Below are 57671 nucleotides of genomic sequence, written 5' to 3'. Positions count from 1 at the left end.
CTTAACCAATTGGCGCCTGCAACATTATCAACGGTGTACTGGGTTTGCACGCCAGCGCTGCTATGGCTGTTTTCTTCAAGTGCTTGCCATGGCAAAAAGTGCTGTAAAAACGTCATGTCATTCCAACGCATGAACGGCCTAATGCTCAGTTGACCGTCGGCAAGGTCGCGGGTGAACTCGCTGTAAGCTCGTAATGACTTAGCATCTCGAAACGCTTCGGGATTAGGGTTAATCCGTCTGAAGCCTTCATCTTCGTAGCTTTTAAAACCACGAATGAAACCGGCGGTTTCTTGATTCAAATTAGCAATATCAATAAGGGTTTTATTGTCCCATGTGAGCCCTTGGCGCTGATAAATCATGGTGACTTTTTGTTGGTCATAGCCGCTATCGGTTTGATAGCCGTTTTCTTGTGTCACGTTACTTAACACGCTAAAGGCTTGATTGTCTTGTTGCCAAGAATACTCTGCAGACAGTCGCGCAAAATCGTAGGCACCAAGTTGTAAGCTTACATTGTTTTGTGGTTTAGCGAAGGCGTCAGGGCTAATGATGTTAATCGCGCCATGCAGCGCATTTGTGCCATATAACGTACTTGCAGGACCCTTTAACACTTCTATTCTTTGGGCTTGCTCACTATTGGCATCAAACAGTTGATTAGCATTACAAAACCCCGGAGCACGCAGACTCAAGCCATCGACGGCCATGAAAAAAGCACCGCAACTGCCGGCGCCGGTTAATACTTCTGAGCGAATGGCGGTTAAATGCTCTTGGCCATTGCCGCGGCTTATCCAAGTGCCAGCTACCCGAGACAGGACTTGATTAATGTGTTGCGCTTCAATCAAGGCTAGTGTTTCAGAGTCGATTAGAGATAGGCTTGCCGGCACATCTTCAATGGCGCTTGCTTGTTTTGTCGCAGTGACACTCACCACTTCAATCTCGTCATTTGCGCCAACGTATGCGTTAAAAGTAAACAGTGAACAGCAAAGGGCACTGGTTAGAGCCACTTTCTTCGGTTTAACAAAAATCATTACTTTAAGTGTCTCCCACCGTTAAGGTGCAGGGTTTGTCCGGTGATATAGTCGCTGTCTAATAGAAAATTGACCGCTTTGACCGCTTCTTGGGCCCCCGGGCAATTTTCTAATAATGACTTTTTCAGGGCTTTTTGTTTGTATTGTTCAGAGTCGTGTTCATTAAACATCACCAAGGCAGGTGCAATACTATTGACCTTTACATGGGGAGCTAAAAGACTGCTAAACGAAAGGGTCAGATTGTGCAGTGCCGCTTTGCTTGCGGCATAGGCGATATGTTTTTTGCTGCCTTTTTCTTGCACGTAGTCTGTCATGTGAATGATATCGGTGAAGCCGTCATCGCTGATGAGCAATTCTTTAAGCGCCAAATTGATGCGATAGGGCGCGTTTGCATGTACCTGCATCATTTTTTGGAAGAGTTCGTGGCTATTGGTATTGTCAGATTCTTGGTCCCAGTCAGATGCATTGTGCACTATGGCGCGTAACTGCTTTGTATGACTAAAGACCTTCTCAATGCAGTCATCGACACCTTGTGCGCTTGCAAAGTCTGCCTGTAAAGCAATTGCTCCACGCTGCATTAATTCTCCCACTGATGGCTTTTCTGAGCGGTATGTTATAATTACGGGCATGTTTTGGTCTAACAGACTGTGTGCAATGGCAAGGCCCAAACGTTGTGCGCCACCAGTAATGAGTATAGGTGCTGTCATAGGGGGAGTCTTTATCCTAGATTCTAAACAAGGTTCAAATAAACAAAGTAGTGTGGGTACGCAATCTGACGGGTCTGAGATCGCGCAAATTTAATTAGTCTGACTAAATTGTAAACCATCTTTGCATGAATATGCGTATACCAGTTTACTAAGACAACAAATGGACAACTTATGTTAGCAAAAGAAGCTATTGTAATGCATGAAGCCACAGAGTCGTTATTATCACCACAAGCAATTATTGTGCGTGATGCGTTGGTCGCTCATGGTTTAGAAACGCCGATGGTTAAAAATAAGCTTTCTAACGAAGAAAAACGCGTTCGTATTCAAGCTGCCATGCAAGAAGTCATGGAAACATTGGGCTTAGATTTGGCCGATGATAGCTTACAAGACACGCCTAGACGTATTGCTAAAATGTATGTGAATGAGATTTTCTCAGGCCTTGATTATCGCAACTTCCCTAAAATCACCCAAATAGAAAATAAAATGTCGATAGATGAACCAGTGCAAATCACCGACATTAGCCTAACAAGCACCTGTGAACACCACTTTGTGACCATCGACGGTACGGCATCTGTTGCGTATATCCCTAACAAAACCGTTATTGGATTATCAAAAATCAATCGGTTAGTTGGCTTTTTTGCACAGCGTCCACAAGTGCAAGAGCGTTTGACGCAGCAAGTGATGGTGGCACTACAAGCGCTGACTGGCACTAAAGACGTGGCGGTTAGCATCAATGCGACTCACTATTGTGTAAAGTCTCGCGGTATTCGCGATACAAGCTCCTACACACGCACGTCATCATTAGGCGGGGCTTTTAAGAGCGATAATGACCTGAAACGCGAGTTTTTCAGAGCATAAACGTATTGTGTAGAAGACTATAAAGGTTGCGCTTTGACGCAGCCTTTTTTATGGCACTTCCTGCCCTCTTCGGGTTTGTAAAATCTCATACCATTGTTGATTGCTCAAGTTAACATACATCGCTTGCGACGCCTGCGTAATTCTCTCGCACTGCGTGGTGCCTATGAGAGGCGCAATACCTGCCGGGTGCTTCATCAGCCAAGCCAATACAATCGCATTTGCATGGCAGTCTAACTCTTCAGCTATCGTATTGATAAGCGCAGCGGTTGCACGAATATTTGGGTCACGCGCCTCTAAATCACAAAACTGGCCTTGCGCCATCGCTCCCCATGCTTGCAACTGAATATCTTGTTGCATGCAATATTCTAGGGTGCCACGAGGAAAGCCATGTTGGCTGTTCGCGGGCATATTTGTGGTGATCGCATCTTCAATAAAACCGTGGTGGGCTAGACTCATCTGCAGCTGATTAGCAATGACAGGGATATCCGTATTGCTTTGAATCAGTGCCATTTGCCCAGCATGCATGTTAGATACGGCTAAAAAGTCAAAGGTATCCTGTTGGTGTAGGTTGTGTAGGGCCTCACAAAGCGGCTTGACCTCCATGAGTGGGTCGGGACGGTGTAAAAATAAAATATCTAAGTAGTCTATATTTAGCCTTTCAAGGCTCGCATAAAGGGAGCGAGTTACGTAGCCTGGCGATAAATCATAATGCTTAATATCAACGCTTGGTGTGAGTCGGATCCCAACTTTTGATTGCACAACAAAGCGCTCGCGAAGCTTGGGGTTTTGCTTAAACACCTTACCGATCAATGCTTCGGCTTTACCGAGCCCATAAATATCGGCTAAATCAATGACGTTAATGCCAACCGATAGACAATGCTCTAACAGCATGTGGGTGCGTTTTACATCGGCTTTCTCAATGCCTTGAGCATCGCTGGCAGAAGCGATTTGCATAGCACCAAAAATCATGCGACTGGCGTGCTTAAAGTGATTTTGTATGGGGATTGTCGACATCGTGTATTCCAAAAAAAGTTGCGTGCTATAATAGCGCGAGTCTAACAAATATTGCCGTTTTGTAACATTGCACTAAACGGCAAAAAAATGTGAGTGATGCATGTTTAAGCGAATATCAATTTTAGTGTTTGTGATGTTACTTGGCGCCTGTACAGGGATACCAGAAGGTGTGCAGCCCATAAAAGGTTTTGAAAAAGAAAAATACTTGGGTACTTGGTATGAAATAGCACGCTTAGATCACTCGTTTGAAAGGGGCCTAAACCAAGTTACCGCCACCTATACTTTGCGCGAAGATGGTGGCATTGATGTTTTAAACAAGGGTTTTAATACTCAAGCTCAAGAGTGGGAATACGCGGAGGGAAAGGCGTATTTTGTGGGTGATGAGTCGGTAGGGCACTTGAAAGTTTCATTTTTTGGCCCGTTTTACGCAAGCTATGTTATCGCTGATTTAGATAAAGACAATTACCAATATGCCCTCGTGACCGGACCTGATACAGGCTTTTTATGGATATTGGCGAGAACGCCGCAATTAGACGCAAAAATTGTCGACCGTTTAGTTCAACAAGCGAATGAATTAGGCTTTGATACCGAGCAACTAATATACGTGAAGCATGGTTTTTGAATAAAAGCTGTCATAAAAATGAAATGAAAATGGACAAAACTAGGTCTACACTAATACCATCGGTGTTGGATTCGCGTTCAATGCACAGGAAACTAGGGCTCAAACATAGAACATGAGCCCACTTTAAGGAAGCTTAATGTCAAATAGTTACAATGCAGTTATCGAGCAAGCTATCGAGTTGCTGCAAGGAATATCGCCCACCGAATACCAGAAAATATTAAAACCACATTTTTCAGGCAGTGTTGGAGCACATATTCGTCATGTGCTGGACCATTTTTTAGCGTTGAAAAATGGCGTTGAAAAGGGTCATGTAGACTATAACATCCGTCATCGGCATAACAAGGTTGAGCAGTTTCCCCAGTCGGCAATAGATGCCTTGTCTGAGATCCAATCATGGATCTTAGGTTTAGCGCCCAAGGACTGTGAGCAATCATTACTCGTCACCACTGAAATTGATATTAACCACACCAAATCTGCCACGTGCACATCGACCCTTGAACGAGAACTCGTATTTGCTAGCAGTCACGCTATTCACCACTACGCTTTGATTCGTATTATATGTGGTATGCAGAACAAAAAAATCCCTGAACTTTTTGGTTACGCCCCAGCGACTATCACTCACATGCAGCAAACTAACGCCAGTTAGTGCGTGCAAATAAAGTAAACGTATAGCCTAATTGGTTATTGTCTGGATTTGAACGAGTAACGATATTGTTACTCGTGGTGTGACAAATACGCTTCGTGTTGCTCGCCCAAATATAATTTAAGCAACTTTGTAGGTGCTTTGACTAAATCGACGCTTAGCAACAGCCCCGGTGTATGGTTAAAGCTTGTGTCTATGCCAAGCGCGTGAAATTGAGCGCCCATTTTCTCATATTGTTTTGCAAGTATTGGGATGTCTTTTCCATCCGCTTCAATGCTCTTTAGCCAGCTTGATAAGTGCGCACGACTATCATATTGCTGACAAAACTCTTCAATTTCTTGGTGGGGGGGGAAATCAAATGGGTGGCGAGCTTGTACATGCTGCCTTTGGTTTTGTTGTATCAATACTCGTTTAATTAAGCTCACACTTCTAGGATCGTAAAGCTTACTAATGGAAACAGTGCCGTATAAGTATCGATATTGAGGGAACTTGCAGGCAAGTGCACCAATGCCTCGCCACAACAGTAGCAAACCTTGATAGGAACCTTGATATTCGGGGATTAAAAATGACCTGCCTAGTTCAAGGCTCGGGCCTTTCCTATTTATAAATTCAGGGTGGAAGTTAAACATTTTATTGAGGTATAGCCCATCGAGACCATCACGCTCAATTAATTGGTCGGTGCGTCCAATGCGATATGCGCCAATGATGGATGCATCCTCGTCACGAACTATAAATAGCTGTGTGTAGGTTGCGTCAAAATGATCGGTATCAATGCTTTCACCGCTCCCTTCGTTGTGTTCACGAAATACCAGCTCACGTAGTCTTGCGATTTCAGTGACAATATTGGGCGCTTGATGCTGATACGCAAAATAGACGGTGAAACCTTTAAACGTTGAAAGTGTTTGCTCGCCAGGAAGCGCGTTAATTTCTTCGCGAATTAAAGCGCTTGGTACAGGAGCGTGAAGCGGCTTATATTCGGTTACGGTATCTGCAGGCCATTGATATCGCCATTTTCCATCTTGGGCGTAGCTTAAGCTTCTGGCAAAAGCAGCCTTCTCTTCAAAGCTTTCACCTTTGAGCTGTTTTTCTAAAATAGGGTGGCCGGTGTGAATGTCTATATGAGCGCCGGTTTTATTCAGTAACTCTCGACCAAGAAAAAGCATCCGCAAACGAAAATACACTTTTTCGATGCGATAAAACATGCTCGAATTTTCTCCGCTGACAAACACCGGAACATATTGAGCATCATTAATGCTGATAAGCCGGCCGACAATTTTATTCCACGTGTGCTCAGAAATTGCATTTTTCTGTGCTTGATAATAAGAAACTTTGCCAGCAGGAAACAAAAGCAATGCCTTGCCGTTTTTTACATGCGAAATACATTGGCGAAGGCTCGGACCATTGCGAGGGTCTTTTTGCGAAAGTGGATTAGTAAAAATAAAGTAGTCTTTTAATTCACGGAAAATACCTAAACCTTTATTCGCGAGTACTTTTAGATCCGGACGCACTTCGCCAATTGCGCGGGCTAAGATAACCCCTTCAATCCCGCCAAAAGGATGGTTGCTGGCTATCACCACCGGACCGGACGTAGGAATTTGTTGCTTCAGCGCATCAAGTCCGGTTATGTTGAGCTTTAATAAGGCAATGAGCTTATCAGCAAACGCTTCTTTACTTAGTCCCTGCATTTGATGAAGTTGATACAACTCATTCATCTTTGCAATTCCGAGCAAGCGGTCGAGTACCCAAGCAAGCGCTTGTGTCTTCAAGGAAGATTTATCAATAAGATTGTTAATGCTAATGACTTGAGACATGTATTTTATGGCTTCCTAGGGTAATCTCTTATAGTAGAACATGATCATCGTCAGTTTATTTCATATCCCCTCTAAGTCAATTGAGATTGACGGTATTTGCAGGCGTTACACCCAAGATCACAGTTATTCGCTTTCTATTATTGAATAATAGTTGCGCAAATCCTCGCTAAAGCATGCGGTTTCGGTGATTCTAGTGCATAATTAGGGCATTAGTTTTACAAAGCATATAGCAAACGTACCTACCATGACCGAACAAATCACGATTCAAACGCCTGACGATTGGCATCTTCATTTTCGCGATGGAGAAATGCTCCACGAAACCGTACCTGCGACGGCTCGCTGTTTTCGCCGCGCCATTGCGATGCCAAATTTGGTGCCGCCGGTAACCACAACTGAAATGGCGCTTGCATATAAGCAGCGTATTCATGATGCGACCCCTAAGGGCAGTTTGTTTGAGCCATTGGTGACTTTGTATTTAACTAACGGCACAACAAGTGAAGAAATCAGAAAAGCCAAGCAAAATGGTATTGTTGCCAGTAAGCTATATCCTGCAGGGGCGACGACCAACTCAGACGCGGCTGTAAAAGGGATTAAAGCACTGTATCCTGTGTTTGAAACCATGCAAGAAGTAGGCATGTTACTGCTTATTCACGGTGAGGTAACAGAAGGTGAGATTGACATCTTCGACCGTGAGAAAGCGTTTATTGACCGCTACCTTACTGACATCGTTAATCATTTCCCAGACTTGAAAGTGGTGTTTGAACATATCACTACCAAAGACGCCGTGGATTTTGTACTTGCCGCATCAGACAACGTGGCAGCAACCATCACACCCCAACACTTGTTGTTAAACCGCAACGACCTTTTGGCCGGGGGGATTAGGCCTCATAATTATTGTTTGCCAGTGTTAAAGCGCAATACCCATCAGCAAGCGCTTAGAGAAGCGGTAAAAAGTGGGTCGAAAAAGTTTTTCTTAGGCACTGATTCAGCCCCTCATGAAAAGCATAATAAAGAGTCGGCGTGTGGATGCGCCGGTTGCTACAGTGCCTGGAGCGCTATTGAACTTTATGCAAAAGTGTTTGAAGACCTAGATGCCATAGACAAGCTAGAAGGGTTCGCCAGTCATTATGGTCCTGATTTTTATGGGCTTGAGCGCAACAGCGGTACCATTACCTTAAGCAAAGAACCATGGTCTGTGCCAAGCATAGTCAAACTATCAACAGGTGATGATATTGTGCCGTTTTTTGCGGGAGAATCGCTAGCATGGAAATTGACTCAGGTGAATGTAAACTAAATGTCAGACTTTGCCCAATATGGTCTATGTGATGAGCTAAATGTGTCTCTATCGGACTTAAAATATACTGAACCTACGGCAACTCAACAAGCTTGTTTACCTTCGCTTTTGAGCGGTAAAGACATTGCGGTAGAAGCCAAAACTGGCAGTGGAAAAACCTTGGCATTCGCGTTAACCGCCTTAAACAAATTTGTTACACAACCTAATATTGAGCAACACCCTCATGCTTTGGTGCTTTGCCCTACCAGAGAGCTTGCTGAACAGGTAACCTATCAGTTTCAGCTATTGGCCAAGCGTATTGCTAACACCAAAATTCTAGCGCTGTACGGTGGCGTAGCCATAGCCCCGCAACTTAATTCTTTAAGGCACGCTCCGGCGGTGGTGGTTGGCACTCCTGGGCGCATCATGGACATTATTGGGCAGTCTAAACTCGACCTAAGTGGCGTGAAGACGCTTATTTTAGATGAAGCAGACCGCATGCTCGATATGGGTTTTTCTGATCAAATGGACTGGATATTATCCGCGTTAAATCGCCAAGCGAGCGATGTCCAAACCTTATTATTTTCAGCCACTTTTGGTGGTAATATCAAAAAGCTTAACGAGCAATATCAGCGAAACGCCGAAGTCATTGTGCTTGATGATGCACATAGCCGAGCTAACATTGAGCAAATTGCTTATAAAGTGCTACCTGATAAACGAGAATATACAGTTGCTGCATTGCTAAGCGAATATCAGCCAGACTCTGCGATTGTATTCTGCCAGACTCGTGTTGAAGTGATGAATTTAGCCAGTCAGCTTGCCGATGATGGGTTTTCAGTCGTTCAGTTGCAAGGCGAAATGGAGCAGTTTGAACGAAGCAATGCCATAACGCTATTTAAAGGCGATTGCGTAAACGTCATGATTGCTACCGATGTTGCGGCTAGAGGTTTAGACATTGCTAGTGTTGGCTTGGTGATTAATTATCGTATTAGCGATGATTTAGATATTCATACCCACAGAATTGGCCGCACTGGAAGAGCCGGTGAAAAGGGCGTAGCGGTAACGTTAATCGACGATTTAGACGAAACTAAATTGATTGGGTTTAACGCCCAGTTGCCTGAGGATATTCCCATCAAGTCGGCGCAAGCGCTTCGATTCCATGCAAATCGCATAAAAGAGCCATTGTATACCGGGATACAGATTGATGCGGGTAAAAAGCAAAAGCTTAGTAAAGGAGATATTTTAGGCGCCATTACCAAGCAAGCTAAGATACCCGCAAAAGACATCGGGATTATACAGGTAGGCACTCATAAATCATTTGCAGCAGTCAAACTGAGAAGTTTAAAGCGCACGCTCGCGATGTTTAGAGAAGAACGGGTGAAAGGTAAGCGCATTCGTGCGCGTAAGTTGTAAGCGCAGGATTATGTTTGGTTCCAGGGAAGCAAGGCAAAAAACCTAGCAAGACCGAAAAATCGCGTTGTGCTCTCAATCACCAGTAACAAGCCTGTTAGCCAAGACGCCCACCAAAAAAGAGGCGTTGCTACAATGCTAAGCGCAATAAAAATTAAGGTGGCAATACCAAGCGTAAGCGTTACCTGAGCCGCTAGTGACACGCCACTGCTTTGGCTTTGTTGTGTTTGATACCCTGCTTTTTGCCAAGCCTCTATTCCCCCTGCAATATTGTAAATCTGTAGGGTGGGATTTTCGCTCAGTAGCTTTTTGCCTGCGGTTTGACCGCGAATGCCGCGCTGACAATAGATGACCAGCGGATGCTCGCAATCACCGATGTCTTTTGCGCGAATGCTGTTAACCGGATGCAACGCCGAAGAAGGAATATGAGAATTTTCATGCTCAGCAGGCTCTCTTACGTCTATGAGAACCCCGCCTTGCTTATCGATTATCGCTTTCGCTTCTTGCGCAGATATGTCGATGACGCCCATTTGTCTTCCTTACCGCCATGCTATCCGACGAAAAAACGCTTAGGCACGGCTCGAGAACTTACCATCGAGAGTATTTACTTTGACCTTTTCGCCAGTGGATATGTATTCTGGCACTTGAATGACCAAGCCTGTAGAGAGCGTTGCTGGCTTAGTTCGCGCACTTGCCGAAGCTCCTTTAATGGAGGGATCGGTTTCAGTAATCACTAAATCAACAGATGCAGGCAGCTCAATACCCACTGGTCTATCTTCAACAATTAACACCTGCAATCCGGTGGTCTCTTCGGTGATGTATAATAATTCTTCGGCAATCGTTTCTTTGTCGAGTGAATAGGGCGTGTAATCTTCGTTATCCATGAACACATACTCGTTGCCATCAACATATGAAAACGTGGCTTTTTTCTTGCTAAAGTCCACTAGATTGATCATTTCATCGGCTTTAAAGCTCTCATCTGCTTTTGCGCCGGTTGCTACCTCGTAGAGTCTCATCCTATAAAGACTGGCGCCTGCGCGACCACTCGGGGTGAGCTTTGCAATATCTTTTACAAAATAGACTTTCGCATTGTGTTCTATTACGGCGTTCTTTTTCACTTCACTGGCTTTTGGCATGAGCGTCTTATTTATTTGTAGGTAACAAGGGATGCAAGAATAAACGACATATTCAAGCGTGGCAACTTGAGGTGAAAATTATAAGCATAAGCTCTGAGCGAGAGTTGCTGACGTCTGTTTGTTCGCCAAAAAAGCACGCTTAGTTTCTTTAGCTATTTGCATTTTGAGGTTGGAAGTAACGATTTAAATGGAAAGGGACTTACGTCCGTTTTGTGCAAAAGTTGGTAGCTTGACCCATGCTTTGTAGTTTTTTCTAATTAAATGACTGACAAAATGCATCCAAAAGCCGCCGTTGGCGATTAAAGTGATTTAAATATCGATGCTCTCTGATATCTCTAGTGCGTCATCAACTTCGATACCCAGATATCGAACTGTACTCTCTAATTTGGAATGACCAAGGAGCAACTGACAAGCCCTAATGTTTTTTGTCTTTTTGTAGATCAAAGAGGGTTTGGTTCGCCGCATCGTATGAGTGCCATAGTGCGTCCCTTCTAATCCGATTGAGTTTATCCACCCATCGACAATACGGCTATATTGCCTCGTAGAAAGATGCGGTGAATCCTTGATACGAGATTTAAAAAGATAGTCGGAATTATCAAGAGCATCTTTTCTAATCAATGCTTTTATGGCCACTCGTGTTTGTTCTGTGATTTCAAATTGAACAGGTCTCCCTGTTTTCTGCTGAATTATTTTAGCTCTCGATTGAATATTCATTCCAAGCGCTATATCTCTGACTCGCAGGGTTACCAAATCGCAACCTCGAAGCTTGCTATCTAGACCAAGACTAAATAATGCTAGGTCTCTTACATTTCCTGAAATTTCTAACCTGATTCGAATTGCCCATATTTGTTTTTGTTTCAAAGCTAATTTTTGGCCAACTAGTTTTCCCTTATTCCAAGGCTCTTTTTTCTTATAAACGGCAAGTGGGTACATAACTATTCTCCAGAATTAAGTCTAACCGTAGACGTTGAGAATCTTATTGCAATACAAATGCCACTTATAATACTATTAAATACTACCAATGAAGCTATTAGGTGAATTATGAGGATGATTAAGAAGAGCATCACTGTTACTGATACACAAAATGAGTGGATGCAAAGTCAGTTAAAAAGCGGCGAATACGCTAGCGACAGCGAATTACTAAGAGACTTAATACGCAAAGAGCAACGTCGAAACGAAGACATTAATGTCATCAGAGAGGCGCTGATTATGGGTGAGCAAAGTGGCTATTCCACCAAATCCGCTGAACAAATTTTGCAGGAGTTCAAAGAAAAGCGCCACAGAAATGTCTAACTATAGGCTAACTCTTGCCGCAGAAATGGACCTCGCTGACATTTTAGAATACGGCGAAGCACATTTTGGGACTAGTGTGGCACTTGAGTTTTATGAAGGTTTGCTCAGTGTATTCCCTAAAATCATTAATAACCCTGCTCAATTTTCCCGAATTGATGAAGTGCGCAAAGGATATCGCAGAGCAATCTATCAAACGTATTCCATCTATTTCATCGAGCGCGAAAACTTCATAGAGATAACGCGTGTTATACGCAAATATCCGGTAAAACTATAACTAGACTGGTATAAAATGACAGACAGAGCACATCCAAATATTGTCATTCAACCTTAAATATTCATCAATTATGATGATTAAGTTTATGTGCTTGTTGCATACGAATAACCATCCAAGATCATTCGATGATCCCCGGTTTTCTTTCGATGCATCAAGTGCCTTTACTTACAACGAACACCCAGGGCGTGCTTTTAACAAATAGCTGTCAATATTCATTTCGAAGAGTAAAGGGTACATAGCAAATTTCACTATTAGGAGATTTGTCATGAATGGCATGAAGGCAAAGTTTGCTGCCTATATAGGGTTAGATTGGGCAGATAAAAAACACGATTTATGTGTGCAAGTAGGCGATGTTGACGCGCGTAATTACTACGTGATTGAGCATACGCCAGAAGCAATTGAGCAGTATTTACTTAATTTGCATAAGCGAGTAAAAGGCAATATCGCTGTTGTGCCCTAGTTGTGGTGCCAGAAGAATGGCAGAAAGTGCAGCGCTTCTTGTAGATGATGTATTACTTGGTTATCCAATTCGCCAGTGGGTCTTAAGCTTACCCATTCCTCTTCGGCTGTTGCTAGCAAGAAACCCAAGTGAATTGAGCAATACCCAGAGAGCGGGCACGTGAGTGATGCAAATCATTCATCGCGCCATTTCCACGCACATTGTGAACAAAGCAGGCTTTACCAACAAACAAGCGAAAACTGGGGCAGTTACCCTTATTCAGCGAGCACGTGCCCGCTCTTTGGGTATTGGTAGCGCCCTCAATCTAAATATCCATTTCCACATGTTGTTCTTAGAAGGCGCGATTAGCGAAAATCCATGGGGTGGCACGACATTTACTCGCATCAAAGCGCTGTCCCATAGCGACATGGTCGAACTAGTTCACACCATCAGTCATCGCATCGCTCGATATCTTGAGAAAGTAGGTTTGGTTGAGCGTGAAAAAAAAAGTTTTCTCAACTTGCCTGTTGATGAGGAAGATCGCCTCCTCCAATTGCAAGGAGCCTCCGTCAGCTATCGCATAGCGATGGGCCCTCAACAAGGCCAAAAGGTGTTTACACTACAGACACTCCCTGTAAGTAATGGCGGCGAATATGGTCAGTTGGCTAACACCTCAGGTTTTTCGTTACACGGAAAAATTAGAAAGACTGTGCCGCTACATTAGCCGCCCAGCGATTAGTGAGCAACGTTTAAGCATGACTGACCATGGAAAAGTGCGCTATGAATTGAAAACCCCTTATCGTGACGGCACTACACACGTGTTCTTTGACCCTATCGACTTTATTGGCAAACTAGCCGCTCTCATTCCACCACCTAGACTCAACCTTACGCGTTTTTACGGCGTATTCGCGCCTAACAGTAACCTTCGAGCACAGATCACCGCATCACAACGCGGTAAGAACAGCCCTAGACTCGTCAATATAGAGGACGGACATTCGGATAAACCTTACCATGCGCGAGGAATGACGTGGGTCCAGCGCTTAAGGCGAGTATTTAATATTGACATCACTGAATGCGAAAAATGTGAAAATCACAGTGTAAGCATCATCGCTTGCATAATAGATATCCACATTATTCAAAAAATACTGAAGCATTTAGATAAAAAGTACCCAAGGTCTGCGCAAACAACATTGTTGCCCCCTTTGCGTGCACCACCTGCAGAACTATACGCAAACGATTTTACTATTCAACGTGACTTCAACTTTGGGGCATAGATTACCTTTACTGCAAGAGTGAAAGAAACACACTATTACATGGTGGGAACATTCGCGCTCTAACTTCCCAATTCCTTTACCAATAGCTTATCTTCGCAAGACATTGCAAACTAACACGTTATACAAAACTTACACAATTCGACATTTCAACAAACCGATCAAATCAAAAGGCCAGCTGCCACAGAGGGTAGTAAACAGCGTTAATTCCCCTTATACCCAAAGCTAATTTGGCCACAAGCTTAATTAATAATTTTTGCATCCAAAACCTGTCAGTTACTGCTATTTGTCATAGCAAAGACTGTCTGCCAGCGACAATAACCAAGCTTAAATTAGATTCATTAACACAGTCCATCGCCCTTTCAGTAAATCGTAACGCTTTAATTTACAAAATCAGCCTTACTCAATAGTGTGATACCCTCTAACATTGATGATATCTCAGGTGTTAATTTACCCGCCTCTACTGCCGCGTCACGACTTTTATAAAACATCTCTGTATAGCGCTCTATGCGGCTGCCGAGCACGCGCCAGCCTTCAGCTTTTGCATTTGAAGGCCATGCCTCTAGTTCAATCGAGGCGCTTTCGATTTGATTACTGAAAATATTAACAGCGCTCCGCATAGCCGTTTTATAATCCATACCGCCTGGGCCAGTGGCGTCCATGCTACCTATCTCGGCAAAGCCAGAGAGTGTTTCAGCAGCACTTTTTAAATGGTCATAGTATTTTTGCATAGCGCGTTCGTCATAGGCGTTAATTCGCCCTTTAAAATCGCTGTTTGTGGTAATGCTGCTAGTATTTCTGGTTTCGACAACCACCGTCGGTCTATTTTGCGGGGCAGCAACAATGCTTGCACCCTCGGTGGCTTGTCGCTGACCATCCACGGTAAGTTGACCGCCCATGCCGAGGCCACCTTGCACTTGTTGTGGTTTATAGTTGCGAAGCGCCATCACCATTTGGTTGTAAGAATCCGCAAATGCTGCTGTTATAATTTTACCTTCGGGGGAGTTCGAAAACCCTTTTGCGCCGCCAGCGATGCCGGCAAAGAATCCACCAAATATATCAAAGTCGTAATTGCCGGCGCTACCTACGGCACTAGACACCTGAACACCAGAGCGGTTGTCAACTAAGAGTAAGGTGGTCGCGGCCTCGTTTTTACTTAAGCCGCCGCCAATAACTGAGCCGATGCTTCCAAATAAACCTCCTGCAACACCTTTTAAACCGCCGGTTCCCTTCGCTGAAAACTGTATGGAAGGACTTACGGTGTAATCTGCGGTGACCATTTGGCCGCCGCCAATATTACTGCCGGAGCGCAACTGCCCTGACTGCATAAGTTCGCGCTCTCTGTTCATAGCATTCATCGCGGCACCGCGCTCGACCACCACAAAACAATTGGATTGTTGAATCATTGTGCGAATAACCGGCTCGGTGCTGCCTAAATTTGGGTAGCGATTACGGTAGTCGCCCCACCATGGTAAAGACCGGTCTTCAAACAGCGCTAAGGTGCCTAAAGGAGCATCGCATTGCTCTAAAGAATTATTTGCGTTTTCGGTATTGGCGCCAGCAGCCCCGCCTGTAACGGTATTGCCACTGCTACCGCCTAGTGACGGGGTGGTCGACATACAGCCTGTTATCAATAAAGATGTCGCCAATGCTATCCCGAGCATCGTTTGTTTAGACTGCAGTTTCATCAATGAGTGTTTAATTTGCATGCGTTCATCCCTCAATGTGGTAAATCAGTGTGGTAAGTAAACGTGGAGCGATACATTTAACTTAGGAATCTTAGATATACTTCGCTTCGGTAACCGACACAAACCATTATTCGCTCTTGGTCTGTCACTTAGCCCTTAAGTGTCGTTATATGGCGTTAAGTATCTATTCGTATTTGTTTTTTAGAAAAGTAAAATCTAACAAAGTCGTGCATTAACTCATTGGTTTGTATAGTATAAAAAGCACGCATTATTTGCCGCCAAAGTTAATATGGATGCTAGAAAGCGAAAAAGAGGGATAAGGGCGTCTAGAGAAAAGCTAGAGGCCGCAATGCTAAACGCCGGTTTTGACACTCAAACCGATTTAGCAAAATACATCGCTATAAATGAAGGTATCGACAAACCCCCTAAAGACCTCGTCAATAAAGTATTCAGAGAGCAAGCAGTATCGACCCATAACCTCGCCCGGATTGCTAATGCCTTAGGAATATCTGCACATACTATTTATCTCGCTAGAGATGACAAAGAGTTTGAGGCAGTGGTAGAGGTCCAGCAATCTCAATCGGCTGATGAAAACACGCAACATAATGTGGCTGAATCTAGGACTATCGAGCACGAGTCAGAGATTCAAACCGATAATCATAAGGCCTCAGAATGCCAAGAAACCGAGCCTACGCAGGCCAGTTTCAAACCCAAAGGGCTGATGCATAAATATCTTCATAAGAAGAGTTTCATTTATTTCGCTTTTGTATCGCTATTTGTATTTGCCGCTTATGGATTGTTGAGTTATCAATCGAGCACGTTCGAGAATACCTTGACTAAAATTGAATCGCCCTTAGGTGTGGTCAGACTTATTGTTCAGGCACCTAACAGTATGAAAGTAGCGGCAGATCAACTGATACAACTACTTAACACCCACGAAAGTATTACTGCTGTGCTTGCCAGTTCACCAAACAGCTACGACCTAGATGCTCAGGAAGCGCTTTTGAAGTGGCAAGCGCATGCAGTGTTAAAACTTGCACAAACGGATTATGAAAATTACACACGCATTGAGGCAATGATTAACACCAGTCAAGATCACGCAGTTCTGCATCAATCTACTTTACATCAATCGGAAGTTGCTTTAGGAGCAAGGCCTGCGAATGTTAAAATTGTGCAGCAAGTACTGAAGTTTATTAATGGACAAGCGACCGACACCATCGACTCTGTGTCGGCAGCGTCTCATACCTATTTTGCAAAGGGAAAAAACGCTCTATTTTTAAGTCACTCTGCAGATGCTTATCAAAATGCCATTACACTGTTTGAGCGTGCCATTCTTGTAGATGAGAACGATGCATTGGCGTATGCAGAATTATGTAGGGCCTTTGCAAGATATAGCTGGATACAGAATGAAAGTGAATCACTTGAAAAGGCGGCTGTGTATTGTAATAAGGCAGAGCAACTCTCGCCAGATGTGCCTTCGGTGGCGACTGCAAGAGCCGAATTGCTGATTCATACTGGCGAAGCTCTTAAAGCGGTAAACGCGATCGAAGCTGTAATAATGCCAGACCTAGAAGACGCGGATTCATTATCGACTTGGGCTGGAGCATATTTAGCCTTGTACAATCAATCGTCAAACAGTGAAGATGCAGACAGAGCTGAGGAGCTTGCTTTAAAGGCTTTGCGTTTAGCTCCTCGACATTGGCATGCTATTAACACCTTAGGAAATTTATATTTTGCAAGAGGGGAAACCGGCAAAGCCAAAGAGCAGTTTGCGGCTGCCTCTAAAGTGGTTAAGCACGAAATTATTTTGGCAAACCTTGGCACTTTACAGATGTGTTTTGGTGAATTAGAAAATGCAGTACGGACATATCAAGACGTCATTGATAATTTTCAAAATAACTACATCGGCTATGAGAATTTAGGTTCAGTTTATTTTTATCAAAATCGTTACAAGCAAGCTGCCGAGCAAAAGTTATTAGCTATTCAAAAACAACCAGAAATTGCTATTCATCAAGTATGGGCTAGCTTGGGCGAGGTATACTTGCGGATGGGTTCCGCAGACGAGGCTTTACACTATTATACAGAAGCCCTTGTAGTAACTGAGCGAGACCAACTTATTCAAAATGCGAATGTCAGCATCGATTTCCATAAGTTCTATTACCAAACTAAGATAAAGCAAATCAAACATAACTTTACGATCACCCATGATTTTGTGGACAAAGTAAACGGCTTTTTCAATCAAAAAAATCAGCTAGGCTTAAAAGAGAGAAGCCACCTAGCATGGTTAGCTTATAAAGCCGGCGAAGGTGAAAAAGGGCAAATCCTATGGCAGGAAATATCGCAGGTTTGTTCGATTTATAAGCGGTCGCCAGAGTTACTCGCACAAATTGCCTCGCCAATATAGGCCCCTTTGCTCTCTCAATTTTAAGATGTTCTTAAATTAGCGCCTTTTTTTACCAAGTCACACTGTGTCCATATGAGAGAAGAACTAATATCATTGCCTAGACTACTTTAGAACCATAAGTAAGTCTCTGGTCTACACAATATCGCTATTGTGTATTCGTTAAGTCTTCTGCCAGCATCATTGCAGAAGCTTGTTGAATAACGCTTTCTAACTGCTGTTGACTCATGTTTTCCTCTAATATTGCGGTAACGTAATATGAAGTTGCGCTATTGCCTGACGAGAAACGGTATCTTTATTTGCTTATTACCGTTTATTTTCTTGCGTCAACCAAGCCGAGTTGTATGCTACCATATGTGTCGTTTTTAAAAATAGGCGATGTGTTAAATATTAACTGTCCCTGACAACTAGCGTTTAATTGGACGCGGTAAAGACAGCAACGAGATTATCGACGCTCGTATGCGCCAGGCCGTGTCTGAAATGTCTCATTATCGTGAGTTTGATTATGTGATTGTGAATGACGACTTTCACCTAGCCCTTCGTGATCTCATCAGTATTGTGAACAGCCAGACGCTCACGCTAGGAAATCAAAGTGCGCGACACAGTGAGTTACTCAAACAGTTACTCGCGCCATAAATGACCGACTAGATGCACAAAAAAGGGAATTCGATATGAAAGTGTTAACCAGGTCTCAGCACGGCATGATAACCGGCACTCTTAGAGGGTTTGCCGATTATTACGATATAGAATTGAACCGTTTACAGCTTCTTTTTATTGGCTATTTGCATTCTGAGGTTGGAATTGCCAACTGAGGAGTGAATGAATATACATCCGTTTTGTGCAAAAGATGGTGGATAAGTGCGTTATCTATGGAAAGGTACTGTACCGGTCAGATGGCAGCAGCGTCCAAGATTAACGACATTACTTATGAGCACAATATTCTGAACAAAACGTCATCCTAAACCAGTTTTCAGATTGTCAACTCACATCCAAAAGCAGACATAGCACTTTAATTTCGCAATTCCTCTACTAATAGCCTACCTTCGCATGACATTTTGAATTAACACGTCATACAAAACTTACACAACTCAATATTTAAACAATCTGAGCTAGCCTAAAAGACAACTGTAACCAAGGAGTGGTAAAGATATTTTATTTTTCTTTTACTCCGGTTGGTAACACAGATAATGTTCAAGTATGAATAATGAAAACACCAAATTTCTAGAAACCATGCTATATGTTTAACTAATTTACCAATAGGATAGAAATACAGGCTAAAAGGGGAAGGAGTAACCATATGTTTTCATTTATGCGCAGTTATATGCTGTATGTGTTTTATTGGATATGTATCAAAGAAGCGGAAAGAGAGAACCGAAAACCTTCATCTGCTTCTGGATTCGGAGCTGTCGTTGTCGTTTTTAGTTATATTCCTTTTGGCATTTATGTATTTCTCCTAAACTTATTTCCAGAAAAAACATCTTATGTCTACGGTTATTTAAGGAATCTATTTGGTATATTTTCGAGCCATAAAGGTGAGGTCAGTGTAGGTATGCTTCTGGCCATATTACCTATCTCAATCGCTCTTTGCTACATTGTCTGCTGTTATCGAATCTCTTTCGAGGATATCCCTAAGAGACTAGAAAGGTATCAAGTGCTTAGCGAGTTTAGTTGGTTCAAGGTTCTAATTCCATATTTCATACCAGGAGTGTTTTTTTTGATATATTTGTTGTTTACATGAAGATGGCGTAGACGTTTAGAAAAAAACTGAGCGCAGTTACCTTCAGATATGGATATAACTAAGGCGGCTAGGGTGAGTGGCGACAATTCGGCGGCCGAATTAAGCCTTTAGAAGCCGCTTGTTTTGAATTCCTAATTACGTTGAAACATTTGATTAATAGACGAAAAATAGCCGACTTTCACTCCCATAAGAATACAAATTAGATGTCAATATGGGAAATACGAGGCATCTTGTATTTTAATTTTAGGAAAAATGACGTTTTATTTTATCTATACTCTGAAGCCTAGGCGTTGCCACATTGCACTAAACATGTTGTCGACTTGAGTCTCTAATACAAATCCATTTGATACCCATATAGAAATCTAACGTACCATATCATCACGTTAATAAACTCATCAATTCCATGATGAAAACGATAATGATAAAGAAGATGATGATAAAGGCAATGATAGCACAACGTCACGTCGCTCGGCTGTGCTTCTCGAAAGGCCCCGTGGCAGCGGCTTATGAACTCAAGGTGGACGCGGGAGAGGCGCGACGAGATGAAGCGCAAGTCGCTCTGGCGGCAAAATTCGATGCCCTGCACGAGTCTCTTGCATCGCTCCCACCAGTGCCCGTGCGTACGTACAATCCGACAAAGAGAAGCTGTATAAGCAGCAGTTCACTATTACTTTTGCTGGCGCGCTCCCTAGCATCCGCCCAGTCCTTTCTTCGAAAGAAGTTCCATTTTTGGCTTTTTGGTCCACCACCGCGAGGCATGTACATTCATGGACCGGTAGGGGTAGGAAAAAGCTTTCTAATGGATCTATTTTACGCGTCGGTTGCTGTTCCTGATGATGATTCTTGCTGTAATAATGACAACCACAAACACGCAAAAATTACCAAACGCCGTGTCCACTTTCATGAATTCATGCTAGACGTCCATCATCGAATCTTTGTCTACAAACAGAAGCACCCACGAGGTGATGCGATTCCCGTCGTTGCGCAACAATTGGCACAAGAGGCCCAACTCCTCTGTTTCGATGAATTTCAAGTGACAGAAATCGCCGATGCCATGATTTTGAAACGATTGTTTTCACTATTAATATCGGATTGGAATGTCGTGATGGTGGCCACCTCGAATCGAGCACCCGATACCTTGTATGAGAGAGGCATTAACCGATCCCTCTTTTTGCCATTCATCGACCTATTGAGACAGACGTCCGACATTATTTCCATGGAGGATTCCCAAAACGATTATCGGCTCGAAAATCGAGCAGATGGCCAATCCTATTTTTGGTCAAAAAAAGGAGTTCAAGGCGATAATAAAATTAATCACAACTTCCAGGCTAAGTTGGAAAAAATATTTGGTGGCGCTGTATCTGGCATTGCATCCGGAACTGAGGGCGAGAGCATTCCTGTCCTCTTTGGTCGCACCGTCCAGGTCGCCCGATTGAATGACCGATGCGCCTGGTTTGACTTTTCCGATTTGTGCTACCAACCGCTCGGGGCAGCCGATTATATTTCCCTCTGCCGCCGATTTCCGGTCATCATCATGGAATGCGTTCCTCAACTGGACGCCAATCACCTCAACGAAGCGCGACGCTTCGTTACCCTCATTGACGCATGTTATGAATCTCGCACCCGCTTGGTACTCACGGCACAAGTCCCGCTCGACGAATTGTTTGTCGATTTTGAAGCGCAAGTCGAAAGCAGTGACGGAGATGAAGAATTGATTGTCAATGATAAGGGGGGAAACTCGAGTTCCTTTGCGACGACCATGATTCGCACCAAAGAGGGAAAATATTATGAGTGGTCGGCGACGGGTCTAATTGGCGTGTCACTGGCACAATTATCGGCCGCAAATGACCTCGCCTTTTCCTTTCGGCGAGCCGCGTCCCGGTTGGTAGAAATGGGTGGAAAGGAATGGGGGCGGCAATGACGAGAGATATATACCGTACTTTCTAATTTGGAATGACCGAGGAACAACTGACAAGCCCTAATGTTTTTAGTCTATCTGTAGATCAAAGAAGGTTTGGTTCGACCCTTCTAATCCGATTGAATTTATCCACCCATCGACAATAGGGCTATATTGCCTCTCGAGTCTGCTCAGTAATTTCAAACTGAACAGGCCTACCAATTTTTGTTGAATCCGCTTTTAGAATAGAGAGCGGCTCGCGACGAATAGTCATTCCTAGCGCAATATCTCTCACACGCAAGGTCTGATGTTAAAATTGAAAGTTAGCACGACTACCGCAATCACATTGTTGATGCACTTAAGTAATGGCATAACGGCTCATAAACATTTGTAGCGTTTGCTCTTTGGCATGTTGGCGAACTTGATATGATGGTGCATCATCATTGCACAGCACGGTTGGCCAAAAAAGTGTCCCCTTTAGCAAACTGCCAATTTGCTCTGCGGCATAATCAACGTCGTCAATAGCGAACTTACCATCAGCTATGGCGGCCTTTAGCCAACGATGCAGAGTGGTTTCCTGCGCTCTCATGCGATCCATCTGATCTTTCATCTTGGCAGGAGAATAAAAGAAATGCCCCATTGCTAAGCGTGCGAGTGTAACAAAATCATGGTCGCACATCATGTTTGTCTCGGCTTCAATTAGCAAAGCCAACTGGCTTTCAATCGATTGATTTGGCGTATATTCGACCGATGCTCGCAACATGAACTGCTCCCACATTTCATGCAACAAACTTAATACTAGCGTTTCTTTGCTATCAAAATGGTTATACACCGTTCGCTTTGACACATTTGCTGTTTCAGCTAATTGGTCCATGCTAGTTGCCTGAACGCCTTGTTCTTTAAAGGTCTTCAGTGCTGCATTGAGTATGTCTTCGCGCTTCTGCTGGCTACGCGACTTCTTTACTTCGCTCATGTACTTCCTCCGATTACGTTTAATTTTACACTGCTCAGTTTACTTTACAATTTTTTTGATTATACTACACCGTATAGTTTACATTTTGGTGTTCCGTAAATTTGACACTGAATATCATTGTTATTAAAAAAGCTACTTTAAAAGAGATATCAACGTGCACAAAAACGTCTTCATTCGCACCAGTCTGCTGCTAGCAACCGCACTTTTCATTTCTGCCTGCAGCGACAGTAATTCCGAATCCACTAATGATGAAATCACGCCTGTATTGGTAAAAATGACGCCAGTACAAGCATTGAAAAATGAGCAACATTTTGAGTTTCCTGCAGAAGTTTCTGCGGTAAAAACCGTCGACATGCGTTTTGAGGTATCAGGAAGATTAATTGAAGAAAACCTTCGAGCTGGGAACGAAGTAAATAAAGGTGATGTGCTTGCTAAACTCGATCCAGAACCATTTCAACGGAGAGTGAAGGAGCAGGAGACAAGGTTTACTCAAGCCGATCGAGAATTAAAGAGAGTTCGCCAGTTAATAGAGAAGCAACTTGTTCCCCAATCTGCTTTAGACGATGCGCAAACCGCGTTTGAACTTGCTGAGATTGCGGTCAATAACGCCAAGCAAGATCTTGCCTATACTCAAATTTCAGCGCCATTTAAAGGGCAAATTGCACAACGTATCGTAGACAACAATAGTTACGTACAAGCGGGTGAAGTGATTGCGAGCATACAAGACCGCTCACAGGTGTACTTTAATATTCACGTTCCCGAGCGTTTATTCACGTTGTATGCGAGCCGTGACGGAGCAAAAGTGGAAGGCTCGATTTTAGCCCGACCAACTGACTGGGTAGATCTTTCCTATGTTGAGCATAGTGCTCAGCCAGATCCAGTGACTCAAACTTATAAAGTGGTCTTTAGCAAGTCAGCCGACCCTAGCAACCTAATCACGCCAGGTGCGCGAGCAAAAGTAAAAGTCCACTTAGATCAAGAAGGCAGCACTGATCAACTTATCATTCCCTACACTGCCTTACTGGCTGAACAAGATGACTTCTTTGTGTGGCGCTACAATCAAGAAACAAAGCAAGTCAACAAAGTAGCGGTTTCTGTTGTGAGTGTGCGCGGTGACTATGCCGGAATTGAAGGTGAACTATCTGAGGGAAACAAGGTTGTGTCTGCCGGTGTCAGTAAAATGCGTGAAGGCTTGCGCGTCTCAGAATACGTGGCGGAGTAAGCTTCATGGATATCGCAAAGTACGCTTTACGCTTCCCTGTTAATATCTGGCTGATTGTCGTTATTTGCTTGCTCGGTGGGCTTATTGCACTGAGCAATATTGGGCGACTAGAAGACCCCAGTTTCACTATCAAGCAAGTAAAAGTGATTACCTCTTTTCCAGGTGCAAGCGCAAAACAAGTCGAAGATGAAGTTACCGAATTACTCGAAACGACTATCCAACAAATGCCGCAACTATATCGCTTGAGTTCAGTATCCAGTCCGGGTACCTCAGATATCACAGTAGAGGTGCAGCCAAACTTTGATGGTGGTGAACTGCCACAAATATGGGATGAATTGCGCAAACGCCTGCGAGACGTTCAGAGCCAATTGCCACCAGGAGCACAAGACCCGGTTGTTTTTGATGACTTTGGTGAGGTGTTTGGACTTTATTACGCATTGACTGCCCCTGACTTTAGCGCCACTGAATTGCGGCACTTTGCTAAACAAATTCGCCGCGAGCTGTTGATGATTGACGGTGTTGCAAAAGTGCAAGTGAGTGGTGTGCGAGAAGAGCAAATTACCGTTTATATCGATACAAACCGCTTAGCGAGCTTGGGCTTGAGCTTTCCACAAATATCTCAATTGTTAACGGAAAACATCCGACCATTTAACGGCGGTAGAGTACAATTAAATGGCAAAAAATTACGAGTGCTTGTGGATCAACCCTCCAGCCAGATCGAGGCTATTGAAAACCTGAGTCTTGTATTGGCAGGGACATCGCAGTCAATCAAGGTAAAAGATATCGCGACCTTAGCAGTTGAGCCAGCCGATATTCAAACAAACTATCTGCGTCACCAAGGTAATGAGGCAATCACCTTGGCTGTCTCTGCGCAAGACGGCGTTAATATCGTTGATGTCGGCCAACGAGTCAGACAGAAAATTGAGCTTATCCTCAGTAAGTTGCCGACAGGTATCGAGCTAGATGCGATTTATGATCAAGCAAAAATTGTTGATGAGTCGGTCGATGGATTCATTTTAAACTTAGTCATGTCAGTGGTTGTTGTGGTCCTAACTCTCTGGCTATTTATGGGTTGGCGTTCAGCACTCGTCGTAGGCACTACGCTAGTGGTCACGGTAATGGGAACCGTACTGATCATGTGGCTAATGGATTTAAGATTGCAGCGTATATCACTAGGCGCAATGGTCATTGCAATGGGTATGTTAGTTGACAATGCGATAGTGGTAGCCGAAGGCATGATGATGCAAATGAAGCAAGGCGCAAAACCACAACCTGCAGCAAGCTTTATTGTTAAAAGAACACAATGGCCTTTGCTTGGTGCAACCGTCATTGGCATAGCGGCATTTTCAGGTATTGGATTGTCGGATGACGCCACCGGCGAATTCTTATATTCACTTTTCGCCGTAGTGTTGATATCACTTATGCTCAGTTGGGTAATGGCAATTACCTTGGTACCGACGCTTGGCAAATTGGTTTTCAAAACAACACCTACGTCAGATCAGAACCAAAATGGCTCTCGTTTTCAAGACGGTTTCATATCAATTTTAAGAGGCTTCTTGCGTCATCGATGGCTAACGCTTTTTGGATTGTTATGCATCACTCTCGTTGCATTTATGAGTTTTGGCTTTGTGAAACAAGGCTTTTTTCCGCCATCCAATGCACCTTTGTTTTATATCCACTATTGGGGACAACAAAACGAAGATATTCGCAGCACTGAAAGCATCATGAAAAAAGTGGAACAGGAAGTGCTTTCTGAGCAAGGAGTGAAATCAATCACTAGTTTTATTGGCCGTGGTGCAGATAGATTTACCCTCACCTATGCGCCAGAGCCTGCCAATGAGAGCTACGCCATGATGCTGGTTCGGGCCAACGATAAAGATGAGATTGATACTATCATTGCTGATATGAAAGCTGCCCTTCCACAAGTGAGTCCTGACGCCAGTTTTTATTTTCAGCGCGTACAATTTGGCCCGGGCAGTGGCGCAAAAATCGGCATACGTTTCTCAGGCAATAACGGAGATGTACTCCGAGAACTCGCCAACAATGCAGTTGAAATCCTAGAAGCTGATGGTCAAATTCAAGAGGTTCGTCATAACTGGCGTGAGTTGGGTTTGAGTTTGAATACCCAATTTGATGACATTAACGCAGGTATTGCGGGCGTGAGTCGCGCTGATTTTCGTGACACCATCGAATACGCAACCACAGGTTTACAGCTTGGTAAGCTATACGATGAAGATTACGCTTACCCTATTCGTGCTAAAATGGCGAATGCTCAGCAGGACCCATTAGATGCGATTCGTAACAGCCAAGTTTGGAGCTCTCAACAAAGCCGATATGTCCCATTTCGACAAGTATCTAAAGGCATTGAGTTAGAATCCGAAGAAGTACAAATCCATCGTCGCGACCGTGTCCCAACCATCACTATTTGGGCTGAGCCAGGCAGTGATGAGACCGCTGCAGACGCCTTAGCAAGAATATGGCAGCCCATTCAAGACATGCAATTACCCGATGGTTATAAGCTAGAGTGGGGCGGCGAGTATGAAAGTTCGGCAGACGCCCAGCAAGCGCTAGGTAAAGGCTTACCGGCAGGATTTTTAGTCATGTTCATCATATCGGTACTGCTATTTGGCAGAGCCAGACAGCCCCTCATTATCTGGGCCATTGTACCTATGGCAACTGTCGGTGTTGTTTCAGGTTTATTGTTAACTGACATGCCATTTGGCTTTATGTCGCTGCTCGGCTTTTTAAGTTTATTTGGCATGTTAATCAAGAATGCCATCGTTTTACTGGAAGAAATTGACTTACAAATCGAAGAAGATAAGCCCATTAAAGATGCCATTCTTGAGGCCTCAGCAAGTCGATTGCGACCTGTTACCTTGGCGGCCATTACGACCATATTAGGCATGGCTCCTCTGTTGTCTGATGCATTTTTCGCAGACATGTCTGTGACTATCATGGGTGGTTTGGCTTTTGCTACAGTATTAACGCTCATTGCTGTTCCTGTGATGTATAGTTTGCTGTATCGAGTGTCATTCAGAAAATAGCTCCGATGTTACGATCTTATTTCGACTTCAAAAAATAGTATTTGGGAGTGAATATTTAGGTTAGGAGCGCTACTGAATCGCGACGTGAGCATATCGACCGACCGCTTTCTGCCTCGAAGGAGCCGTTTGCCAACCAGTGCTGGGTTCATCGATAAAAGTAAGAAAATGCAATTTCCAACCTCACAATGTAAAAAGCCATTTCTTTCCGATTAAGACAATGTGGTAGCAATCGATACGAAAGGACTTCATACTGACAAACAAACGCACAGGAGGGGCAAAAGCATTGCGCAAATTACTCATTTTTGGAAATTCTGGTTGCGGAAAGTCAACAATGGCCAAGCACCTTGCCCAAAAGCATCAGCTTACCCATTTTGATCTCGATACCATTGCATGGCTTCCCACTGAACCACCCTCGCGCGCGCCTCTAGACTCATGCCGGCAACAACTAGAGGCTTTTACGCATGCCAATAAAGATTGGGTGATTGAAGGGTGCTATGCCGACTTACTCGCACTGTTGGCGGGTCACGCCAACGAGATGGTTTTTTTAAATATACCCGTTCAACAATGCGTCGATAACGCTAAGGCAAGACCATGGGAGCCACATAAATATCCGTCGAAGGCTGCGCAAGATGAGAATTTAGAGATGCTAATTTCTTGGATAAGCGAATATCCTCATCGAGATGATGAGTTATCATTCGCCGCTCACCAAAAGCTGTTTGATATGTTTGATGGTCATAAGCACATGCTCACCGAAAATCAGCCCTTTGAATAAACTTAAAAGTAAGCAGTCTTTGTGTAGCAAAATTTCGTACACAAAGACATCAATGTTAAACTCGAAAATAAAAATAAGAGGATGTAAAAGATGAGCGCAACGATATTAGGTTTAGCTGGCTATATTGCTTGGTTAATGGTTTTGTTACTTTCCTTGGCCTTATATAGAGGTGTGTTCAATCAATCGCAAAAGCGCACGTCTTTGGTTTTTAAAGCCGATGGAAGTGACGTAGATGAGTTGGGACAACGCTTAACTCGCGCCCACTTAAATACGGTAGAAAGCTTTCCATTTGTTTGCGGTGTGCTGTTACTCGCATTGGCCACGGATTCTACCGCTATTACAAACGGACTGGTTTATATAGTATTAGGTGCACGGATTATTCAATCTCTTATTCACATTGCTTCAATTAGTAACGCGGCTATTTATGCCCGTTTTGTATTTTTCTTAATACAGTTTGGTATCAGCGCCTACTGGCTGTTTATGATTGTTACGAAATTCATCTAGGGAGCAGATTGATATGCCGATGTATGCCGATGTTTCGCCATGCGACTACGCAGATGCAGTTGGAAGAGAAAGTTTTGTTGATTATGTAATCAAACCGCTTTATCCAAATATAAAACGTATCGCTGGACCTGCATTCACGGTTTACTGTCCGCCTGGTGACCATTTGATGCTACATGCTGCAATTTATCGTGCAAACCCAGGGGATATCATAGTTGCCCAAGCCGACGATAGTTATGCACTAGCCGGCGGTAATGTATGCGCTATTGCGCAAAAGCGCGGTATAGCGGGTTTTGTCATCGATGGCACTATCAGAGACCTAGCCGAAGTACGAGAGATGCAGTTCCCTGTATTTGCCCGTGGCGTGATCCCAAAGCCAGGCAAAAAGGCCCATGTTACTGAGCTAGGTCAGAGTATATTGTGCGGCGGGGCAACCGTAAATCAAGGTGACATTGTTGTGGCGGATGAGGAGGGAATAGTCATCCTGGGCAAAGATAAAGCCCAAGCGTGCTTTGAGATTGCAAAGGCCAGAGCACAAAAAGATGCTGCAATGAGCATTGAACAATGGCAGGAGCAGCATCGTAAAACCGTTGAGAGTAAATTAGCCGCGCTTGGTTTTATCGATAAATAGGTGCTCAAGGCACTGAAGCTAAGGGTATGGCCCCAACACATTTTCTTTTTATTTCATACTGAGTATACATGTTTTCATTTTTTGAAAAGTTAACGCAACCGTTTCCGTTAGAAGCACCAAAACAACCGCCAAAAACGCTATTTGCATTTTGTCGCTACTTCTCCAAAGGCATGTGGCCGGTGCTGATTATGGCATCGATTTTAAGCGCCTTAGTGGCGATTTTAGAAGTCTCTCTATTTGGCTTTATGGGGCAACTGGTTGACTGGTTTGCAACACGCGACCCAGCAACATTTATTCAGGAAGAAAAGTGGAGCTTAATTGGTATGAGCGCGCTGGTGCTGCTGATACTTCCTGCATTTGTCATCCTTGAATCTTTATTGACCCACCAGTCGGTCTTGGGTAATTACCCTATGCGCATCAGATGGATGGCGCATCGTTACTTGCTGGGGCAAAGTCTTTCTTTTTATCAGGATGAATTTGCCGGTCGTGTCGCCACTAAAGTAATGCAAACTGCGCTGTCGGTGCGTGAAACGGTGACAAAGATTCTTAATCTGTTTGTATATGTCAGCGTTTATTTCATTTCGGTTGTTGTGCTGGTGTTCACCACCGACTGGCGCTTAGCCATGCCGCTTATTGTATGGCTGGCGGCGTACGTGATTATTCTTCGGGTGTTCTTACCGCGTTTGAAGCGTGTTTCGCAAAAGCAAGCCGACGCGCGCTCAGTGATGACCGGGCGTATTGTCGATAGCTATACCAACATTATGACCGTTAAGCTGTTTAGCCATCACAAGCGTGAAGAGCATTATGCAAAAGAGGGGATGGATGGTTTCTTGCAAACCGTGTACCCACAAATGCGTTTAGTCACGTTATTGCAAGCCTGTGTATGGAGCATTAATTCATTATTGGTATTTAGTATCGCAGGGCTTTCAGTATTGTTATGGACCGATGGCGCCGTCACTGGCGGCGCTATTGCCATTGCAGTGAGTTTAAGTTTGCGTTTAAACGGCATGTCGCAATGGATCATGTGGGAAGTGTCCTCGCTTTTTGAAAATATAGGAACGGTTCAAGATGGCATGGATACTCTCGCGATCCCCGCCGAGATAAAAGATAAAGACAATGCTAATGACCTTGTTATTGATGGTGGACGCATCGATTTTGAAGGGGTTAATTTTGCTTATGCAGGAAAGAGTGAGAACACCATTGAAGTGTTCAAGGATTTGTCTATTGCCGTCAAGCCCGGCGAAAAGGTAGGGTTGGTCGGGCGTTCTGGCGCAGGCAAATCTACGCTCGTTAATCTGCTGCTTAGATTTTACGATATTCAAAGTGGACGCATCAGCATAGACAATCAGGGGATTGATGAAATATCTCAAGAAAGCCTGCGCGCACAAATTAGCATGGTCACTCAAGATACCTCTTTAATGCATCGCTCGGTGCGTGACAATATTTTATATGGCCGCATGGATGCCACCGAAGAGCAGATGATTACCGCTGCAAAACAGGCTGAGGCCCATGACTTCATACTTTCATTAAGCGATGCAAAAGGGCGAACGGGCTACGATGCGCATGTTGGCGAGCGCGGCGTCAAACTATCCGGCGGTCAGCGTCAGCGTATCGCGATAGCCAGGGTTATGTTGAAAGATGCGCCCATTTTAATCTTGGATGAAGCAACATCAGCGCTCGACTCTGAGGTAGAAGCCGCCATTCAGGAATGCTTGATTAAGATCATGCAGGAAAAAACCGTTGTCGCAATTGCTCATCGCTTATCGACCATCGCGCAAATGGACCGACTGTTAGTGCTCGATAATGGCAAGGTCGTAGAATCCGGTTCCCATGCAGAATTGCTAGAACTAGGCGGGATATATGCCAAATTGTGGGCGCATCAAACAGGTGGTTTCATTGGTGTTGAATAACGGTTTAATAGCATCGGCTCAGACTTGAGCTTAAGTCTTTGATTGAAGGGCACAACCACTGCGTATAGTTGACAAAGTGCTATACTTTATTGTGTGATGTTACATTTTTATTCATTGATAACATGAGTTAAAGATTTAATCGTTATGCACATTTTAGTCAGACGAGAGTAAAACCAAGTAAATGGTATGTTGCTGCTTAATCTGTTTAAGCCGCGTCATTTGCATCTCCTATTTAATTGCATGAGCAATAAATTTTTGAATACTGTCAGTGACTTGTGGCAATGCAAACGCCGGTGTAATAAATTTTGGCGGAACTAAGTAGCCCTTGTTGACCAAATTATTTATAACGGGCAAATATTCAGAGGCGGTCTTGCCGCACAATAAATTATGGAAGCAATCGCTGGTTTCATAGGCGTTGAGCATGTCATGAAAGCCTCGTAAATACACATAGTCTTTGGTAAAACCGCCCCCGCGATACACGCGAGCGGTGATTGAAAAGGCTTGTTCATCGCTGGCGGAAAACTCCTCTTTCAGATACAAGAAACTTGCGCGAAAGTTCTTTTCTTTAATCATTGAGTTAACCGCCATCACTCTTAGCGCTAAGTTTCGTAAGCGCCCCACAGTTAAACATCCGGCCATGTATTCACTGAGTATGGCTAAGCCTTCTTGAGTCTTGGTGTTGGCCGGGCATCCTAATGACAGAATGCGCAATGGCTGATTGCGTCCGTTGAGCGTTGTCGCTAAGTGCACGCCAAGTTCATGATGGGCGAGGGCGGTCATGTCTATTTTGTTGACCTTAGCTTGGGCGTTGATTTTAATAGTAGTGCCAGACGCTAGGGCGTTGGCAATCATGTTTTCATCGAGTCTGATGTTGTGCTCGTAGCCTTGCGCGATGGCAAATTCTTTTAAGTAGGTTTCAATTGCACTGGCGTTGTAGAAGGTTTCGTCAGGCTGTTTTTCAGTAGGCAGATGCAGCACAAAAGCTGCGTTTCTTAGGTCTTTTTCAGAGGGTTCGCCATAGTAGCGAAATGAATCATATAAAAAGTCGTTTGAGCCAATGGACACCACTTGGTCTACTTTATCAATGTAGGAATTTATGACGCCGGTATAGAGGGTGATGAGGTCGTCGTCTTGCAGCGATTCTATCGGTAAACTAAACAGTCGTCGCTTTAAAGCAAATGCATCTAAGGTGTTTTGCTTGTATACAAATCTTGGCGAGTGAGAGTACTTGCTCTCAAAAAATACGGCTTTTTGCTCTTTATAATTGAGCGGCGATATTGCATCGAGTATTTCTATGCCGCTCACAAGCCCATGCAATGCATTGTCTAAGGATAAAATATCTTTGTTTATTTCCACAAGGCGTTAATCGGTGTTGAATGTAAAGCACGTTGATAACATGGAATAAGCGGCCTCACAAGTGAAATGGTCAGCAGAAGTGAAAGCATGATGTCATCAGTTAAGAATCACCATACATGGACAAAGCTAAAAGCCTAGAAGTCTCTCAGGTCCTCAATATAAAGGGAGCGACTTCAATATAGTTAATCCAGCTTAGCTTTCATTTTATCAAACACGGTTTTCATGTTGCTGTCGTTTTTGTCTAGCACCACTTGTTGAAACATCTTATTGGCCGCATCTGCTTGGCTGTTTGCTAGTAATAAACCACTTAGTCGGAGTTTTGCCCATTGGATGGATGGTAAGCCGCTAGTATCTAGCGCTCCCACAACTTCGGTATTTTGAATCGTTTCCATATATTGGCGCATATGCGTCACCCCTTCATCAAGCATAACGTTTCCGACCAAGGCTGAGCGCCCTATTTGATAGTGTGCATTTAGTTGGCGATACAAGGCTTCATCAAAGCGCTGCATAACGCTTTGCTCATCATTGATGGGGCGCACAAGTTGTATATCGGTGACTTGTTTGTAAAATTCGATAGCTTCTATGTAGTTTTCACTGTGAACCGCGTTTGTCGCTAGGGCATTTAAAATATTAATGTTTTTAGGGAAGTCTTGATTTGCTGCTAACAAGACTTCTTTGGCGAGCCCAGGGTTGTCAAAGCTGCGATGATACCAAGCAAGGTTAATTACTCCTTCAATTGGGTCCAGTGCTTGAATCATTTGCACCTGCTTGAGGGCTTCGTCTCGGTCACCACCAGCAATGCTAGGGGCATTAATATGAAAACTTAATAATGCTATGCGATATTCAGTCTTATTGGGCGCTAGACTGACGGCTTTGTTTAGGCTCGCAAGCGCCTGTTTTGCATAGCCAAAGGCGCTGAAGATGGAATCACTCGCCTGTTGCCCCATGATGCTAGCATGAACAAGATACACATCGGGATCGTTCGGGAAACGCGCAATAGCTCGCTGCGCCGCTTCTTCGGCCTCGTCTAAGTCATCAGTGGAAAGGCTATACGTTAAAAAGCGATAGTGCTCTTGAGTTCGCTGAGACTCAGGAATGCTTTCAATGGCTTTAATTACATCTGAAAATTGTTGCTGTTGGAATAAACCTTCAATCGCTTTCAGGCTTAACGTTGCGGATAAAGGCTGCCCCTGCTGCGCCAAGGTATTGAAAGGCAGATACAAAACTACCATCAAAAAGGTGACCGAGATAATACTGCGCATGGTGCTTTCAAAAAGTGTCATAGAGCGTTGCTTGTATGTTTCTAATGGACATCAGTATGCCATGATGATTAGCAATTAATATAGGCCAGAAGTCATATACTCGTATTGGCGTTAATTACTTTTTGCCGTAAGCCCCCCAAACTTTATTTATCATTACGTAAAAATCTTGCTGAGTAAACCGGTATGCTTTTTCAGTATCTACCCGGTGCACAATTACTACATTTGAATGCGGATAAACACCAAGAAAATGAACGCCGTTGCCGGTGTGATAAAACGCCCGATGCTCTCTTGTTTCGGTTTCCATCAAAACAAACCACATCATCCCATAAGCAATCCCATATTTAGGGTTAAACACTGAATAAGGCTGCGTACTTTGCTCAATCCACTGTGATGGTATGATCTGCTCTTGTGCCCATTTGCCTTTGTTTAGATACAGCTGTCCAAACTTGGCTAAATCAAGAGCAGACATTCGAAAGTGATAAGCAGGAAACTGTGATTTGCTGGTCTCATATTGGTAAAAACCATCGGTAGTAGGGATTTTTGCATTATCGTCCTCACCATCAATTCTTGTGTATTGACCTTGGTATTGAGCCATGCCAAGCGGGAGCGCGATATCTTCTAAAAACAAGGTGAAGACCGATTTCCCCGTTTTTTGCTCTAACAAGGCGCCAAGCACATTGAAATCCCAGTTGTTATAAAAATAATGTTTACCAGGTAGGTGCGTTTCTCGAACCGGACGATTTTGAATCATACCAAGGGAATTTGCAGCGGCGTTATGATATACCCCAGAACGAGATTTTAATAAATCGGAGACGCTCGCTGAGAGCTCTTGTTCCGAAAGCGCAGGTGCAATATCGTTGATATTATTTTGTGCCAAGGTGCTGTCCACATCAATTACGCCAGCGGCAATGTATTTACCGTAAAGTGCGCTGATAAGAGGCTTGCGCATAGAGTGAATGACGTGTCTTTTTTCTACGCTACCCCATCGGAACACTTCTTCGCCATCTTTTAATATGAGCATAGACGATGAGCCAGCGTCAGCTAAAAAGGCTTCGAGTGCTACTAACCCACTGTCTGAAAACCCTTCTTTGGATGGAGACTCTTGCTCTTGAGCGGGTGTCGGAGGCTGAGTGCTTTGGACACTTGCTGTGAAAATCAAAATCATCATCAGCCACGCACTAAAAACAAGGAATATAGGTTTCAATTAACCTCCAATTAAGGTTTGTACAATCTGCTTTTGCATCAATTCTGTTGAAAATACTAGGTGATTTATAAGCTTATTCCGACAAGTACTTTGTTAACAGATGTGTATTCACCTTTGTGTGAGAAAGAAATCAGTGCCTAAGCCCTTTTGTAGCGTTCCTCTAGCGCTTGGTATAAAGAGTTTGCGTAGTCTTGATTGCTACTATCGAGCGTTTGCATAATATCAACAAGGTGCTCGTTATCTTCTCGCCCGCCCCACATTTTTATGTATGTCCCTTCCTTGTAGCCATGGTCTTGGCGGAAGAAATTCAGCACGTTTTTACCCACATATTGTTCAAAAAGCGATGTGGAGGTCATATGCGCTTGTTCAACAATGGTAGTGAAAAGCTTTACGTCAAAACGCTTCACTACGCAAAGCCCTGCCATCAACTCTAGGTTTTCAACGAGAGTTTGCGTCGTTAAGTCGAAAGATTGACCGTCAAACGTCACATCAGTGTTTGTTAAAGTGAGAGCGTGTTCGATTTGTGAGCTTGCGTTTGGGATATTGCCGTTGTGCTCAATTAAAATATGCGATAGTGCAAAATGCCAGATATCAACCAACTCCATTTGCACTTGGGCAAGGTCGAGCTGCTGCGCTTTCCACCACTTCCAACCATGATGCTCAATTGCTTCAACTGACTCTATCATCGCTGCTCTTAAATAAGCGTAACCTGCGTTTAGCCAATCGGGATTGACCTTAGTGTTCATTTTGTTTTGCAGGTCGAGCATTATGGCGATTTGTGTTTTGTTGAGCATTTGACTTCCCTTGTTAAATTTATGAGTCTTTTTTGTTAAAAAAGCTGTAATAATGGGATACATTTAGTTTCCCAGCAGTTGCTTCTTCGCGCCGGCAGTCATGAATTACACCAGACTTGCAGCGAATTTAGAAGCTTTATAATAAGAGATAATAACATGCTAAAACAGCGCCAAGACGGAGAAGTTCAACCAGGTATTAATTGGGGACCATTTACAATGCGTATCCCCTTTGTGCATATGCGGTTTTCGTTGCCCGATATGTTACAAGGTTTTGCAGTAGCAGGTGCAACAGGGCTTGCCCTAGTGCCTTACTTTATGGCGCTACTAGGCTTAAGTTTTGAAGAAGCCGTTGTGATGGCAATGTTTCACAGTTTGCTTATTTCATTTTCATGGATGCTTTTTGGTGACCCTTATGCGCCAGGTTGGTTAACGCCGGCTATTCCATTTGTTGTCGCATTTATTACCGCACCCGCCTATTTAGGTGACCATGCAAGCCAGTTTCAAGCAATGACCGCGCTGTCATTGAATTTTGCGGCAGTACTGGTATTTTTAGGGGTAACTGGCTTAGGGGCGAAGTTAATTCAAATTGTACCTAACGTGTTTAAGGGCGGTATTATTTTAGGCGCGGCCATTGCTGCGTTCATGCGAGTCACTAAAGATGGCGACGCGGCGAACGTATTTCAATCTGCGCCCATCGCCGGGACGATTGGTGTGGTGGTGTGTTTGCTTTTTGCATTCTCGAAACCGCTACAAGCGATTGCGCTTAGAAATCAAGTCTTGGCAAAGATATTAGGTTTTGGTCTGCTTCCAGGGTTCATTATTGCCGGCACCGTGGGCTATTTTACAGGGGAATTTGAATACAACATTCGTTGGGAAATTCTCAATGTTGGAGACGCGGCGGTATCGCTTTGGGCAAAAGCCAGTCCGTTTATGATTGGGTGGCCACCTATTGAAACATTTATTGCTTCTTTTCCATTAGCGCTTATCACCTACATTTTATTCTTTGGTGATGTTGTCACCGGGAATGAAATGATTGAGCATGCACAAAAGGCTCGTACCGATGAGAAGTTGGAAATCAACAGCAGCCGTGCGCATATGGCAACTGGTATTCGAAATGCCTTGATGGGTATCATTGCGCCGTTTTTCAGTACTCAAGGTGTTTTATGGACCGGAATTCAGGTCATACTGCTCAAACGCTGGGCAGATAGCAAAGGCAAGCTCAACTCTATCTTTGACAGCATCGGTAGCTTCTACCTATTTGGTTTGCCAATACTGTTTGTGTTACTTCCATTGGTCACCTTACTTGAACCGCTTTTACCTGTTGCTCTAGCCGTTACTCTCATTCTTACCGCTTTTGCGTGTGCGACTTTGGCCTTATCACTAGTAGACGATGCAACGGAAAGAGGGGCAATGGTGATCACTGCGATGGCATTTAGCTTATTTGAGCCATGGCTAGGTCTACTAATTGGGATTATTACGATTGCTGGGCTTTGTGGCATAAGAGTCTTTATGCCAAAAGCACGCGAAACGAATCAGACTGAATAGATACATAGACTGCGTTCGCAACATCTAAAGGTTGCGAGCGCTCATGTTACTTAGGTCGTGCTTTGCTAAACACTTCCCCTAAATTGGCATACTGGCTGGCACCCAGCCGCGCAAGTGGGTCTACTTTGCTTGCATCCACTACAATACGCTTTCCTTGTTCACTGCCAACATTATCATCTACATAAAGTTCGAGTGCCTCTACAAAAATGATATGTTGGTCAACGTTTCCTATTGTCTGCACGCTATGCACTTTACATAAATATGCAATGGGGCATGTTGAGATTCGCTTGAGAGGCCACTCCTCGTGCTGACTTAATGGGATATTATTGGCGCTTACTTCACTTTCGCCGTATGCCATGGTTGCGGCAGTTGCAGTGACTAAATCTGCTTGATGAGCTTGTGCGATATGCACGATGCAATAGGCACCCACCTGTAAATTAGTAACAGTATCTTTTTGATTGCCATCAGGCTTTTTGCCCATCGACAGCATACAAAGCGGAGGGTCGCTACATACGGCATTGAAATAAGAAAAAGGGGCAAGATTGAGAGTTTCATCTTTGTTTTCAGACAATACCCACGCAATAGGGCGTGGGATAATAGTCTGCGTCATTAAATGATATACGCCTGTGCTCGACAAGTCAGCTAAATTTATGTTCAATACCTACATCTCGCTAGTGTTACAAAATCTTAGCGACTAGCTTACCAACACTGGTTGTCACTTAACAATCAACTTATGTTATGACTTGTAGCCAGAGCGTAACTGCACATCGATAGCGTTGAGTACTTCTGAGCGATTGATTACGCCAATTAAGCAGCCGTTATCATCTGCCACCGGATATATCTTTGGTTTTGCTTTTAGCATGGTTTCAGCTAATTCTAAGACAGAGTGATAGCCTTTCACCGACAATACATCAGTTTGCATAATTTCTGACACTCTGCAGACTTGCTCTCGATAGTAACTGGAGGTAATCATTTGGCTTAAGCAGTCTTGTTCTGACAAAAAACCTACGATTTTATTTTTGTCATTCACCACCGGACCACCGGCTTGCTTACTTAACAGTAAACTTTCTACCGCCTCTGCGACTGGCATATCCACATGTAATTTGACCGGGCGATGGTTCATGTAGTCGGCTACCTTTAGCGATTTCATTCTCTCTCCTAATTTTCACGCTTTGTCTTGTTGACGAAGTTATTGTTACCCTGCAATTGTGTATGGTGCAATACCCATTTAGTCGATATTTACGATTAAACCCATCGACTATTACAAAAAGCTTGCGATTTGCTCCAGTGATTTTTTCTTCAATGCATGATCAGGTACGGTAGCGTCCTCTGCTGGGTAACCGACTACAAGCAGCATGTAGGGCCGCTCGTCATCTGGCCGCTTACAAATTTTGGACAAAAAACTCATGGGCTTGGGTGTATGCGTCAGTGTGACGAGGCCGGCGGTATGTAATGCTGTTATTAGCATACCTGTCGCAATGCCAACCGATTCATGAATATAGTAGTTTTGTTGCTTTTGACCCTGCTCTATGCCGCCCTTTTTTTGGCTGAAAATCGCAATTAGCCACGGCGCATCTTCTAAGTAGGGCTTTTGCGCATCAGTACCAAGTGGCTTTAATGCATCAAGCCACTGCTCGCCAGCACCACCGTTATAAAATCGCTGTTCATGCGCCTCTGCCTGCTCCCTCACCTGCCGCTTGACTTCTTTAGAAGAAATAGCAGCAAAATGCCATGGTTGATGATTGGCCCCATTTGGCGCCGTACCTGCTGCTTTAATACAGGTTTCGATAATCGATTGCGGCACGTCTCGAGAACTAAACTTTCGAATGCTGTGACGGCGTTTTATGTCACTATAAAACGCTTCAGCTCGCGCCAACATCTGTTGCGGGGGATACTCGACAAAGTCGGTTAACGGATGCTGAACATGTGTTTTCATGCAAGTACTCCTTGATTGCTCGTGTTTACTTTAGGATAAATATGTACTGCTTGGTAGCGCAAAGTGAACATTTATGGCGAGTTTCGCTTGTATCCTTAGCTTGTGTCAGTATAATACGCGTCCCTCCCTTATGACGCTGACGAAATCCACCAGATAGCCAACTTCACAAGGGTAGTGTAACTATTGTATGAGCATCAGAATTTAGGGGTGTAGTTCGAATTGGTAGAACAGCGGTCTCCAAAACCGATGGTTGGGGGTTCGAGTCCCTCCACCCCTGCCATTCTGATGAAATGAAAAAGATTAATAACAGCGTTAATTAAAACGATGTTTTGCTAAGGTAACACGAATGAGTGAAAAGGCAGAAAGTTCATCTAACCCTTTAGATACCGTCAAGTGGTTGGTGATAGTAGTATTACTGGGTGGTTTAGTTTATGGCTACGGCGCCTATGCAGAAGTGTCTGTGCTATACAGAGCACTCATTGCCGTAACGGTTGTTGTAGTTGCGTTAGGTATCGCATCAACGACTGAAAAAGGCCAAACGTTTTTAACTTTTGCTAAAGATGCCCGTATTGAAGTGCGCAAAGTAGTGTGGCCTTCGCGTCAGGAAGTCGTGCGTATGACGTTGATTATCCTAGCAGCAACTGCTGTGGTAGGTTTGATGTTATATCTGATCGATATGGTGCTTGTTTGGGCAATTAGTTTAGTTACTGGAATTGGAGCGTAAACTATGTCTGATAAAAAATGGTACGTCGTCCAAGCATTCTCGCAATACGAAGGTCGTGTTAAGAAGACGCTTGAAGAATATATCAAGATGCATGGAATGGAGCAGTATTTCGGCGAGATATTAGTACCAACTGAAGAAGTAGTTGAGATGCGCGCTGGCCAAAAGCGTAAGTCAGAGCGTAAGTTTTTTCCAGGTTATGTGCTAGTTGAAATGGAAATGAACGAAGATTCTTGGCACTTGGTCAAGAGCATTCCTCGCGTACTTGGTTTTATTGGCGGCACTTCAGACCGTCCTATGCCCATTAGTAAAAAAGAAGCAGATGCTATCTTGAACCGCTTAGAAGAGTCGGTAGATAAGCCTAAACCTAAGACCTTGTTTGAGCCTGGCGAAGTGGTGCGAGTGACCGACGGTCCATTTGCTGACTTTAATGGCGTGGTCGAAGAAGTGGATTATGAAAAGAGCCGCTTAAAAGTATCTGTTTTGATTTTTGGTCGTTCAACACCTGTTGAGTTAGAGTTCGGTCAAGTCGAAAAAGGCTAAGTCTTAAGCGCTCAGTCACTAAGAGTGCACTGGCGTTGGTAAGTATTTTAAAAAGGAGTTCTTTTGAGAGCTCCTTTTTTGTGCGTGCATTTTTGTTAAAAATGTCGAAAATTTTTACATGTGTTACTTTATTGAAACGTAACATCATGATTTTATGGTGTTAAATTACTGGAACGTTTATTGCAAGGTGTCAGTTAAGTGTTATATATGACGTTCTTTGAATCTCCGTGACGGCTCCTAGGCCAGCCTCGGTATGCAATTGGAGCCTCTATAATACGCATGGCAAGAATTTTTTAAGGGTAGTTAAAATGTTAAAAAACGTTATTTTATCAGCTGTCATTACGGCATGTATGTTGTTTGTAGGTAGCGCTAACGCGTCATTAATCTACGCAACGTCGGCACCGAGTGTTGTTGTTGGAACTGGTCAGGGTACAGCTAATGATAGAGATAATATCAATAACTTGTTTGGTAGTACTGACGGTAAGTTCTATGAGTTAGGACTCGGTGGGTCAGTTGATCTGCAGTTCGGTATGCCAACAGGGCAATTGTTTGGTGGCGAAGGATTTGTGACCGAGGTGACTTTTGGTAACCCTGGTAACTTCCTAGAGTCAGCAGACGTGTATGTTGGATATCAAGGTATCTTTACGTTTGTCGCTAACATTATCAATACTGGTGCACAGACTGGCGCTCAGTTTACCTTTGGCGCCCCTTTTGATACCTTGAGAATAGTCGACACCACGGCAAACCTCAATACACGGTCAATAGGCGGGTTTGATATCGATAGTGTCGCGGTATCTCCGGTTCCTGCTCCTGCTACGGTGTTGCTACTTGGGCTGGTTTTGGTTGGGCTTGGGGCGAGAAAAATCTTTAAGTGACCTTTGAATATAAATTAAAAAACGCGCCTGTAGGCGCGTTTTTTTGTTGTCGTACAACCGAAACAGCTCTCTGGGGTAAAGTGCCCGCCATCTAATGTCATTTATTCTAACGCTAGTTTATCTCGGATATCTTCACCATCTTCTTAGCGCCAAATCAATCTTCTACGCAGAACAAGCGCATTTGAGGGGTATCTTCTGCATTATGTGGATGTGTGCTTCTCAGGCCGGCATATAAAACATGAGACGTTAATTTGTTTTTATGGTGAGTTCTCTTGCAGTTTTTGCTCATAAATTAAACATAGTTAATGTGAAGTCCAAACAAAATTATTATGGGTATTCATTGCGACACTTGTCATTCATAATTCTAAGAGGGATGTTTAAGCATGAAATCAATTTCAATAAAATTCGCTACGGCGATTGCAGCACTAATGTTAAGCCTAACGGCGTTTGCCCACAATCATGCGGGTGATAAAGAAGCTATGATGGATATTGTTGATATCGCAGCATCAAACGAGAGTTTTAGCACTCTGGTTGCAGCGGTAAAGGCAGCAGGCTTGGTCGATGCGTTAAAAGGTGAAGGTCCATTGACGGTATTTGCTCCGACTAACGAAGCGTTTGCTAAGTTGCCAGCAGGCACAGTAGAAGATTTACTCAAGCCTGAAAACAAAGACACGTTGATTGCGGTACTGACGTATCACGTTGTTCCTGGCAAAGTCTTAGCGGCTGATGTGGTGACAGTTGACTCTGCAACTTCGTTGCAAGGCCAGAGCATCACCGTAAAAGTAGATGGGTCTACTGTGATGGTTGATAATGCCACGGTTGTTCAGACTGACATCATGGCAAGCAATGGTGTAATTCACGTTATTGATTCGGTCATTTTACCGAAATCTTAATCATTGATTACTTATTGTGAAACAGCGCTTTTTTAAGCGCTGTTTTTGTTTTCTAGGGGCTGATTCTGATGATTCATAGGTACATCTGATTGAACATATATCTAGCAGTACTTTGTTTTACATTTAGAGCAAATAAAACCTTGCTATAAAAACTCAAAAAGCATATACTTTGCGCCCTTTTTTATGGATGGGGAGCCTAAGAAATAGATATTCTCTATATCTATGAGGCGTTTAAACCCACAAATCAGAGAGCATCAAAAACATGGCAAAGAAAGTCTCGGGCTTAATTAAGCTTCAAGTCGCAGCGGGTGCGGCTAATCCGTCTCCACCTGTAGGTCCTGCACTAGGTCAACATGGTGTAAACATCATGGAATTCTGTAAGGCGTTTAACGCAAAAACAGAATCACTAGAGAAAGGTGCACCGGTACCAGTAGTTATTACTGTATACGAAGACCGTTCGTTTACATTTGAAACCAAAACTCCACCTGCTTCTTTCTTATTGAAGAAAGCGGCCGGTATTAAGAGTGGCTCTGGCCGCCCTAATACTGAAAAAGTAGGTACAGTGACTCGCGCGCAATTAGAAGAAATTGCGAAAACAAAAGAGCCTGACCTTACTGCAGCTAGCTTGGACGCAGCTGTTAACACGATTGCGGGTTCTGCTCGCAGCATGGGTTTGAAGGTAGAGGGTTAAGACAATGGCAAAATTGACTAAACGTATGCGCGCAATCAACGAAAAAGTTGATAGTGCTAAAGAATATGAATTTGACGAAGCAGTTGCGCTATTAAAAGAGTTCGCCACTGTGAAGTTCGCAGAAAGTGTTGATGTTGCTGTTAACCTTGGCATTGATGCACGTAAATCTGACCAAAACGTTCGTGGTGCAACTGTACTGCCAAACGGAACAGGTAAAGAAGTACGTGTAGCAGTATTTACTCAAGGCGCAAACGCAGAAGCGGCTAAAGAAGCAGGTGCTGACATCGTTGGTATGGATGATCTTGCTGAGTTAGTGAAAAAAGGCGAAATGAATTTTGACGTAGTAGTTGCTAGCCCTGACGCGATGCGTGTGGTTGGTCAGCTAGGTCAAATCTTAGGTCCTCGCGGTCTTATGCCTAACCCGAAAACGGGTACGGTTACTCCAGACGTTGCAACAGCAGTTAAAAACGCAAAAGCGGGTCAGGTCAGATATCGTAACGATAAGAACGGTATCATTCACGCGAGTATTGGTAAGATTGCATTTGAACCAAACCAAATCAAAGAAAACCTTGAGTCATTGATTGAAGCGCTTAAGAAAGCTAAGCCTTCATCAGCAAAGGGTGTATACATTAAAAAAGTAAGCTTAAGCACCACAATGGGTGCTGGCGTAACGTTAGATCAAGGGTCTATCGGACAAGCATAAGCTTATGACTCTTTAAGGTAATGGGTTGGAGTAAATGCCTAACAGCATTTATTCCCGTCCAAGACCGCAGGTGTCAGTCAGCAGGAGAGGTAAGAGAACTCCCGCATTTAATGACTAACTTAATTAATTGCCTGCGCAGACGGTGATATGACTCAGACTCTCTGGGAAATGTACACCGTAGAGCGGTACTCAAGGTTATGTAACAGTAAACGCGAGTATCAATCTGTAAACACTGATGATTTTGAAGTATACAATTTCGTATATAACAAATAGTCAGATTTAAAGAGGTGAAGTCAGTGGCATTAGGCTTAGCAGCTAAAAAAGAGATTGTTGCAGAGATAAATGAAGTAGCATCTCGTGCACTATCCGTTGCCGTCGCTGAATACCGTGGTATGGAAGTAGGAGAGCTTACTGACCTACGTGTTAAAGCTCGTGAGCAGGGCGTTTACTTAAAAGTAATTCGTAACACCCTTGCAAAGCGTGCCTTAGCTGACAGTAAGTTTGCTGATATCGATTCTGCGTTAACAGGTCCTCTAATTTATGGTTTCTCAATTGATGCACCAGGTGCAGCAGCGCGTTTGTTTAAAGACTACGCAAAAGGAAATGGTAAGTTAAAGGTAACTGCGTTAACGATTGGTAGCGGTCTAATGGGTCCAGAGAAATTGGACGCAGTCGCATCACTACCAACAAGAGACGAAGCACTAGCTCAATTGCTTGCAACCTTCAAAGCACCGGTTGGTAAGTTCGTTCAAACAGTTAACGAAGTTCCAGCTAAATTTGCACGTGTATTAGCGGCTATCAAAGACACTAAATAATTAGCGTTTTTGGCAATTTGAATTTTTAACATTATACCCAGGAGTTTTAGAGAAATGGCTCTAACTAAAGAAGATATACTAAACGCAATCGCCGAAATGCCAGTAATGGAATTGGTTGAATTGATTGAAGCAGCTGAAGAAAAATTCGGCGTATCTGCACAAGCAGCAGTAGCTGTAGCAGCAGGTCCAGCGGCAGCAGCAGAAGCAGCTGAAGAGCAAACAGAGTTTGACGTAGTTCTTACTTCGTTTGGCGCTAACAAAGTTGCTGTAATCAAAGCTGTACGTGGCGCTACCGGTCTTGGCTTGAAAGAAGCGAAAGACGTGGTAGAGTCAGCGCCTAAAGCAATCAAAGAAGGCGTTGCTAAAGAAGAAGCAGAAGAACTGAAGAAGACGCTTGAAGAAGCTGGCGCTGAAGTTGAAGTTAAGTAATTAATTTTAATTACTTGACTGGCCTTTTATAGGCTTAGGCTGATGGTTTTTAACCATCAGCCTTTTTGCGCTATATCAATTATAAAATTTCTGCCCTTTTATATATGATTGTAAGTAGCGCGGGGAAGAAGCATAAGCATATGATTTATTACAGCATTATCGGCTGTTTTGGTCTATTCTTTAGCTAAGTCCCTAAAAGGGTACTGGATGTTTGTTACACAAATACAGCAGTAGTGTAGCAGGTTGGGTCTAAAATCAGTCGGCTGAGGAACCCATGGTTTACTCTTATAGTGAAAAGAAACGTATCCGTAAGGATTTTGGCAAGCGCCCTCAGGTATTGGAAATTCCATACCTTCTATCAATACAACTAGATTCATTTAAGAAATTTATTGAGCTCGATACAGAAGGCCAGTATGGCTTAGAGTCTGCATTCCGCTCAGTGTTTCCCATAAAGAGTTATTCTGGTAATTCGGAACTTCAATATGTGTCTTACCGTTTAGGTGAGCCGGTATTTGACGTTAAGGAATGTCAGATCCGTGGTGTCACCTACTCTGCGCCATTACGTGTAAAGTTAAGGCTGGTCTTATTTGATAAAGAAGCTGCACCAGGCACTGTAAAAGACATTAAGGAGCAAGAAGTTTACATGGGTGAGATTCCGTTAATGACGGAAAATGGTACCTTTGTAATTAACGGTACTGAGCGTGTTATTGTTTCTCAATTACACCGTTCACCGGGCGTATTCTTCGATCACGATAAAGGCAAAACACACAGCTCAGGCAAAGTGTTGTATAACGCACGCGTTATTCCTTATCGTGGCTCTTGGTTAGACTTTGAGTTTGACCCTAAAGACAACCTTTTTGTGCGCATAGACCGCCGCAGAAAACTCCCTGCTACAATTATTTTACGCGCCCTTGAAATGGGTACAGAAGATATCCTTGATGTGTTCTTCGATAAAGTATCTGTGCGTGTGAGTGACGAAAACTTCATGATGGACGTTGTTGCAGACCGTTTACGCGGTGAAACAGCGCAGTTCGACATTGTAGACAAGAAAGGCGAAGTCATCGTAGAAGAAGGACGCAGAATTTCTGCTCGCCATACTCGTGCACTAGAAAAAGCTAAAATTAAAGAACTCCCAATCCCAGCTGAGTATCTGCAAGGAAAAGTGTTTGCAGCCACTTACGTTAGCGAAGAAACGGGTGAAGTTCTAGTAAACGCTAATGATGAAATCACATTAGAAGCGTTAGATGTGATTAAAGAAGCTGGGATCAATGAATTCCATATGCTTTATATCAATGAGCTGGACCACGGTTCATATATCTCAGATACCATCCGCATTGATCCAACCAGCAATCGCTTAGAAGCACTGGTTGAAATCTATCGCATGATGCGCCCAGGCGAGCCGCCCACAAAAGATGCGGCTGAGAACTTGTTTGATAACTTGTTCTTCTCTGAAGATAGATATGACCTATCGGCGGTAGGACGTATGAAGTTCAACCGTCGTTTAGGACGTGCTGAATCAACTGGCGCCGGTACATTAGATAAAGATGATATCGTTGCGGTGATGCAGCAGCTTCTTACCATCCGTGATGGTAAAGACGAAGTAGATGATATTGATCACTTAGGAAACCGCCGTATTCGTTCGGTAGGTGAAATGGCAGAGAACCAATTCCGTGTTGGTTTAGTGCGTGTTGAACGTGCTGTTAAAGAACGTCTTAGCCTCGGTGATTTAGACAACATCATGCCGCAAGACTTGATTAACGCTAAGCCAATTTCGGCAGCGGTAAAAGAGTTCTTTGGTTCAAGTCAGTTGTCACAATTTATGGACCAAAACAACCCGTTATCAGAAGTCACGCACAAGCGTCGTATTTCTGCATTAGGCCCGGGCGGTTTGACACGTGAACGTGCTGGTTTTGAGGTGCGCGACGTGCATCCAACTCACTACGGTCGTGTATGTCCAATTGAAACGCCTGAAGGACCAAACATTGGTTTGATTAACTCACTTGCAAGCTTTGCAAGAACCAATGATTTCGGTTTCTTAGAAACGCCTTATCGTAAAATTGTAGACGGTGTTGTTACAGACGACATCGAATACTTATCAGCGATTGAAGAAGGTCAATATGCGATTGCACAGGCAAACGTATTACTAGATAAAAACAACGGTTTAGTTGAAGATTTGATACCCTGTCGTTTACGCGGTGAGACTACCTTAGTTCAGCGCGAAGACATCACGTTTATGGATGTATCACCTCAGCAAATCGTATCAGTAGCAGCAAGTATCATCCCGTTCCTAGAGCACGATGATGCTAACCGCGCACTAATGGGCTCAAACATGCAACGTCAGGCAGTACCGACATTGCGTGCTGACAAGCCATTGGTAGGAACCGGCATGGAGAAGACAGTTGCGGTTGACTCTGGTGTAACGGTTATTGCTAAGCGCGGCGGCACCGTTGATTATGTTGACGCTAGCCGAATCGTTGTGAAAGTAAATGAAAACGAAATGACACCAGGCGAAGCCGGTATCGACATTTACAATCTGACTAAGTACACCCGTTCAAACCAAAACACCTGTATCAACCAGCGTCCTACGTGTAACGTCGGCGAGCCAGTTGTGACCGGTGATGTATTGGCTGACGGCCCGTCTACCGATTTAGGTGAATTGGCACTTGGCCAAAACATGCGCATCGCATTTATGCCTTGGAACGGTTACAACTTTGAGGATTCTATCCTTATTTCTGAGCGCGTTGCTCAAGAAGATCGTTTCACTACCATCCACATTCAAGAACTAAGCTGTATTGCACGCGATACTAAGCTTGGTCCTGAAGAAATCAGCTCAGACATTCCAAATGTTGGTGAGTCTGCGTTAGGTAAGTTGGATGAATCAGGCGTTGTATATATCGGTGCTGAAGTAAAAGGCGGCGATATACTCGTTGGTAAAGTAACACCTAAAGGTGAAACGCAGCTTACGCCTGAGGAAAAACTACTAAGAGCCATCTTTGGTGAAAAAGCGTCTGACGTAAAAGACACTTCTTTGCGCGTACCAAACAGTGTAACTGGAACCGTTATCGACGTTCAGGTATTCACTCGTGACGGTGTAGAAAAAGATAAGCGTGCCGTTGAGATTGAAGAAATGCAGCTTCGTCAGGTCAAAAAAGACTTAGGCGATGAGTTTGGCATTTTAGAAGACGGTATCTTTGCTCGTGCACAAAACTTGTTGCTTAAATCCGGTATCGATCAAGCCAAGCTTGATAGCATGCCTCGCGACAAGTGGTTCGACTTAGTATTGAGCGATGAAGATGCGCAAACTGAGTTAGACCAAGCGGCACAACAGCATGCTGAAACCAAAAATGACTTTGACAAGAAGTTTGAAACCAAGCGTCGTAAAATCACTCAAGGTGATGACCTAGCGCCAGGTGTTCTTAAGATTGTTAAAGTTTATCTAGCAGTTAAGCGTAGCATTCAGCCTGGTGATAAAATGGCTGGTCGTCACGGTAACAAAGGTGTTATCTCAGCTATCCAACCCGTTGAAGATATGCCTTACGATGCTAACGGAACGCCTGTTGATATCGTGCTTAACCCGCTCGGTGTACCTTCGCGTATGAACATCGGTCAGATCCTAGAGACTCACTTAGGTATGGCAGCGCATGGACTGGGTGTGAAGATTGACCGCATGGTGAAAGAGCACCAAGAAGTCGCTAAGTTACGTAGCTTCTTAAAAGAAGTGTACGACTCAGGTGAATCGCATCAAAAAGTTGATCTTGATACCTTCAGTGATGACGAAATCAAACGCTTAGCTGAGAACCTCCGTAAGGGTGTTCCTATCGCTACGCCAGTGTTTGACGGAGCTCGCGAAGAAGAAATCAAAGCATTGCTTAAGTTAGCTGACATTCCAGAGTCAGGTCAAATAACCCTGTTCGACGGTCGTACTGGTCGTGCATTTGAGCGTCCAGTAACCGTAGGTTATATGTACATGCTTAAACTCAACCACTTAGTGGATGACAAAATGCATGCTCGTTCGACTGGTTCTTACAGCTTGGTGACACAGCAACCACTTGGTGGTAAAGCACAATTTGGTGGTCAGCGCTTCGGAGAGATGGAAGTGTGGGCACTAGAAGCTTACGGTGCTGCGTATACCTTGCAAGAAATGCTAACTGTGAAATCAGACGATGTTAACGGCCGTACGAAGATGTATAAAAACATCGTCGATGGCGACCACAGAATGGAGCCTGGCATGCCAGAATCGTTCAACGTATTGTTGAAAGAAATCCGTTCGTTGGGTATTAACATTGAGCTAGAAGAGCAGTAAGCGTCTCAATTGAGCGAATCATAGCAAAATGACAGGTTGGCCCAGTGAGCTTTTGTTTATAGCCACTGGGTCGTGATACAGACTCCGTTGGGAGAGATATGTGAAAGACTTACTAAAGTTTATTAAACAACAAAACAAGACTGAAGAATTTGATAACATCAAAATTGGTCTTGCATCGCCAGACATGATCCGATCGTGGTCATTCGGTGAGGTGAAAAAGCCTGAAACCATTAACTACCGTACGTTTAAACCTGAGCGTGACGGTCTTTTTTGTGCACGTATATTTGGCCCAGTAAAAGACTATGAATGTCTTTGTGGTAAATATAAGCGTTTGAAGCATCGCGGCGTAATATGTGAAAAATGTGGCGTTGAAGTGACCCTAACGAAAGTGCGTCGTGAGCGCATGGGTCACATCGAACTAGCTAGCCCAGTAGCGCATATTTGGTTCCTTAAGTCACTACCGTCACGCATCGGCTTGATGCTTGATATGACATTGCGCGATATTGAACGCGTTTTATATTTTGAATCATACGTGGTCACAGAGCCAGGTATGACTGACTTACAGCAAAGCCAGTTGCTAAACGAAGAAGAATATTTAGATTCTTTAGAAGAGCATGGTGATGACTTTGAAGCAAAAATGGGTGCAGAGGCAGTATTTGAATTGCTCAAAGCCCTTGATGTTGAATCTGACGTTGCTGCAATGCGTGAAGAGCTTCCTAGTGTTACTTCTGAGACCAAGCGTAAGAAAATCACTAAGCGTTTGAAGCTTCTAGAATCTTTCCAACAGTCTGGCAACAAGCCAGAGTGGATGATTTTAACGGTTCTTCCAGTATTACCACCAGAATTACGTCCATTAGTACCGCTAGACGGCGGTCGCTTTGCGACATCTGATTTGAACGACTTATACCGCCGTGTTATCAACCGTAACAACCGTTTGAAGCGCCTTTTAGACCTTGCTGCACCAGATATCATCGTGCGCAATGAGAAGCGTATGCTTCAAGAAGCGGTAGATGCATTGCTTGATAACGGTCGTCGTGGTCGCGCAATTACCGGTTCTAACAAACGTCCTCTCAAATCACTTGCCGACATGATCAAAGGTAAGCAAGGTCGTTTCCGTCAAAACCTTCTTGGTAAGCGTGTTGATTACTCCGGTCGTTCGGTTATTACCGTTGGTCCTACATTACGTTTGCACCAGTGTGGTCTACCTAAGAAAATGGCACTTGAGTTATTCAAGCCATTTATCTACGGCAAATTAGAAGGTCGTGGTTTAGCTACAACTATTAAGGCTGCTAAAAAGTTAGTGGAGCGCGAAGCACCGGAAGTATGGGACGTTCTAGACGAAGTTATTCGTGAACATCCAGTATTACTTAACCGTGCACCAACGCTACACAGACTTGGTATCCAAGCATTTGAACCGACCCTAATTGAAGGTAAAGCGATTCAATTACACCCATTAGTATGTGCGGCGTACAACGCTGACTTCGATGGTGACCAAATGGCTGTGCACGTACCGCTGACGATTGAAGCTCAGCTTGAAGCACGTGCCCTAATGATGTCGACTAACAACATCTTATCGCCTGCGAATGGTGAGCCAATTATCGTACCTTCACAGGACGTTGTATTAGGTCTTTACTATCTTACCCGTGACCGTGTAAACGGTAAAGGTGAAGGCATGGTGTTTACCAGCCCTCACGAAGCTGAAAAAGCTTATCGTACTGACACTGCAGAGCTTCACGCTCGCGTAAAAGTGCGTATCACTGAATATGAAGTAGACGAAAATGGCGATAAGCATGAGAAAACGTCAATCATCGACACTACCGTTGGGCGTGCGATTTTCTCATTGATTTTACCAAAAGGTTTACCTTTCGAAATCATCAACCAAGCTATGGGTAAAAAGCAAATCTCTAAATTGCTTAACGAGTGTTATCGTACCCTTGGTTTGAAAGACACCGTTATTGCTGCTGACCAAATCATGTACTCAGGCTTCCACTATGCGATGATCGCTGGTGCGTCGGTTGGTATTGACGACATGGTTATTCCTGAAGCGAAAAAAGAAATCATCGATGCAGCAGAAGCTGAAGTGGTTGAAATTCAGGAACAATTCCAGTCTGGTCTAGTTACCGCAGGTGAGCGCTACAACAAAGTTATCGATATTTGGTCAACGGCCAATGATAACGTTGCAAAAGCAATGATGGACAACCTTAAAACTGAAACGGTAGAAAACCGCGATGGCGAAATGGAAGAGCAACCATCGTTTAACTCGGTTTACATGATGGCCGACTCAGGTGCTCGTGGTTCAGCCGCGCAGATTCGTCAGCTTGCTGGTATGCGTGGCTTGATGGCAAAACCAGATGGTTCAATCATCGAGACACCTATCACGGCAAACTTCCGTGAAGGTCTAAACGTTCTTCAGTACTTTATTTCTACTCACGGTGCTCGTAAAGGTTTGGCCGATACCGCACTTAAAACCGCTAACTCGGGTTACTTAACTCGTCGTTTGGTAGATGTCGCGCAAGACTTAGTAATTACTAATGATGATTGCGGTACCTTCGAAGGCGTGAAGATGACTCCTCTTATTGAAGGTGGTGATGTTGTTGAGCCATTGAGAGAGCGAGTGCTCGGTCGAGTTGTAGCCGAAGACGTGATCAAGCCAGGTACAAACGAAGTCTTAGTAGAGCGTAACGTTTTACTAGATGAGCAACTTGTAGACATGCTTGAAGCAAACTCTGTTGACGTTGTGATGGTTCGTTCAGTTATTACTTGTGATAACGACCACGGTGTATGTGCTAAGTGTTACGGTCGTGACCTCGCACGTGGCCATATGGTCGGTTCAGGTGAAGCGGTTGGTGTTATCGCGGCTCAGTCAATCGGTGAGCCTGGTACACAGCTTACCATGCGTACATTCCACATCGGTGGTGCGGCATCAAGAGCATCTGCTGAAAACAGCGTACAAGTGAAAACTGGCGGTACACTTAAGCTTCACAACGCAAAATACGTTCGCAACTCTGATGGTAAATTAGTGATTGTGTCTCGTTCTACTGAATTGACAGTCATTGATAGTCAAGGGCGTGAGAAAGAGCGTTATAAAGTGCCTTACGGTGCGACCTTATCGGTTGATAACGGCGCAGAAATTGGTGCTGGTGACCTAGTCGCTACGTGGGACCCGCATAGTCACCCAATCGTGACTGAGCGTGCATCTAAAATCACGTTTGCTGACATCGACGACACTAACACAGAGATGCAGCAAGACGAGCTTACAGGCTTAACGCGTATCGTTGTTAAGGACTTAACTAAGGCTAATGCAAAAGAGCCGAAGCTAATCCTTGAAGGCGAAAATGGCTCGCTACAAGAAATTCGCTTGCCAAGCTTTACTACCATTGAAGCCAGCGATGGCAAAATGGCTGTTGAAGGTGACGTGTTAGCGCGCATCCCACAGGAAAGCTCGAAGACTCGTGATATTACTGGTGGTCTTCCACGTGTTGCTGACTTGTTTGAAGCACGTAAGCCTAAAGAGCCTGCTATCCTTGCAGAAATTTCTGGTGTCATTGGTTTCGGTAAAGAAACCAAAGGTAAGAAACGTCTTACCATTACACCTAAAAATGATGAAGCAGCACGTTTAGTAGACTTGAACGCTAATGGCGCTTACGAAGAGATGATTCCGAAATGGCGTCAACTCAACGTGTTTGAAGGTGAAAGCGTAGAGAAAGGGGAAGTTGTTTCTGACGGGCCTGAGTCTCCACATGACATCTTGCGTCTACGTGGTGTGAGTGCAGTATCTAACTACATCGTAAACGAAGTACAAGAAGTTTATCGTTTACAAGGGGTTAAGATAAACGATAAGCACATTGAAGTTGTTATCCGCCAGATGCTGCGTAAGTGTATGATCACCCATTCAGGTGATACACGCTTCTTAGCAGGTGAGCAGGTCGAAGTATCGGCAGTTAAAATTGCCAACCGTGAGATGGAGAAGCAAGGTAAGATCCCAGCAACATACGAAATTCAGTTGCTAGGTATTACCAAAGCATCGCTTTCAACTGAGTCGTTTATTTCAGCAGCTTCTTTCCAAGAAACGACGCGTGTTCTTACAGAAGCGGCAGTTCAAGGAAAAGAAGATGATTTACGTGGTCTGAAAGAAAACGTAATCGTTGGACGATTGATTCCTGCAGGTACCGGTTTTGCATATCATCAGCAACGCGCTGAACGCAAAAATCTTGCACTTCACCAGGAACTTTCAGTATCAGCTGATGAAGCGCAAGCGCAACTTGCTGAAGCTTTGAATGCTGATAGTGATTCTGAAGCTGACGAGTAAGTGAAACCTTAGCTAATATGCAAGACAAACCAAGTAATTGCTTGGCTTGTCTTGACATTACTGACGTTGATCTATAACATTCCGCGACCCTAATTTTGGGATATCCAAAATATGTCGCGGAATTTTTGTTTATGAAACATCATATTCATAATCCAAACATACGGATTTACAGCAATTGCTGTGTTATTAACTTGGTATGACACGCATTTGCAATACGCACCCGAGCATTCATGAGAATAGCCTCGGGTTTCATAGTTTTAATCAGGAGCTAGTTAATGGCAACAGTTAACCAGTTAGTGCGCAAGCCACGTAAAAAGCCGGTCGAGAAATCGAACGTAGCTGCTTTACAAGCCTGCCCACAACGTCGTGGTGTGTGTACTCGCGTATATACAACCACTCCAAAGAAGCCGAACTCTGCACTACGTAAAGTATGTCGTGTTCGCTTAACTAACGGTTTCGAAGTTTCTTCGTACATCGGTGGTGAAGGTCATAACCTTCAAGAGCACAGTGTTGTGCTTATTCGTGGTGGTCGTGTTAAAGACTTACCAGGTGTTCGTTATCACACAGTTCGCGGTACATTAGACTGCGCAGGCGTGAGCGATCGTAGACAAGCCCGTTCTAAGTACGGCGCGAAAAGGCCTAAGTCTTAACGGTTCTCCGTTAGTAAGGCCAAACTATTAATTTAGAGTTTTGGGAAACCCCTGAATTCCACGGAGAATTAAGATGCCAAGAAGAAGAGTCGTAGGTCAACGTAAAATCCTACCAGATCCTAAGTTCGGATCAGAGTTACTTGCTAAATTCATGAACGTTGTCATGTTAGACGGCAAAAAGTCCACCGCTGAAAAAATCGTTTACGGTGCCCTTGAAATTGTTGCTGAAAAAACCGGCAAACCACACCTAGAAGTCTTCGAAGAAGCGCTAGACAACATCCGTCCTACCGTTGAGGTTAAATCTCGTCGTGTAGGTGGTTCTACTTACCAAGTTCCAGTAGAAGTTCGTCCAGTTCGTCGTAATGCACTAGGTATGCGTTGGATGGTTGAAGCGGCACGTAAACGTGGTGAAAAATCCATGGCGCAAAGACTTGCAGCTGAAATGATTGACGCACAAGATAGCAAAGGTAGTGCAGTGAAGAAACGTGAAGACGTTCATCGCATGGCTGAAGCTAACAAAGCGTTTGCTCATTATCGCTGGTAAGCTACTGACAACATGTCATATCAATGCAACAGTCTGCCTGTAAAAGGCAGACTGTTTTTGTAAATAACTAACTGAAAAAGAAAAGGGGTCAGAGTCAATTAGGTTCATAGCAAATTGTTTATCACTCACTAAGTGTTAACAATGAGTTGATTCCGACCCCTTTTTTTCAATTAAAAGAAAGAGAAATAAATGCCACGTCAAACGCCCATAGAACGCTATCGCAATATTGGAATTGTTGCGCACGTTGATGCAGGCAAAACCACCACCACAGAGCGCGTGCTTTTTTACACGGGGATCTCACACAAGATTGGTGAAGTACACGACGGCGCGGCTACCATGGATTGGATGGAGCAGGAGCAGGAGCGTGGTATTACTATCACTTCAGCTGCTACCACTTGTTTCTGGCAAGGCATGGATCAGCAATTTGAACAGCATCGAATCAATATCATAGATACTCCAGGACACGTTGATTTTACCATTGAAGTTGAACGATCCTTAAGGGTGCTCGACGGCGCTGTGGTTGTTTTTTGTGGCTCATCGGGTGTTGAACCACAGTCTGAGACTGTATGGCGTCAAGCCAACAAATATGAAGTACCGCGTTTGGTGTTCGTCAATAAAATGGACCGAGCGGGTGCAGATTTCGAGAGAGTCATCGGACAAATTCGCAAGCGCTTAGGCGCAACATGTGTCCCAATTCAAATCAATGTCGGCGCAGAAGAGACTTTCACCGGCGTCATCGATTTAATCAAGATGAAGTACATCAACTGGAATGAAGAAGACAAGGGTACCACCTTTGTTTACGAAGATATTCCAGCTGAACATGTCGATAGAGCAGAGCAATATCGCATGGAAATGATTGAAGCTGCCGCCGAAGCAAACGACGATTTGATGGAAAAGTACTTAGGCGGCGAAGATCTCACCGAAGCTGAGATAAAGCAAGGTCTACGAATTCGTACCCTAAACAATGAAATTGTATTAGCGACCTGTGGTTCCGCATTTAAGAACAAAGGCGTGCAAGCGGTATTAGATGCAGTAATAGAATATTTGCCCTCTCCTACAGAAGTTAAAGCCATTACCGGTATACTGGACGATGGCAAAGAGACTGAGGCTGAGCGTCATTCAGACGATAATGAGCCGTTTTCCGCCCTCGCATTTAAAATCGCGACAGACCCATTTGTTGGCACCTTGACGTTCTTTAGATGTTACTCAGGCGTCATCAAAACTGGCGATGCGGTATATAATCCAATTAAAGGTAAAAAAGAGCGCATAGGTCGTATGGTGCAAATGCATGCAAACGACCGAGCAGAGTTAAAAGAAGTACGTGCCGGTGATATTGCTGCGGCTATTGGCTTGAAAGACGTCACCACCGGTGAAACCTTATGTGACGCAAATCATGTGATTACCCTCGAGCGTATGGATTTCCCAGATCCAGTGATTTCTATCGCTGTTGAGCCTAAATCTCAAGCGGATCAAGAGAAAATGGGTATTGCGCTGAGTAAATTAGCCGCCGAAGATCCTTCGTTTAGGGTTAAGACAGATGAAGAATCAGGTCAAACAATCATATCGGGAATGGGTGAATTACATCTAGATATCATTGTTGACCGTATGAAACGTGAGTTCAATGTTTCGTGCAACGTCGGTAAGCCACAAGTGGCCTACCGCGAAACTATTAGAAAGAAAGTTGAAGTAGAAGGTAAATTTGTAAGACAATCGGGCGGCCGAGGTCAGTTTGGCCATGTATGGCTTAAAATCGAACCCCTTGAAGAAGGTGGTGGTTACGAATTTGTCGACGAGATTGTTGGGGGCGCAGTCCCCAAAGAATTTATCCCTGCGGTTGACAAGGGCATTCAAGAACAACTACAAAATGGCGTGGTTGCAGGGTATCCTGTACTCGATATTAAGGTCACTTTGTTTGATGGTTCTTACCATGATGTTGACTCTTCTGAAATGGCCTTTAAAATTGCCGCTTCAATGGGATTCAAAAAAGGGGCGGCTGAGGCTAACCCAGTGTTACTTGAACCGGTAATGAAGGTAGAAGTAACAACTCCTGAGGATTGGATGGGTGACGTAGTAGGTGACCTCAACCGCCGCAGGGGTATGATAGAAGGAATGGAAGAGGGTGTAGCAGGCATTAAGATAGTGCGCGCTAAGGTTCCACTTTCAGAGATGTTTGGCTATGCCACTGATTTGCGTTCTGCAACGCAAGGACGTGCGTCATATTCAATGGAATTTCATAACTATGCGGAAGCACCCAACAATGTCGCTAAAGCCATTGTTGACTCTCGCATGTAATAATATTTTTGATTCGGTCCGGTCTAATGTTGGAACGGGCGTTAAACTTAGGAAATAAGAGCAATGGCAAAAGAAAAGTTTGAACGTACGAAACCGCACGTAAACGTAGGTACAATTGGCCACGTTGACCACGGTAAAACGACGTTAACCGCAGCAATCACTACAGTACTAGCAAAGACTTACGGTGGTAGCGCCCAAGCATTTGATCAAATCGATAACGCACCAGAAGAGCGCGAGCGTGGTATCACCATCGCAACTTCTCACGTTGAGTATGACACGCCTAAGCGTCACTATGCTCACGTAGATTGCCCAGGACACGCCGATTATGTAAAAAACATGATCACCGGTGCTGCGCAAATGGACGGTGGTATCTTAGTAGTAGCTGCTACAGACGGTCCTATGCCACAAACTCGTGAGCACATCTTGTTAGGTCGCCAGGTTGGTATTCCTTACATGATCGTATTCATGAACAAATGTGACATGGTAGACGACGAAGAACTTCTAGAGCTAGTAGAGATGGAAGTACGTGAGCTATTAACTGAATATGAATTCCCTGGTGATGACTTACCGGTAATCCAAGGTTCAGCACTTAAGGCGCTAGAAGGCGACCCAGTATGGGAAGCGAAGATTGTAGAGCTAGGCGAAGCGCTAGACAACTACATTCCAGAGCCAGAGCGTGACATCGACAAGCCGTTCATTCTTCCAATCGAAGACGTATTCTCAATCTCAGGTCGTGGCACGGTTGTAACCGGTCGTGTTGAGCAAGGTATCGTTAAAGTAGGTGAAGAAGTTGAAATCGTAGGTATCAAAGACACTACGAAGACAACTTGTACGGGCGTAGAAATGTTCCGTAAGCTTCTAGACGAAGGTCGTGCTGGTGAGAACGTAGGTGTTCTATTACGTGGTACAAAGCGTGAAGACGTAGAGCGTGGTCAAGTATTGGCTAAGCCTGGTTCAATCAACCCGCATACTAAGTTTGAAGCAGAAGTATATGTACTAAGCAAAGATGAAGGTGGCCGTCATACTCCATTCTTCAAAGGCTATCGTCCACAGTTCTACTTCCGTACAACTGACGTAACAGGTGCAGTAGAGCTACCTGAAGGCGTAGAGATGGTAATGCCTGGTGATAACCTTAAATTCGTCGTAGAGCTAATTGCTCCGATAGCGATGGATGAAGGTTTACGCTTTGCAATCCGTGAAGGTGGCCGCACAGTAGGCGCCGGTGTTGTAGCTAAGATTTTAGCTTAAGCACA

At 44.0% G+C, this 57671-nt stretch carries 52 protein-coding genes and 1 tRNA gene (1 of these 53 running past the window's edge); 37 read left to right on the top strand and 16 right to left on the bottom strand.

Annotation, left to right across the window (positions count from 1 at the left end; translation table 11 throughout):
- Both KJ365_RS09915 and folM read right to left on the bottom strand, forming a co-directional pair.
- Positions 1–1025 carry the 5' portion of a TonB-dependent receptor gene (locus KJ365_RS09915; protein WP_214451503.1) on the bottom strand. 1021 nt of this gene lie to the left of the window's left edge, so 1025 of the gene's 2046 nt are visible here — the first part of the coding sequence; the start codon lies at positions 1023–1025; its stop codon lies off the left edge, out of view.
- Positions 1025–1732, bottom strand: coding sequence for a dihydromonapterin reductase (gene folM, locus KJ365_RS09910; RefSeq protein WP_214451502.1), 708 nt, complete (start codon positions 1730–1732; stop codon positions 1025–1027). The genes KJ365_RS09915 and folM overlap by 1 nt, the downstream gene beginning before the upstream one ends.
- Positions 1733–1903: 171 nt before the next feature.
- Here folM and folE point away from each other — a divergent pair, with 171 nt between their 5' ends.
- Complete coding sequence (gene folE / locus KJ365_RS09905; RefSeq protein WP_214451501.1) at positions 1904–2590, top strand: GTP cyclohydrolase I FolE; 687 nt, start codon at positions 1904–1906, stop codon at positions 2588–2590.
- Positions 2591–2638: 48 nt separating this feature from the next.
- Here the strand turns inward: folE and KJ365_RS09900 are convergent, their stop codons facing one another.
- Positions 2639–3604 (bottom strand): aldo/keto reductase, encoded by a 966-nt coding sequence (locus tag KJ365_RS09900; RefSeq protein WP_214451500.1) that lies wholly within the window; start codon positions 3602–3604, stop codon positions 2639–2641.
- Positions 3605–3704: 100 nt separating this feature from the next.
- Here KJ365_RS09900 and KJ365_RS09895 point away from each other — a divergent pair, with 100 nt between their 5' ends.
- Together KJ365_RS09895 and KJ365_RS09890 are read left to right on the top strand one after the other, a co-directional pair.
- Positions 3705–4226: a lipocalin family protein gene (locus tag KJ365_RS09895; RefSeq protein WP_214451499.1), complete on the top strand. Its 522-nt coding sequence runs from the start codon at positions 3705–3707 to the stop codon at positions 4224–4226.
- Between the two features lie 136 nt (positions 4227–4362).
- Positions 4363–4872 carry a DinB family protein gene (locus tag KJ365_RS09890; protein ID WP_214451498.1) on the top strand — a complete coding sequence of 170 codons (510 nt, stop codon included), beginning with the start codon at positions 4363–4365 and terminating at the stop codon, positions 4870–4872.
- Between the two features lie 68 nt (positions 4873–4940).
- Here the strand turns inward: KJ365_RS09890 and KJ365_RS09885 are convergent, their stop codons facing one another.
- Positions 4941–6680 carry a bifunctional lysophospholipid acyltransferase family protein/GNAT family N-acetyltransferase gene (locus KJ365_RS09885; protein ID WP_214451497.1) on the bottom strand — a complete coding sequence of 580 codons (1740 nt, stop codon included), beginning with the start codon at positions 6678–6680 and terminating at the stop codon, positions 4941–4943.
- Positions 6681–6924: 244 nt separating this feature from the next.
- Here KJ365_RS09885 and pyrC point away from each other — a divergent pair, with 244 nt between their 5' ends.
- Together pyrC and KJ365_RS09875 are read left to right on the top strand one after the other, a co-directional pair.
- Positions 6925–7974 carry a dihydroorotase gene (gene pyrC / locus KJ365_RS09880; protein WP_214451496.1) on the top strand — a complete coding sequence of 350 codons (1050 nt, stop codon included), beginning with the start codon at positions 6925–6927 and terminating at the stop codon, positions 7972–7974.
- A complete protein-coding gene (locus KJ365_RS09875) occupies positions 7975–9366 on the top strand; it encodes a DEAD/DEAH box helicase (protein ID WP_214451495.1) in 1392 nt (463 codons plus the stop codon).
- Between the two features lie 8 nt (positions 9367–9374).
- On the opposite strand, the gene KJ365_RS09870 is transcribed toward KJ365_RS09875, so the two are convergent.
- From KJ365_RS09870 to KJ365_RS09860, 3 genes are all read right to left on the bottom strand, one after another.
- Positions 9375–9893, bottom strand: a complete 519-nt coding sequence (locus tag KJ365_RS09870) for a rhodanese-like domain-containing protein (RefSeq protein WP_214451494.1) — start codon at positions 9891–9893, stop codon at positions 9375–9377.
- A gap of 39 nt (positions 9894–9932) precedes the next feature.
- Positions 9933–10499 carry an elongation factor P-like protein EfpL gene (efpL, locus tag KJ365_RS09865; protein ID WP_214451493.1) on the bottom strand — a complete coding sequence of 189 codons (567 nt, stop codon included), beginning with the start codon at positions 10497–10499 and terminating at the stop codon, positions 9933–9935.
- Between the two features lie 309 nt (positions 10500–10808).
- Positions 10809–11432 (bottom strand): tyrosine-type recombinase/integrase, encoded by a 624-nt coding sequence (locus tag KJ365_RS09860; RefSeq protein ID WP_214451492.1) that lies wholly within the window; start codon positions 11430–11432, stop codon positions 10809–10811.
- A gap of 114 nt (positions 11433–11546) precedes the next feature.
- Here KJ365_RS09860 and KJ365_RS09855 point away from each other — a divergent pair, with 114 nt between their 5' ends.
- From KJ365_RS09855 to KJ365_RS16790, 6 genes are all read left to right on the top strand, one after another.
- Positions 11547–11792, top strand: coding sequence for a type II toxin-antitoxin system ParD family antitoxin (locus KJ365_RS09855; RefSeq protein WP_250884150.1), 246 nt, complete (start codon positions 11547–11549; stop codon positions 11790–11792).
- Complete coding sequence (locus KJ365_RS09850) at positions 11785–12066, top strand: type II toxin-antitoxin system RelE/ParE family toxin (RefSeq protein ID WP_214451490.1); 282 nt, start codon at positions 11785–11787, stop codon at positions 12064–12066. The genes KJ365_RS09855 and KJ365_RS09850 overlap by 8 nt, the downstream gene beginning before the upstream one ends.
- 265 nt (positions 12067–12331) lie before the next feature.
- Complete coding sequence (locus KJ365_RS09845; protein ID WP_214451489.1) at positions 12332–12526, top strand: IS110 family transposase; 195 nt, start codon at positions 12332–12334, stop codon at positions 12524–12526.
- 16 nt (positions 12527–12542) lie between these two features.
- The gene (locus KJ365_RS16800; RefSeq protein ID WP_250884149.1) at positions 12543–12689 is read left to right on the top strand and encodes a hypothetical protein; all 147 of its coding nucleotides are present in this window, start codon (positions 12543–12545) and stop codon (positions 12687–12689) included.
- 3 nt (positions 12690–12692) lie between these two features.
- Positions 12693–13229 (top strand): transposase, encoded by a 537-nt coding sequence (locus KJ365_RS16795; protein WP_250884148.1) that lies wholly within the window; start codon positions 12693–12695, stop codon positions 13227–13229.
- On the top strand, positions 13147–13779 hold the full coding sequence (locus KJ365_RS16790; RefSeq protein WP_352109379.1) for a transposase: 633 nt from the start codon (positions 13147–13149) through the stop codon (positions 13777–13779). Before KJ365_RS16795 ends, KJ365_RS16790 begins: the two co-directional genes overlap by 83 nt.
- Positions 13780–14156: 377 nt before the next feature.
- Here the strand turns inward: KJ365_RS16790 and KJ365_RS09835 are convergent, their stop codons facing one another.
- Positions 14157–15485, bottom strand: coding sequence for a CsgG/HfaB family protein (locus KJ365_RS09835; RefSeq protein WP_214451488.1), 1329 nt, complete (start codon positions 15483–15485; stop codon positions 14157–14159).
- 268 nt (positions 15486–15753) lie between these two features.
- Between KJ365_RS09835 and KJ365_RS09830 the strand changes: the two genes are divergently transcribed.
- From KJ365_RS09830 to zapE, 4 genes are all read left to right on the top strand, one after another.
- On the top strand, positions 15754–17868 hold the full coding sequence (locus KJ365_RS09830; RefSeq protein ID WP_214451487.1) for a tetratricopeptide repeat protein: 2115 nt from the start codon (positions 15754–15756) through the stop codon (positions 17866–17868).
- Between the two features lie 414 nt (positions 17869–18282).
- Positions 18283–18501 carry a nucleoside/nucleotide kinase family protein gene (locus KJ365_RS09825; RefSeq protein WP_352109381.1) on the top strand — a complete coding sequence of 73 codons (219 nt, stop codon included), beginning with the start codon at positions 18283–18285 and terminating at the stop codon, positions 18499–18501.
- Between the two features lie 35 nt (positions 18502–18536).
- Positions 18537–18677, top strand: a complete 141-nt coding sequence (locus tag KJ365_RS09820; RefSeq protein WP_214451485.1) for a PspC domain-containing protein — start codon at positions 18537–18539, stop codon at positions 18675–18677.
- Positions 18678–20021: 1344 nt separating this feature from the next.
- The gene (gene zapE / locus KJ365_RS09815) at positions 20022–21524 is read left to right on the top strand and encodes a cell division protein ZapE (protein ID WP_250884146.1); all 1503 of its coding nucleotides are present in this window, start codon (positions 20022–20024) and stop codon (positions 21522–21524) included.
- 334 nt (positions 21525–21858) lie between these two features.
- Here zapE and KJ365_RS09810 read toward each other — a convergent pair whose 3' ends face one another.
- Positions 21859–22473, bottom strand: coding sequence for a TetR/AcrR family transcriptional regulator (locus KJ365_RS09810; protein WP_214451484.1), 615 nt, complete (start codon positions 22471–22473; stop codon positions 21859–21861).
- A gap of 154 nt (positions 22474–22627) precedes the next feature.
- On the opposite strand from KJ365_RS09810, the gene KJ365_RS09805 reads away from it, so the two are divergent.
- From KJ365_RS09805 to KJ365_RS09780, 6 genes are all read left to right on the top strand, one after another.
- On the top strand, positions 22628–23695 hold the full coding sequence (locus KJ365_RS09805) for an efflux RND transporter periplasmic adaptor subunit (protein ID WP_214451483.1): 1068 nt from the start codon (positions 22628–22630) through the stop codon (positions 23693–23695).
- A gap of 5 nt (positions 23696–23700) precedes the next feature.
- Entirely contained in the window at positions 23701–26739 is a 3039-nt protein-coding gene (locus KJ365_RS09800) for an efflux RND transporter permease subunit (protein WP_214451482.1), read from the top strand.
- Positions 26740–27022: 283 nt separating this feature from the next.
- Complete coding sequence (locus tag KJ365_RS09795) at positions 27023–27511, top strand: P-loop NTPase family protein (protein ID WP_214451481.1); 489 nt, start codon at positions 27023–27025, stop codon at positions 27509–27511.
- Between the two features lie 90 nt (positions 27512–27601).
- On the top strand, positions 27602–28015 hold the full coding sequence (locus tag KJ365_RS09790; protein ID WP_214451480.1) for an MAPEG family protein: 414 nt from the start codon (positions 27602–27604) through the stop codon (positions 28013–28015).
- A 13-nt stretch (positions 28016–28028) separates the two neighbouring features.
- Positions 28029–28643, top strand: coding sequence for an RraA family protein (locus KJ365_RS09785; RefSeq protein ID WP_214451479.1), 615 nt, complete (start codon positions 28029–28031; stop codon positions 28641–28643).
- Positions 28644–28711: 68 nt separating this feature from the next.
- Positions 28712–30553, top strand: coding sequence for an ABC transporter ATP-binding protein (locus tag KJ365_RS09780; protein WP_214451478.1), 1842 nt, complete (start codon positions 28712–28714; stop codon positions 30551–30553).
- 228 nt (positions 30554–30781) lie between these two features.
- Here the strand turns inward: KJ365_RS09780 and KJ365_RS09775 are convergent, their stop codons facing one another.
- The 4 genes from KJ365_RS09775 to KJ365_RS09760 all read right to left on the bottom strand — a co-directional run bounded on the left by KJ365_RS09775 (position 30782) and on the right by KJ365_RS09760 (position 35169).
- Positions 30782–31909, bottom strand: coding sequence for a flavohemoglobin expression-modulating QEGLA motif protein (locus KJ365_RS09775; protein ID WP_214451477.1), 1128 nt, complete (start codon positions 31907–31909; stop codon positions 30782–30784).
- Positions 31910–32091: 182 nt separating this feature from the next.
- Positions 32092–33192: a tetratricopeptide repeat protein gene (locus tag KJ365_RS09770; RefSeq protein WP_214451476.1), complete on the bottom strand. Its 1101-nt coding sequence runs from the start codon at positions 33190–33192 to the stop codon at positions 32092–32094.
- Between the two features lie 94 nt (positions 33193–33286).
- Positions 33287–34375, bottom strand: coding sequence for a serine hydrolase domain-containing protein (locus tag KJ365_RS09765; RefSeq protein WP_214451475.1), 1089 nt, complete (start codon positions 34373–34375; stop codon positions 33287–33289).
- 137 nt (positions 34376–34512) lie between these two features.
- Entirely contained in the window at positions 34513–35169 is a 657-nt protein-coding gene (locus KJ365_RS09760; protein WP_214451474.1) for a dUTP diphosphatase, read from the bottom strand.
- 156 nt (positions 35170–35325) lie between these two features.
- On the opposite strand from KJ365_RS09760, the gene KJ365_RS09755 reads away from it, so the two are divergent.
- Positions 35326–36714: a xanthine permease gene (locus tag KJ365_RS09755; RefSeq protein ID WP_250884145.1), complete on the top strand. Its 1389-nt coding sequence runs from the start codon at positions 35326–35328 to the stop codon at positions 36712–36714.
- Between the two features lie 46 nt (positions 36715–36760).
- Here KJ365_RS09755 and KJ365_RS09750 read toward each other — a convergent pair whose 3' ends face one another.
- The 3 genes from KJ365_RS09750 to KJ365_RS09740 form a co-directional block, all read right to left on the bottom strand.
- A complete protein-coding gene (locus tag KJ365_RS09750; protein ID WP_352109377.1) occupies positions 36761–37324 on the bottom strand; it encodes a flavin reductase family protein in 564 nt (187 codons plus the stop codon).
- A gap of 126 nt (positions 37325–37450) precedes the next feature.
- The gene (locus KJ365_RS09745; protein WP_214451472.1) at positions 37451–37864 is read right to left on the bottom strand and encodes a CBS domain-containing protein; all 414 of its coding nucleotides are present in this window, start codon (positions 37862–37864) and stop codon (positions 37451–37453) included.
- A gap of 111 nt (positions 37865–37975) precedes the next feature.
- The gene (locus KJ365_RS09740) at positions 37976–38650 is read right to left on the bottom strand and encodes a nitroreductase family protein (protein WP_214451471.1); all 675 of its coding nucleotides are present in this window, start codon (positions 38648–38650) and stop codon (positions 37976–37978) included.
- A 203-nt stretch (positions 38651–38853) separates the two neighbouring features.
- On the opposite strand from KJ365_RS09740, the gene KJ365_RS09735 reads away from it, so the two are divergent.
- The 15 genes from KJ365_RS09735 to tuf all read left to right on the top strand — a co-directional run bounded on the left by KJ365_RS09735 (position 38854) and on the right by tuf (position 57666).
- A tRNA-Trp gene (locus KJ365_RS09735) sits at positions 38854–38930 on the top strand.
- 66 nt (positions 38931–38996) lie between these two features.
- Positions 38997–39374, top strand: coding sequence for a preprotein translocase subunit SecE (secE, locus tag KJ365_RS09730; RefSeq protein WP_214451470.1), 378 nt, complete (start codon positions 38997–38999; stop codon positions 39372–39374).
- 3 nt (positions 39375–39377) lie between these two features.
- A complete protein-coding gene (gene nusG, locus KJ365_RS09725; protein ID WP_214451469.1) occupies positions 39378–39914 on the top strand; it encodes a transcription termination/antitermination protein NusG in 537 nt (178 codons plus the stop codon).
- A 308-nt stretch (positions 39915–40222) separates the two neighbouring features.
- Positions 40223–40789, top strand: a complete 567-nt coding sequence (locus KJ365_RS09720) for a PEP-CTERM sorting domain-containing protein (RefSeq protein ID WP_214451468.1) — start codon at positions 40223–40225, stop codon at positions 40787–40789.
- A gap of 383 nt (positions 40790–41172) precedes the next feature.
- Positions 41173–41682 (top strand): fasciclin domain-containing protein, encoded by a 510-nt coding sequence (locus KJ365_RS09715; protein ID WP_214451467.1) that lies wholly within the window; start codon positions 41173–41175, stop codon positions 41680–41682.
- 262 nt (positions 41683–41944) lie between these two features.
- Positions 41945–42373: a 50S ribosomal protein L11 gene (rplK, locus tag KJ365_RS09710; protein ID WP_214451466.1), complete on the top strand. Its 429-nt coding sequence runs from the start codon at positions 41945–41947 to the stop codon at positions 42371–42373.
- Positions 42374–42377: 4 nt separating this feature from the next.
- Positions 42378–43076, top strand: coding sequence for a 50S ribosomal protein L1 (gene rplA, locus KJ365_RS09705; RefSeq protein ID WP_214451465.1), 699 nt, complete (start codon positions 42378–42380; stop codon positions 43074–43076).
- A gap of 296 nt (positions 43077–43372) precedes the next feature.
- On the top strand, positions 43373–43891 hold the full coding sequence (rplJ, locus tag KJ365_RS09700) for a 50S ribosomal protein L10 (protein WP_214451464.1): 519 nt from the start codon (positions 43373–43375) through the stop codon (positions 43889–43891).
- A gap of 54 nt (positions 43892–43945) precedes the next feature.
- A complete protein-coding gene (gene rplL, locus KJ365_RS09695; protein WP_214451463.1) occupies positions 43946–44320 on the top strand; it encodes a 50S ribosomal protein L7/L12 in 375 nt (124 codons plus the stop codon).
- 274 nt (positions 44321–44594) lie between these two features.
- Entirely contained in the window at positions 44595–48623 is a 4029-nt protein-coding gene (gene rpoB, locus KJ365_RS09690) for a DNA-directed RNA polymerase subunit beta (protein ID WP_214451462.1), read from the top strand.
- Between the two features lie 100 nt (positions 48624–48723).
- Positions 48724–52932, top strand: coding sequence for a DNA-directed RNA polymerase subunit beta' (gene rpoC / locus KJ365_RS09685; RefSeq protein WP_214451461.1), 4209 nt, complete (start codon positions 48724–48726; stop codon positions 52930–52932).
- Positions 52933–53207: 275 nt separating this feature from the next.
- Positions 53208–53582: a 30S ribosomal protein S12 gene (gene rpsL / locus KJ365_RS09680; RefSeq protein WP_214451460.1), complete on the top strand. Its 375-nt coding sequence runs from the start codon at positions 53208–53210 to the stop codon at positions 53580–53582.
- Between the two features lie 73 nt (positions 53583–53655).
- Positions 53656–54126, top strand: coding sequence for a 30S ribosomal protein S7 (gene rpsG / locus KJ365_RS09675; RefSeq protein ID WP_214451459.1), 471 nt, complete (start codon positions 53656–53658; stop codon positions 54124–54126).
- A 189-nt stretch (positions 54127–54315) separates the two neighbouring features.
- Positions 54316–56418, top strand: a complete 2103-nt coding sequence (fusA, locus tag KJ365_RS09670; RefSeq protein WP_214451458.1) for an elongation factor G — start codon at positions 54316–54318, stop codon at positions 56416–56418.
- A 63-nt stretch (positions 56419–56481) separates the two neighbouring features.
- Positions 56482–57666: an elongation factor Tu gene (tuf, locus tag KJ365_RS09665; protein ID WP_214451457.1), complete on the top strand. Its 1185-nt coding sequence runs from the start codon at positions 56482–56484 to the stop codon at positions 57664–57666.
- The last annotated feature ends 5 nt before the right edge of the window (positions 57667–57671 follow it).

This window comes from Glaciecola sp. XM2 (genome assembly GCF_018595715.1).
Taxonomy (GTDB): Bacteria; Pseudomonadota; Gammaproteobacteria; order Enterobacterales; family Alteromonadaceae; genus Glaciecola.
This window is presented reverse-complemented; position numbering and strand designations above follow the sequence as displayed.

Bases quoted from the DNA above. Each gene is read 5' to 3' on its own strand.
- rplK (WP_214451466.1), top strand. From the start codon at position 41,945: ATGGCAAAGAAAGTCTCGGGCTTAATTAAGCTTCAAGTCGCAGCGGGT.
- folM (WP_214451502.1), bottom strand. From the start codon at position 1,732: ATGACAGCACCTATACTCATTACTGGTGGCGCACAACGTTTGGGCCTT.
- KJ365_RS09890 (WP_214451498.1), top strand. From the start codon at position 4,363: ATGTCAAATAGTTACAATGCAGTTATCGAGCAAGCTATCGAGTTGCTG.
- nusG (WP_214451469.1), top strand. From the start codon at position 39,378: ATGTCTGATAAAAAATGGTACGTCGTCCAAGCATTCTCGCAATACGAA.
- zapE (WP_250884146.1), top strand. From the start codon at position 20,022: ATGATAAAGAAGATGATGATAAAGGCAATGATAGCACAACGTCACGTC.
- KJ365_RS09800 (WP_214451482.1), top strand. From the start codon at position 23,701: ATGGATATCGCAAAGTACGCTTTACGCTTCCCTGTTAATATCTGGCTG.
- rpoB (WP_214451462.1), top strand. From the start codon at position 44,595: ATGGTTTACTCTTATAGTGAAAAGAAACGTATCCGTAAGGATTTTGGC.
- KJ365_RS09755 (WP_250884145.1), top strand. From the start codon at position 35,326: ATGCTAAAACAGCGCCAAGACGGAGAAGTTCAACCAGGTATTAATTGG.
- KJ365_RS09810 (WP_214451484.1), bottom strand. From the start codon at position 22,473: ATGAGCGAAGTAAAGAAGTCGCGTAGCCAGCAGAAGCGCGAAGACATA.
- KJ365_RS09885 (WP_214451497.1), bottom strand. From the start codon at position 6,680: ATGTCTCAAGTCATTAGCATTAACAATCTTATTGATAAATCTTCCTTG.
- fusA (WP_214451458.1), top strand. From the start codon at position 54,316: ATGCCACGTCAAACGCCCATAGAACGCTATCGCAATATTGGAATTGTT.
- KJ365_RS09845 (WP_214451489.1), top strand. From the start codon at position 12,332: ATGAATGGCATGAAGGCAAAGTTTGCTGCCTATATAGGGTTAGATTGG.
- KJ365_RS16790 (WP_352109379.1), top strand. From the start codon at position 13,147: ATGGCGGCGAATATGGTCAGTTGGCTAACACCTCAGGTTTTTCGTTAC.
- KJ365_RS09855 (WP_250884150.1), top strand. From the start codon at position 11,547: ATGATTAAGAAGAGCATCACTGTTACTGATACACAAAATGAGTGGATG.
- KJ365_RS09835 (WP_214451488.1), bottom strand. From the start codon at position 15,485: ATGCAAATTAAACACTCATTGATGAAACTGCAGTCTAAACAAACGATG.
- KJ365_RS09830 (WP_214451487.1), top strand. From the start codon at position 15,754: ATGGATGCTAGAAAGCGAAAAAGAGGGATAAGGGCGTCTAGAGAAAAG.
- KJ365_RS09870 (WP_214451494.1), bottom strand. From the start codon at position 9,893: ATGGGCGTCATCGACATATCTGCGCAAGAAGCGAAAGCGATAATCGAT.
- KJ365_RS09900 (WP_214451500.1), bottom strand. From the start codon at position 3,604: ATGTCGACAATCCCCATACAAAATCACTTTAAGCACGCCAGTCGCATG.
- KJ365_RS09875 (WP_214451495.1), top strand. From the start codon at position 7,975: ATGTCAGACTTTGCCCAATATGGTCTATGTGATGAGCTAAATGTGTCT.
- KJ365_RS09790 (WP_214451480.1), top strand. From the start codon at position 27,602: ATGAGCGCAACGATATTAGGTTTAGCTGGCTATATTGCTTGGTTAATG.
- efpL (WP_214451493.1), bottom strand. From the start codon at position 10,499: ATGCCAAAAGCCAGTGAAGTGAAAAAGAACGCCGTAATAGAACACAAT.
- rplA (WP_214451465.1), top strand. From the start codon at position 42,378: ATGGCAAAATTGACTAAACGTATGCGCGCAATCAACGAAAAAGTTGAT.
- KJ365_RS09745 (WP_214451472.1), bottom strand. From the start codon at position 37,864: ATGAAATCGCTAAAGGTAGCCGACTACATGAACCATCGCCCGGTCAAA.
- KJ365_RS09820 (WP_214451485.1), top strand. From the start codon at position 18,537: ATGAAAGTGTTAACCAGGTCTCAGCACGGCATGATAACCGGCACTCTT.
- KJ365_RS09750 (WP_352109377.1), bottom strand. From the start codon at position 37,324: ATGACGCAGACTATTATCCCACGCCCTATTGCGTGGGTATTGTCTGAA.
- KJ365_RS09850 (WP_214451490.1), top strand. From the start codon at position 11,785: ATGTCTAACTATAGGCTAACTCTTGCCGCAGAAATGGACCTCGCTGAC.
- tuf (WP_214451457.1), top strand. From the start codon at position 56,482: ATGGCAAAAGAAAAGTTTGAACGTACGAAACCGCACGTAAACGTAGGT.
- KJ365_RS09720 (WP_214451468.1), top strand. From the start codon at position 40,223: ATGTTAAAAAACGTTATTTTATCAGCTGTCATTACGGCATGTATGTTG.
- rplL (WP_214451463.1), top strand. From the start codon at position 43,946: ATGGCTCTAACTAAAGAAGATATACTAAACGCAATCGCCGAAATGCCA.
- KJ365_RS16795 (WP_250884148.1), top strand. From the start codon at position 12,693: ATGCAAATCATTCATCGCGCCATTTCCACGCACATTGTGAACAAAGCA.
- KJ365_RS16800 (WP_250884149.1), top strand. From the start codon at position 12,543: ATGGCAGAAAGTGCAGCGCTTCTTGTAGATGATGTATTACTTGGTTAT.
- KJ365_RS09895 (WP_214451499.1), top strand. From the start codon at position 3,705: ATGTTTAAGCGAATATCAATTTTAGTGTTTGTGATGTTACTTGGCGCC.
- rpsL (WP_214451460.1), top strand. From the start codon at position 53,208: ATGGCAACAGTTAACCAGTTAGTGCGCAAGCCACGTAAAAAGCCGGTC.
- KJ365_RS09760 (WP_214451474.1), bottom strand. From the start codon at position 35,169: ATGCTCAACAAAACACAAATCGCCATAATGCTCGACCTGCAAAACAAA.
- KJ365_RS09860 (WP_214451492.1), bottom strand. From the start codon at position 11,432: ATGTACCCACTTGCCGTTTATAAGAAAAAAGAGCCTTGGAATAAGGGA.
- pyrC (WP_214451496.1), top strand. From the start codon at position 6,925: ATGACCGAACAAATCACGATTCAAACGCCTGACGATTGGCATCTTCAT.
- secE (WP_214451470.1), top strand. From the start codon at position 38,997: ATGAGTGAAAAGGCAGAAAGTTCATCTAACCCTTTAGATACCGTCAAG.
- KJ365_RS09740 (WP_214451471.1), bottom strand. From the start codon at position 38,650: ATGAAAACACATGTTCAGCATCCGTTAACCGACTTTGTCGAGTATCCC.
- folE (WP_214451501.1), top strand. From the start codon at position 1,904: ATGTTAGCAAAAGAAGCTATTGTAATGCATGAAGCCACAGAGTCGTTA.
- KJ365_RS09780 (WP_214451478.1), top strand. From the start codon at position 28,712: ATGTTTTCATTTTTTGAAAAGTTAACGCAACCGTTTCCGTTAGAAGCA.
- rpsG (WP_214451459.1), top strand. From the start codon at position 53,656: ATGCCAAGAAGAAGAGTCGTAGGTCAACGTAAAATCCTACCAGATCCT.
- KJ365_RS09770 (WP_214451476.1), bottom strand. From the start codon at position 33,192: ATGACACTTTTTGAAAGCACCATGCGCAGTATTATCTCGGTCACCTTT.
- KJ365_RS09785 (WP_214451479.1), top strand. From the start codon at position 28,029: ATGCCGATGTATGCCGATGTTTCGCCATGCGACTACGCAGATGCAGTT.
- KJ365_RS09715 (WP_214451467.1), top strand. From the start codon at position 41,173: ATGAAATCAATTTCAATAAAATTCGCTACGGCGATTGCAGCACTAATG.